Genomic DNA, 57,671 nt, shown 5'->3' on the forward strand with positions numbered 1-57,671 from the left:
GCGTGAACAGCGCCTCCTTGCAGCCCAGCGCCGCGCCCTGCCGGGCGATCGCCAGCACCTCGTCCCGGTCCAGGTAGGCCGCGGGCAGCCGGTGCGGCACCGTCGCGAACGTGCAGTAGTGGCATCGGTCACGGCACAGCCTGGTCAGCGGGATGAACACCTTCTTCGAGTACGTGATCACGCCCGGCCGCCCGGCGTCGCGCAACCCCGCGTCGCGTACCCCCGAAGCCAGCGCCAGCAGCTCGTCGAACGCCTCCCCCGAGGCGCTGAGCAGGGCCGTCGCCTCGGCTGCGTCCAATGCCCTCCCCGCCGCCGCGCGCTTGAGCGCACGGTTGATCTCCGCGGAACCGACCACCGGCTGGGCAACGACCTCGCTGGACATGGAGGCCAGCCTACGACCCTGGCCTCGCCGTCCTCCCGCGGTGCGGGAGGATGTCGCCATGCGGATCGTGGTGCTGGCAGGTGGCATCGGCGGCGCGCGTTTCCTCGCCGGGGTACGGGCCCACGCCCGCGCCACCGGCGACGAGGTGACCGCCGTCGTCAACGTGGGCGACGACGTGTGGATGCACGGGCTGCGCATCACCCCCGACCTCGACTCCGTCATGTACACCCTCGGCGGCGGCATCGACCCCGACCGCGGCTGGGGCCGAGCCGGCGAGACCTGGACCGTCAAGGAGGAGCTCGCCAAGTACGGTGCCGAGCCCACCTGGTTCGGTCTCGGCGACCGCGACATCGCCACCCACCTGGTGCGCACCCGCATGCTCAACGCCGGCTACCCGCTGTCCGCCGTCGTCGCCGCGCTCTGCGACCGCTGGCAGCCCGGCATCACCCTGCTGCCCGCCACCGACGACCGCCTCGAAACCCACGTCGTGGTCGCGGCCGAGGACGGCAGCGGCGACCAGGCGATCCACTTCCAGGAATGGTGGGTACGCCACCGCGCCGCGCTGCCCGCCAAACAGTTCCGCTTCGTCGGCGCCGACACCGCCAAACCCGCGGCAGGCGTGCTCGACGCGCTCCAGGCCGCCGACATCGTGCTGCTCGCCCCCAGCAACCCCGTCGTGTCCATCGCGCCCGTGCTGGCCGTCAGCGCCCTGCGCGACGCCCTCGTCAACGGCCCCGCCCCCGTCGTCGGCGTCTCCCCCATCATCGGCGGCAGCCCCGTCCGCGGCATGGCCGACAAGTGCCTGTCCGCCGTGGACGTCGAATGCTCCGCCCAGGGCGTCGGCCGCCTCCTCGGCGCCCGCACCGCCGGCGGCGTGCTCGACGGCTGGCTCGTCGACGAGACCGCCGACGCCGCCACCGACGTCCCCGGCGTACGCGTACGCGCCGTACCCCTGTGGATGACCGACGACGACGCCACCGCCGCCATGGTTCGCGCAGCCCTGGAGTTGGGCGGCGTCGCGTGAACGAGCACACTGGTCACGGCAGCGAGCGTTACGAGGTGGCGGCATGATCGACGGTTTCAGCGTGCACCCGGTCCGCGGCATCCCGGACGTGCAGCCCGGTGACGACCTCGCCAAGCTCATCGTCGGCGCGGCCCCGTGGCTCGCCGACGGGGACATCCTCGTCGTCACCAGCAAGATCGTGTCGAAGTCGGAGGGTGCGCTCGCCTCGGTGCCCGTCGGGGGGCCTGAGCGGGAGGCTGCCCGGGAGCAGGTGCTGCGGTCCCAGACGGCGCGGCCGGTGGCCACGCGGGGGCATACGCGGATCGTGCAGACCCATCACGGGTTCGTGATGGCGTCCGCCGGAATCGACAACTCCAACGTCGACCGGTCCCAGCTCGTGCTGCTGCCCGTGGATCCGGACGCGTCGGCGCGGGGGCTGCGTGAGGCGCTGCGGGAGCAGTACGGGCTCGACGTTGCCGTGATCGTCAGCGACACCATGGGGCGGCCGTGGCGTAACGGGCTGACCGATGTCGCCCTGGGGTGTGCGGGGATCGAGCCGTTGCGGGACCACCGTGGGGAGACGGATCCGTACGGCAACGAGCTGCAGATCACGCAGATGGCTGTCGTGGACGAGATCGCGGCTGCTGCGGAGCTGGTGAAGGGGAAGGTGGATCGGGTGCCGGTCGCGGTCGTACGCGGGCTGCTCACGTCCACGCGGGACAGCAGCGGGGTCGTGCCGACGTTGGTACGGGATGCGGAGCACGATCTGTTCTCGCTCGGCACTGCGGAGGCGCGGGAGCAGGGACGGGTGGAGGCGCTCGGGCAGGCCTGATCCACAGGCGCTCGCCGAGTTATCCACAGGTGGCCCGGTAAGGGCTGTGCTCAGCGTGGTCAATCCGTTACCCTGCCCGCAGACGTGACTCCGGCGGGTGTGGATCGATCGGTGCCGGAGACGTCCCCATTGCGCGCTTCTTTGGGGAGGGAAGCATGCCTGAACGACGCGTACCGGAACGACTCACCGTGGACCTGGCCGGGCTGCGAGAGGTCCGTACGGATCTGCGCCGCGATACCGACGAAGCCTTGCGCCCAGGCCTGACTACCGCACGGCGTCAGCTGGATTATGGAGTTCGATTCTGTCTGGCCCTGGACTGCGCCGAAGGACGAGCCGCGCGGGCTTCAGTCGGTCACGTACTGGCTCAACACCGGAAGAACGCGGAGTACCAACTTCGGGTAGCCGAAGGCCTCGCCCTTGCGCTTGAACGGATTGTCGAGAACTACTCTAACGCAGACATGCGGGCCGCGGCACGCATCACCGAGGTTGAGTCTGAACTCAGTAGAGCGATCGCCCAACTAGAGAAGGCCGACCATGACAAGCAGGGTCCGCCGGCGCCACAGCGCGGGATGCTCCGATGAACACCGGACCTTCAGGAATGCTGCGTCACGAAGGCGGCTACACCGCAACGTCCCAGGACGCGTTGACGAGATGGCCCACTCAGGGACGTACGAACTGGGTGGCGGTGGACCCTCCACGAGTCTGGGACATGCTTCGCCACGAAGACGATGAACTCGGCTGGGAGCAGGTTAAAGGTCTCAGAGCGATGGCCAGCCTACTGATGGCACAAGCGGACAAGCTAACCCGGCAACGCGACACGCTCGCCCGAATGTGGCCAGCCGATCAGAGCCAAGCAGCCGCAATGGCGCTCAGACGACTCGACATTTTGATCGCAAGCATGCGCCAAGACAGTGAAGACGCGATCCAGAACGCTTTGGCGATTGACGGCATCATGGCGGCCACTGCCAAAGCGAAGCGCGAGGTTCACAAGATCGTACAGGCATGGGAATTGACGACGAACGACGGCGGACCCGAGTGGTGGGACCGCGAGGCGACGCGACTCAGCTACCTAACTGAACAAACTATGGATGCCACTGAGCGCGCGATCCGCGAACACAGGTCACAAATAGTTAGTCCCGCACCGCAATCAATCCAGACGTCCGCAGGCCTAGAAGCGCCCCCGCCCCCGCCCCCGCCAACAACGAGCACCACGACTCGCGATAGCACCGTGGGCCCGCCACGCCCTCGCGCGTTAATCGTTCCGCCACCAGTGCCTGGTCGCCCGCCATTTATCGAGCCCTTGCCGTCGGATACCGGCCCGGACCTCCAAGGCTATATTCCACCAGCGCCCGCGTTGCCTGGCCAGCCGGTTTCCATGTTGCCCATATCACCCGGAAGTCCGTACGCGCCTTATGGCGGCGCATACGTTCTGCCCGGACCTGGGGTTGGTCAGAATGGCTATGTCGTGGCGCTTCCTCCCGCCGGCTCTGGAGCGGCGGCAACGGTGTACACGCCCCCTCGCACAAGTTCAGCAGGCATGCCAGGAATGATGCCAATTCCCATGGGCGGACCAGGTCAGACGACCCAAAGCGGAGATGGAGCTTACCGGCGTACTGCTAACACACGCTGGGAGATTGCATACGGAGTTTCGCCAGTGATTCAGCCGGGCCATTCGACCGAAACGCGTGAGCCTTCCGCACAGGAGACCGAGGAAACGTTCCGTCAGTGGTTCACTCAGTCTGCCATGCCGTGGCGACTCGACAGCGAGCCAATGGCGCAAGCACCTATCGTCACCATCCGCCGAGGAGTTCCTCACTCGTGAATCTCCAGATACGCCTTGCGCACCTCGCGGTAGCAGCATTGATGTCGGCGCTAATAAATCCACTCCCTTCAGTTGCCGCCACCGATGAAGTAGCCGACGGCCAGTGGTTTCATGGATTCCTTCGAACGGCCGAAGCCCACAAGACCTCCGACGGGGCTGGAGTCAAAGTCGCAGTTATAGATACAGGCGTCGATGCCACGCATCCTGACCTAAGCGGCTCAGTTCTCCCCGGTGCGGACTTCAGTCCTGAGGGACCGAGCAAGGGAACCGTGGACAAGGACGGGCACGGCACGGGCATGGCAAGCCTCATCGCCGGCCATGGACGAGTAATGGGCATTGCCCCAGGGGCAAAGGTGGTCCCAATCCGACAGTCAATTCACGGGCGGGGTGCCACAGCCGACATCGCGAGGTCGATCGAATGGGCTGTCGCGCAGGGCGACATCCAGATAATCTCCATTTCGCTGGCCGACGGCTTCGATGATCCATCAGTCAGAACGGCCGTTAAGGCAGCGCTTGACGCCGACATCGTCGTCGTCGCGGGCGTCGGCAACGACCCTCAACAGCCGGTCGGCTACCCCGCTGCCATTCCGGGAGTCGTGGCAGTCTCTGGGGTCGACAGGAACGGCCAGAACTCCAAGGCATCGGCTACAGGTTCAGCTGTTGTTATCTCTGCGCCCAGCGACGGCATCACAAGCGCCAGTTTGAGCCACCTCTGGCAGATAGGTACCGGAACGTCCGCTGCGACGGCGATCGTCGCTGGCGCAGCGACGCTAGTACGGGCAACCCACCCGGAACTTTCTGCCGCTGAGGTTTTTCACCGACTGACGGCTACAGCGACCGACAAGGGCCCACCAGGCCGAGATTCTGCCTATGGCCACGGATTATTGAACCTCGTCGCTGCGCTAACGGCCGACGTTGCGCCCATCGGCCCCGACTCGCCGTCCTCAACCGAAAACGCGCCCTCAACACCAGCTAACCGGACAGCCTTGGCTCTAATCGTGGGTGCCGTAGCGATGCTCGGAATGTTAGTCCTTCTCATCCTCAGATCAAGAAGGCGTAGGTGAGCGGCCGGCGAGCATCGCGTGACCAAGGGGGGTGAGCGTATGCAGGACGGTGTTCCGGTCGCGGAGGCTGTGCACCAAACCGGCCTCGCGCAGCACCGCCACGTGCTGGCTCGCCGCCGCAGGCGACACGTCGAGCCGCCGCGCGAGCTCTGTCGTCGTACTCCCGTCCGCCAGCAGTTCCACCACCGCAGCCCGCGTCCGCCCGAGCAACGCCGCCAACGCCTCCGGACTCCGTACAACGGCAGCCCGCGCCTCGTGATGAACCGAGTACACCAGCACCGGCGGCAGTTCCGGGTCGAACAGGCAGACCGGCTTGCTGGGCGTCTTGAAGTACGACGGCACCAGCTGCAGCCCGCGCCCTTCGAGGTAAACATCCCGATTCGACGGATACTCGGAGATCTCCAGCACGCTGCCGTCGAACCGCACCGTCGGGTGCAGCGTGTTCAGCAGCCCTTCCGTACCGGATTCGAGCATGGTGCGGGCGCGCAGCCCGCGGTCGGCGTCGACGGCGGTCCGCACCCGGTCCCACATCGGCGCGATGGCCGTCTCGTGATACCGGCTGATGGCCGTGCCAAGTTCGCCGAGCGCCCGGGTCGCTCCCCCGCCGACGTCGTCGATGATGCCGGACAGGGACCCCTGCGCGTCACCCAGCGCGTTGATCTCTTTGCGCAGCCGCTCCTTGGGGGTGGACAGCACGGCTTCGAGGCCGGGCCCGAAGCCGGCGGCGGCCTCGGGCGGGGTGAGGAAGTCGGGGAAGTAGCCGACCGGCGGGTTCAGGGCGAGCAGCAGGCCGACCTGGTCGCGCAGGGCCCCGCCCGGTTTGAGGTCGGTGATCATGCGGTTCTTCCAGCCGCCCAGCAGCGGGTCGGTGCCGCGGTATCGCAGCAGGTGGATGCTGAGCGCGAGTTCCCACATCGGGTCCGGCGTCGACGAGATCCGCGTTCGGACCAGGTCGGCACTGGTGAAGTGGATACGCAGCATGGGCTCTCCGGGCTAGGGGTCGGCGCTGACTCTACCGGCCGAGGTGACCTGGGTCTTTAAGTCACAACCGAAAGACGTAGACCCTTCGCCGTTCGGTGGATGATCCTTGGCGCAGCCTGGGGAACCGAGGCGGCACCTCTTTACGGGGAGCGAACTCGGCCGTACGGGGGCGTACGGGGCGATGCGGTAGCGGCTGATCGGTTTGCCGGGGGGCAGGTCGATCGGCCGCTCCGTACGTGGGGCGAGGCTACGGAACCCCAGTTCAAAGCCATAGCGCGATGCGGTGATCCTCATCGGCCACATAGAGCGGAGCGCCCTCGCGTTCGCTGACGCCTTCGACGTGGTGCAGCGGCGCCAGGTCGGCGACCAGGGTCGGGGCGATCAGCGCCGGGCCGGTGCCGTCGGGCAGCCGGAAGCGCAGGTGACGGCAGGTGGCGTCGCGGGCGTCGGGGTGCTGCTCCAGCAGGATGGAGCCCTTGTCGAGGGCGTCGATGGAGCCGACGACGATGTCGTAGGCCCCGTCGTCGCGGGCCGAGAGGGCCCGTACGCCGAGCGGCCCCTGGCCGATGCCGGTGAGCGCGTACACCCCGGTCACGCCGAGGGTTTCCGCGCCGCTGAACAGGCCGGGCACGCCGGACAGCTCGACCAGGATCGGCTCGCCGGCGGCGGTGACGGGCCAGCGGAGCCCGGCCAGCAGCGTGCCCCGGGCGGTGAACGCGGCTCCCTCGATGTTTACCGGGTGGTCGCCGGGGGCGAGCTGGCTGGTCCAGCGTTTGCCTTTGGCGGTGCCGCGGCGTACGGCCTCGGTGACGAAACCGGCGTGCACGACGTCCCGGACGGGTTCGGGGGCGGCCGGGTGCCCGGTGGCGGCCAGGGCGGCGAGGGCGTCGTTGACGGCCCGGTGCAGGGCGAACCGGTGCCTGATGATCTGCAGCTGCGGCCGGGCAGATTCGCGGAAGCGGGCGACGAAGGCCCGTTTGGGCTGGAGCGGGCCGGCCTTGGAGCCGAAGTGCGAGCCGAGCACGTACACCCAGCCGTCGAGCCGGGCGAGCGCCTCCGCGTCCTCGGTGCGGCCCTCGTGCTCGCCCGCCGTCGCTTTGACGTGTTCGGCCCGCCAGCCGCCGTCGTACTGCTCGACGAGCAGCGCCAGGCATTCCTCGGCCGGCCCTTCGTCGAGCACGGTCCAGTAGGCCCGGCGGGCGCCGAGTTCGGCGAGAAGACCTTCGTCGTGTACGGGTAGCAGGTCGCTCGCCTCGTTGCCCGCCGCGGACAGCTCCACCAGTCGCATGGAGATCAGCGTAGGCAGTCGAGGCGAGCGGCGACCCGGTCAGATGCGGCTGTCGCCGCGCTCCTTGAGTTCGTCGACGAGCTTCTTGACGTCCTGCGCCCGGTCGCGCGGGCAGACCAGCACGGCGTCCGGGGTGTCGACCACGATCACGTCGCGCATGCCGAGGGCGGCGACGAGCCGGCCGGACTGCGGCACGACGACGGTGCCGGCGGAGTCGTGCAGGAGCACCTCGGGCTTGCCGCCGTCGAGGGTGGCGCTGTCGCCGACGATCACGTTGCCGGCGTCGTCGGCGGGCAGCACGTCGCCGAGGGTGTGGAAGTCGCCGACGTCGTTCCAGCCGAAGTCGCCGGGCACGGTCGCGACGAGCCCGGCCGCGGCCGCGCCCTCCATGACCGCGTAGTCGACGGAGATCTTGGGCAGGGTCGGCCAGATCTCGCCGAGCACCCGGTCGCGGTCGGCGGTGTCCCAGGCGGCGGCGATGCGGATCAGCCCGTCGTGCAGCTCGGGCTGCTGGCGGCGCAGCTCCTTGAGGAACACGTCGACCCGCCAGACGAACATGCTGGCGTTCCACAGGTAGCGGCCGGAGCGCACGTACTCGGTCGCCACGTCGAGGGAGGGCTTCTCCTTGAACTCGTCGACGGTGCGGATCGGGCCGTCGACGGTCTTGCCGCACTGCAGGTAGCCGTACCCGGTCTCGGGGTGGGTGGGCGTGATGCCGACGGTCATCAGCAGGCCGCGGCGGGCGCCGGCCTCGGCGTCGCGCAGCACCTCGACGAACCGGGCGCCGTCGCGGACCAGGTGGTCGGCGGCGAACGAGCCCATGACGGCCTCGGGGTCGCGCTGGGCGATGACCGCGGCGGCCAGGCCGATGGCGGCGCAGGAGTCGCGCGGGCTGGGCTCGATGAGGATGTTGGAGTCCGGCAGATCGGGCAGCTGCCGCGCGATGCCGGGCGCGTGGGCGACCCCGGTCACCACGTACGTGTCGCCGAGCGCCGCCACCGGGGCGAGCCGGGCCACGGTCGCCTGGATGAGCGTCTCGGCGGTGCCCGTCAGGGGGTGCAGGAACTTCGGGTTCGTGGCGCGCGACAGCGGCCAGAGACGGGTTCCACTTCCACCTGCGGGAATGACGGCGTGCAGCATCCGCCCATTCTGCCTGACGAGTGTGAACGCGAGCCGCACCCCGCCCGCGACACCAGCCGCATTCGCCTGCTAGTGCGCGGGGTGCGGGCAGCTCAGCGCTGGTGCCTCATCGACCGCTGCCAGGCGGTGACGTGCGCGTCGGCGCTGGAGCTCCAGCTGAACTCCTTCGCCCGGGCCAGGCCGGCCGCGGCCAGCGCGGACCGGCGCGCCTCGTCGTCGAGCAGGCTGGCGAGGTCCTTGGCGATGTGGTCGGCGTCCTGGCCGGTGTAGGCGACGGCGTCGCCGCCGACCTCGGGCAGCGACAGCCGCGGCGTGGTCAGCACCGGCGCGCCGCAGGCCATGGCTTCCAGGATCGGCAGGCCGAAGCCCTCCCCGTGGCTCGGGTACGCGCACAGCACCGCGCCGCCGAGGAAGCCCGGCAGGTCGGCGTACCGCAGATAGCCGGGGCGCACCAGCCGCAGGTGTGCGGGCACCTCCGCGGCCACCCGGTCGATCTCGTCGTCGTGGCCCTGGCCGCCGGCCAGCACCAGGGCGGGCGGGTCGACCCGGTCGCGCACGGCCGCGATCCAGCCCCGGACCAGGTTCGGGACGTTCTTGCGGGGCTCCTTCGCGCCCAGGAACGCGATGTAGCTCTGGTCGCCAAGGCCGAGCCGGGACCGCACCCTGGCCTTCTCCTCCTCGCCGGGCACGTGGAAGGCCGTGTGGTCGACACCGTGGTAGGCCACGTCGATGCGGGTCGGGTCGGCGTCGAGCAGCCGGATCAGCTCGTCGCGGGTGGCCTTGCTGGGCACGATGACGCGCTCGGCCCGGCGCAGCGAGGTCTTGATCGCGGACCGGAAGAACGTGCCGCGGGACTTCTCGTAGTGCTCCGGCTCGGTGAAGAAGGTCGCGTCGTGCACCGTCACCGTCACCGGGCAGCTGGCCCGCAGCGGGCAGGTGTAGAACGGCGAGTGCAGCACCTGCGCGCCGACCTGCTGGGCGAGCAGCGGCAGGCCGGTCTGCTCCCAGGCGAGCCGGGCCGGGCGGTGGGCCACCGCGGCGGGCGCGGCGACGACCTGCGCGTGCGGCAGGGTGCGGGCGTACCGCTCCTGGTCGGTGCGCTGGGAGACCACGACCAGGTCGATGTCGGAATGGTCGGCGAGGGCGCCGAGCAGGCCGTCGAGGTACCTACCCACGCCGCCGCGGTCAGCGGGGACGCTGGTGGCGTCGACAAGCACCCGGGGAGAGCGAGCGATCGTCACGGTGAACACTCCTTGTGGGGGTGTGCAGCGCAGCCCAGCCGACCGCCGCTCTGCGGTTGTGAGACTGTGCGCTGTTTCACAGCAGTCACGCTTCAGACTACGCCCGACATGCCCCATGGCAAGGTCCACGACGCGGCAGTGTCGGTAGCCTGACCACGTGTCCACTATCGGTCAGCTTTTCGCCGCGACGGTCGCCACCGATCCGGCAAAACCGCTTCTCACCTGGTACGACGACGCCACGGGCGAGCGTACCGAGCTCTCCGGCGCGACCCTGGCCAACTGGGTGGCCAAGACGGCGAACCTGCTCGTCGACGGGTGCGGACTCGGCCCCGGCAGTGTCGCCTCGATCTCGCTGCCGCCGCACTGGCAGACCGCTTCGATCATGCTGGCCTGCTGGACGGCAGGGCTGGCCGTGTCACACAGCGCGGACGTGCAGGCCGACGTGGCCTTCGTCGAACCCGAGGCCGCTTCGGCCGCCCCCGACACGTACGCGGTGAGCCTTCACCCGTTCGCGCTACCGCTGCGCGGGCTGCCGTCGGGTGTGTCGGACTGGGTCAGCTCGGCGCGCGCCCACGGCGACTTCTACGGCGGCCCCGCCGCCGACCCAGGCGCGCCGTCGCTGGTCGGCCTGCCCGGTGGCGGCGGTTCGATCACGCACGCCGAGCTGGCGGAGCGCTCGCTGGCCCGCGCGAAGGAGCTGGAGATCGCCAAGGGCGACCGGGTGCTGATCGACATCGGGGCACACCCGCGCCCCCTGGACTGGCTCACCGCCCCGATCGCCGCCGGCGCGTCCCTGGTCCTCTCCCACCGCACCGCCGCAGGCATCCTCGACACCCGCGCGACAACGGAACACGCCCGCCTCATCCCCTGACGTCCGACCGATCAGCGGCCCGCGCCCCCTCCCTGATCGACGCGCGCCCCTCCCTGTCGATGACAAACGGGGTGTTGCGGGTGGTGTCAGCGGGACTTGGCGAGGGTTTCGAAGGCGAGGAGGGAGTCGGGGTTGGCGAGGGCGCCCTTGGCGGCGGCGGACTCGACGGGGGTGCCGGTGAGGATGCGCTTGACCGGGACTTCGAGCTTCTTGCCGGACAGGGTGCGGGGCACCGCGGCCACCTGGTGGATCACGTCGGGGATGTGGCGGGGCGACAGGGCGGTACGCAGCTCGCGGGCGATCTTCGACTTGAGCGCGTCGTCCAGCTCCAGGCCGGGCTGGAGCACCACGAACAGGAGCAGCTCCCCCGCGCCGCCCTCGTCGTCCTCCAGGTGCACCACGACCGAGTCGGCGACCTCGCTCATGCCCTCGACGACCGAGTAGAACTCGGCGGTGCCGAGGCGTACGCCGCCGCGGTTCAGGGTCGCGTCGGAGCGGCCGGTGATCACGCAGGTGCCGCGTTCGGTGACGGTGATCCAGTCCCCGTGCCGCCAGACGCCGGGGAACACGTCGAAGTACGCCTCGCGGTAGCGGGAGCCGTCGGCGTCGCCCCAGAAGCCGACCGGCATGCTCGGCATCGGCGCGCTGATGACCAGCTCGCCGAGCGCGTTGTCGAGCGGCCGGCCGGTCGGGTCGTACGCCTCGACCTTCGCGCCGAGGCAGCGGGCCGCGATCTCGCCGGGGTAGACCGGGTTGAGCGGGGTGCCGCCGACGAAGCCGGTGCACACGTCGGTGCCGCCGGACAGCGAGATGAGCAGCAGGTCGGGCTTGACGTTCTCGTACACCCAGACGTAGCCCTCGGGCGGCAGCGGCGCGCCCGTCGAGCCCAGGCCACGCAGCTTGGACAGGTCCGCGATCTCCCGCGGCACGATGCCCTCCTTGCGGCAGGCCAGCAGGTACGGCGCGGAGGTGCCGAAGTAGGTCATGCCCGCCTCTTCGGCCAGCCGCCACAGCGCGCCCAGGTCGGGGGCGGCCGGGTTGCCGTCGAACAGCACGATCGCCGCGCCGACGGCCGGGCCGGAGACCAGGTAGTTCCACATCATCCAGCCGGTGGTGGAGAACCAGAAGAAGCGGTCGCCCGGCCCGAGGTCGTGGTGCAGGGCGAGCATCTTCAGGTGCTCCAGCAGGATGCCGCCGTGGCCGTGCACGATCGGCTTGGGCAGGCCGGTGGTGCCGGAGGAGTAGAGGACGTACAGCGGCTGGGCGAACGGGACGGCGGTGAACTCCAGCGGCTCGTCGGTGTCGGCGGCCAGCTCGCCGAGACCCACCACCCCCTGGGTGTACGGCAGCAGCACGGTGTGCGCCAGCGACGGCAGCGCCGCCTGGATGGCCGCGACCTCGCCCTGCCGGTCGATCAGCTTCTCGCCGTACCGGTAGCCGTCGACGGCGACCAGGACCTTCGGGGAGATCTGCTGCCAGCGGTCGGTGACGCTGCGGGTGCCGAACTCGGGCGCGCAGGACGAGAAGATCGCGCCGAGGCTCGCCGTGGCCAGCATCAGCACCACGGTCTCCGGGATGTTCGGCAGGTACGCCGCCACCCGGTCGCCCTCGCCGACGCCGAGCCGGCGCAGCCCGGCCCGCGCCCGGCGGACCTGCTCGCGCAGCTGTGCGGCGGTGAGGATGACCGGCTCGCGGGTCTGCGAGTAGCCCAGCACCACCGGCTCGTCGTCGCCGATACCCGGCATGCGCAGCACGTGCTCGGCGTAGTTCATCGTCGCGCCGGGGAACCACCGCGCGCCCGGCATGGTGGCGTCGGGCAACACATCCGTCGGCTGATCGTGGGCGATGACGTCGAAGTAGTCCCAGATCGAGGACCAGAAGCCGGCCAGGTCGGTGGTGCTCCAGCGCCACAGCTCGTCGTAGGAGCCGAAGGTCAGCCCGCGCTCACGCTCCAGCCAGCCCAGGTAGTCGCCGATGCGGGAGTGCTGCCTGATGTCGGCCGGTGGGGTCCACAGCGCTTCGGTCATCATGATCCTCTCCCGCGATACCTCGTCGTACCCGCTGCTGGCATCCTGCCGCATGGCACGACGGATAATTCTCCGACCTGGCACGCGGTGCCCGCGCTGGGTCGGGGCACATCGCGGCCCGGCCTGCCATGGGCCGGGCCGACACCCCGTCAGGCGCCGTCGGCGCGGTGGCGGTCGATGGCCTGGCGGCGGGCGAGGCGGTGCTCGCGGCGGATCTCCGCCTCGTGCCAGCGGCGCATGTCGTCGGGGCTCTCCGGAACGACCTGCGGCACGTGCCGGGGGTCGCCGTCGGCGTCGACCCCGACGAACACCAGGTACGCCGTGGCGACGTTGACCGGCTCGCGGTCGGCCTCGTTCCAGCGCTCGGCGAACACCGTCACGCCGATCTCCAGCGAGGTCTTGCCGGTCCAGTTGACCTGCGCCTTGGCGTGCACCAGGTCACCGACCTTGACCGGCACCATCAGCGTGATCTCGTCGATGGCGACGGTCACCGCGTTGAACCCGCAGTGCCGGGCCGCGGCGGCCCCCGCCGCGTCGTCGACGAACTTCATGATCACGCCACCGTGCACGGTGCCGTAGAGGTTGACGTCCTGGTTCGTCATGATACGGCTCAGCGTGACCCGCGAGAACGCGGTCGGTCGGCCGGGCGGTGGAGTGTCGATCACGCCGTTCACCGTACGCTCCTCCTCCGAACGGTTGACGAACGGCAGGATTTCCGTAAGGTAGCGCCACATGCGTCATGTATGGAGCCTTCTCGCCGGAATTGTGATCACGCCCCTGGCCTGGTTCGCCGTCGCCTACGGACAGGCCGTCATGTTCGACGCCGCGCAGATCGGCGGCACCCGTCCGCTGTGGCTGGGGCTGGCGCTGTTCGCCGCCGTCGGCCTGCTGCTCGGCCTGATCGGAAGCCTGCGGGTGTCGCCCGCGGGACCGCTGTTCGTGGCGTTGAGCTACCTCGGGATGACCGGGTTGCTCATCGCGCGGCCCGAGACCGCCAAGCAGGCGCTGCCCGACCTGGTGCAGCTCGGCGGCACCCTGGTCGTCCCGCTCAGCCCGGTGTCCACGGGTGTGCTGGGGCTGATCGGCGCGATGCTGCTGATCGCCGTGGCGAGCCTGCAGCGCTGGCGTAGCTGGCCGCGCCCGGACACGGCGAGTGAGCAGACCTGGCCGGACATGCTCGCCCCGAACGCCGCCGACCGCAACGAGAACACACTGGCTGACCGGGACACCTTCAACGGATTCGCGGACTTGCGGACCCCGGCAGATGCGAGCGTCATCGATGCGCCATCCTGGAGCGCGCCAACCAAGGTCTGACCCCGGAGGCATGGATGCGCCACATTGGATCGTTTCTGCTCGCGCTCGTCTTCGCTCCTGCGATCTTTCTGCTGACGGGCACCGGACTCAGCGCCTTCCAGACCATGTGGGTCAACGGCGGTGCGCCGTCCGCGGCCCTCGACGCGGCCGTCGCCGCGGGTGCGCTGCTGCTGGCGAGCGTCCTCTACGCGATCCTCACCATGGTGCGGCTGTCGCCGGTCGGCCCGTTCCTGGCCGGTCTGGGCATGCTGGGCATGAGCGTGTGGGCGGCGGGCTGGTCGCAGTCCTATGCCGAGACGTTCGCGATGCTCGACGTGCACATGGGCGGCGCGGTCGGGCAGTCCGGCCTCGGCCTGGTCCTGTCGGTGCCGCTGCTGGCCACGGTGGTCAGCCCGCGCCGCTGGCGCAAGCACGAGCGGCTGGCCGACGAGACCGTGGCGCTGGCGGCGTACCCGCTGCAGCAGGGACGCCCGGCGGCGCCCGCGGACCAGACCCGGGCGTTCACCAGCGTGCCCGGCGAGCAGGGGTACACCGGCCTGCCGGACGTGCCGCCGCCGTCGCTGCACTACCCGCGCGCCACCCCGCAGGGCGTTCCGACGGTGAACGTGCCGCCGAACACGCCGCCCCAGGCCCCGCCCGCGCCGCCGAACGCGGCTCCGGCCAAGGCGCCCAAGGCCCCGAAGGCGAAGGCCGCACCGCCCGCCGAGGCCCCGCCGCTGCCGCGCCGCACCCCGGCCGCCGAGTCCGCGGTCGCCGCGGCGGCCACCCAGCCGACTCCCCCGGCCCAGGCTGTCACGCAGCCGACGCCGCCGGTGGCTCCCCCGGCCGCGGTGCCGCCGCAGCGTTCGGCTCCGCCGCAGCCCGCCACTCCGCCGGCCCCGCAGAGCCCGGCTCCGCCACCGCTGCCGGAGGAGTCGACGGTCATGCTGACCCCGCCCGCCGACCAGCAGACCATCAAGCTGGAGAAGGACTGATCGAGGTACGCGAAGGGCGGCTCTCCCGCCGGAGGGCCGCCCTTCGCGTACGCCGTCCGCGGCTCAGCCGGGCAGGGTCGCCAGGGCGCGGTAGATGCGCTTGTCGGAGACCGGGTACGGGGTGCCCAGGGACTGGGCGAAGTAGCTGACCCGCAGCTCCTCGATCATCCAGCGGACCTCGGCCAGGGTGTCCCAGCCGGGCGCGCCGGGCCGGATCGACGCCCGCGCGTCGGTGTACTCCTGCTGCACGTCCTCGATCAGCAGCAGCCGCTCCCGGTCGCGCTGCGGGGACTCGGGCAGCTTGGCCAGCCGCTGCTCGATCGCGCGCAGGTAGCGGACCAGGTCGGGCAGCCGGCGCAGCCCGGTCGAGGCCACGAATCCGGGGTACACCAGCCCGGTGAGCTGGGCCCGGATGTCGGCCACCGACCGGACCAGGAGCACGTTGGTGATCGACTTGAGCTGCCGGTCGATGTCGTAGGACAGCGACAGGATCGGCTCCAGCTGCTGCAGGATGGCGTACATCGTGTCGGGCATGTCGGCCCGCGCCTTGGCGACCAGGGCGGCGAACGCGTCGGCGTCCCAGGCCGGGCCGCCCGCCTCGATGATCACCTTGTCGACGGCGGTGGTGACGACGTCCTCCAGCAGCTTCGCGACGCTGCCGTGCGGGTTGCGGCTCAGCGCCAGCTTCGCCTGGTTCGACAGCCGCCCCTGGAGCGACTTGAGCGGCGGCGGTGCGCCCAGCAGCACCAGCCGCCGGGTGCCGCGCCACATCGCGGTCCACTGCTCGCCGGGACTGTCGAACACCCCGACACCGACGCTGTCGCCCTCGTCGACCAGCGCCGGGTAGCCCTTGACGGCGTAGCCGCCCCGCTGGCGTTCCACGACCTTGGCGAGCGGGCCGATGGTCCAGGCCCGCAGCCCGTGCTGCTCCATGTCGTCGGCCGCCGCGGCGACCGCGGCCTGTGCCTTGTCCCGCAGCCTGCGCTTGAGTTCGGCCAGGTCCTTGCCCTCGGCGAGGGTCTTGCCCTGCTCGTCCTCGACCCGGAAGGTCATCCGCAGGTGGTCGGGTATCTTTTCCGGCTCCCACGCCTCGCGGGCGACCACGATGCCGGTCATCGCGCGCAGCTGACGTTCCAGCAGGGCGAGCAGCGGCTGCCCGTCGGGCTTCTGGCCGGCGAGCGCCTCCTTGACGTAGTCGGGCACGGGCACGAAGTTGCGCCGGATCGCCTTGGGCAGCGAGCGCACCAGCGCGACGGCCAGCTCCTCGCGTACGCCGGGGATCTGCCAGTCGAACCCGGCCGGGGTGATCTGGTTGAGCAGCGGCAGCGGGATGTGCACGGTCACGCCGTCGGCGTTCGCGCCGGGCTCGAACTGGTAGGTCAGCGGCAGCTCGAACTCGCCCTGCCGCCACACGTCGGGGTAGTCGTCCTCGTCGACGCCGCCCGCGGCCTCGTTGACCAGCATCGACTTCTCGAAGCTGAGCAGGTCGGGCGTCTTGTGCCGGGCCTTCTTCCACCAGCTGTCGAAGTGGCGGCCGGAGACCACGTCGGCGGGCAGCCGCTCGTCGTAGAAGTCGAACAGGGTGCCGTCGTCGACCAGGATGTCGCGCCGGCGTACCCGGTGCTCCAGCTCTTCGACCTCGGCGAGCAGGTCGCGGTTGGCGTGGAAGAACTCGTGGTGGGTCTCCCAGTCCCCGTCGACCAGGGCGTGCCGGATGAACAGCTCCCGGGACAGCGCCGGGTCGATGCGGCCGAAGTTGACCTTGCGCTTGGCGACGATGGGGATGCCGTAGAGCGTCACCTTCTCGTACGCCAGCACCGCGGCCTGCTTCTTCTCCCAGTGCGGCTCGCTGTACTGCCGCTTGACCAGGTGCTCGGCCAGGCTCTCGGCCCACTCGGGCTCGATCTTCGCGGCGATGCGCCCCCACAGCCGCGACGTCTCGACCAGCTCGGCGGCCATGACCCACTTGGGCGCCTTCTTGAACAGCGACGAGCCGGGGAACAGCGAGAACCTGGCGTTGCGGGCGCCGATGAAGTCGCGCTTCTCCGGGTCGTGCATGCCGATGTGCGACAGCAGGCCGGACAGCAGCGACTGGTGCAGGCGCTGCGCGTCGGCGGGCACGGTGTTGAGCGTGAAGCCCATGCCCTTGACCACCTGGCGCAGCTGCGACTCCAGGTCCTGCCACTCGCGGATGCGCAGGTAGTGCAGGAAGTCGGTCTTGCACGTGCGCCGGAACTGGTTCGAGGACAGCTCCTGCTGCTGCTCCTTGATCCAGTTCCAGAGGTTGAGGAACGCGACGAAGTCGCTGTCCTTGTCGGCGAACCGGGCGTGCTTCTCCCCCGCCGCCTGCTGCTTGTCGGCGGGGCGCTCGCGCGGGTCCTGGATGGACAGCGCCGCCGTGATGATCAGCACCTCGCGCAGGCAGCCGTTGCGGTCGGCTTCGAGGACCATGCGGCCCAGGCGCGGATCGACCGGCAGCTGCGCCAGTTTGCGGCCGAGCGGGGTCAGCTTGCCGGGCTCGCCGCGCACCGGGGCCTCCAGCGCGCCCAGCTCGTGCAGCAGGTCCAGGCCGTCGGCGATGTTGCGGCGGTCCGGCGGGTCGATGAACGGGAACGCCGCGATGTCGCCCAGCCCCAGCGAGATCATCTGCAGGATGACCGAGGCCAGGTTGGTACGCAGGATCTCCGGCTCGGTGAACTCCGGCCGCCCGATGAAGTCCGCCTCGTCGTACAGGCGGATCGCGATGCCGTCCGAGGTGCGCCCGCAGCGGCCCTTGCGCTGGTTGGCCGACGCCTGCGACACCGCCTCGATCGGCAGCCGCTGCACCTTCAGCCGGTTGCTGTACCGGGAGATACGGGCCGTGCCCGGGTCCACGACGTACTTGATGCCCGGCACGGTCAGCGACGTCTCGGCGACGTTCGTGGCGAGCACGATGCGCCGCCCGGTGTGCGGCTGAAAGACCTTGTGCTGCTCGGCGGTGGACAATCGGGCGTACAGCGGCAGGATCTCGGTGTGCCGCAGGTTGCGCTTGCGCAGCATGTCCGCGGTGTCGCGGATCTCCCGCTCGCCGCTGAGGAACACCAGCACGTCGCCCGGGGCCTCGCCGGCCAGCTCGTCGACGGCGTCGGAGATGGCCTGGATCTGGTCGCGCTCGTCGTCGTTGTCCTCCTCGTCGCCCTCGACGACCAACGGGCGGTAGCGGACCTCGACCGGGTAGGTGCGGCCGGACACCTCGACGATCGGGGCGGGCTTCGGCTCGCCGCCGACGACGGCGGTGGAGAAGTGGGCCGCGAAGCGCTCCGGGTCGATGGTCGCCGAGGTGATGATCACCTTGAGGTCGGGGCGCTTCGGGAGCAGCTGCTTGAGGTAGCCGAGGATGAAGTCGATGTTGAGACTGCGCTCGTGCGCCTCGTCGATGATCAGCGTGTCGTACATCGCGAGCGAGCGGTCGTGCTGGATCTCGGCCAGCAGGATGCCGTCGGTCATCAACTTGATCATCGTCTGGTCGCCGACGTGGTCGGTGAACCGGACCTTCCAGCCGACGACGCCGCCGAGCGGGGTCTGCAGCTCCTCGGCGATGCGCTCGGCGACCGTACGGGCGGCCAGCCGGCGCGGCTGCGTATGGCCGATCAGCCCGCGTACGCCGCGGCCCAGTTCGAGGCAGATCTTCGGGATCTGGGTGGTCTTGCCGGAGCCCGTCTCGCCCGCGACGATGACGACCTGGTGGTCGCGGATCGCATCGGCGATGTCGTCGCGCTTCTGGCTGACCGGCAGCTCGTCGGGGTAGCTGACCGTGGGCACCCCGGCGACCCGCAGGGCGAGCTTCTCCTCGGCGGTGCCGACAGCCGAGGTGATCTGCGCCATAGCGGCGTCCAGCGCGTCCCCCGGCTTCATCCGGCGTACGCCGTCGAGGCGCCGGCCGAGCCTGCGGCGGTCCTGCGCCGTCAGCTCGTCGACGCGTTTGCGCAGCTCGGCGAGCTGGCTGGGGTTACGGGGCGGCCTGTTGCGGAGCGGCGCGGGCTCGGACTGCGATGTCATGACGGGCCCCAGGATATGCCGCCGACCTCCCCTGCCGACCAGCGGTTTTCACCCGGGCCTCGATCAGAGCCCGGCGAACAGCGCCAGCACCTCCTCGGCGCAGCCCCAGGACAGCGTCACCCCGCACCCGGAGTGCCCGTAGTTGTGGATCACGACGCGGTCCCCGGAGCGGTCCACCTCCACCCGCACCCCGGGGGCGCGGTTGGGACGCAGACCCACCCGCCGCGCCCGGACCGGAGCGTCGGCGAGCCTGGGTTCGACCCGCGCGCAGCGGTCGCGGATCCCCTTCTCGACGAGAAGGCTGGGCTGGAGGGTGTCCTTCTCGTCGTCGTGGTCGACGGCGATACCACCCATCACCACATGATCACCGTGGGGCAGGAAGTAGGTGAGGTTGCCACGCTCGGCCGAGTCCTGGAAGAACCAGTCCACCCCGGGGTTGTCCACCACGACCAATTGGCCGCGCGTGGCCTGCAGATCGGGATCCTTGGTCAGTCCGCGTGCCCCCAGTCCGGTGCAGTTGATCAGCACGCCGGGCAGCGCCACCTCGGTGAAGCTGCGCAGCGGACGGGGCAGCTCGGTCACCTCGACCTTCGCCGTCGCCAACCTTTCGGCCAGGTATTTCAGGTAGGCGGGCATGTCGATCAGCGGAATGGTGTGCCACCAGCCGACGGCGAACTCAGGTGGCAGCTCCGAACTGTCACAAAGCCGATAGTCACTAAGTGCAGTGGCCCACCCGGGCGGATTCACCCGCTCCACCGAGGCCTCCATGCCTCGCACGAACCGCACCCCGCAGGCGTGACGGTCCGCGATGCGCGCGAACTCCCGCAGGGTCGCCTCGCTCCAGCCCGTCACCCGTTCGTCGTCGACCATGTACGGACCCCAGCTCGCACCGGCGAGCGCGGAGGTGGTCCGCGACCACGGCCGGTCGGTGATCACGTGGACCCGGATGCCGGCCTCGGCGAGCCGAATGGCCGTGGTGAGACCGGATACGCCCGCCCCGATGACGACTGCCTCTTGCTGTGAAGAAGCCACCATTTGATTAGATTAACTTACATAGACGAATGCGAGTTCGGGTGCGCTCATTCGATGACGCTCCGTGATTGAAGTCGAACGTTCGGTCTATTGTGGCCTTCAGGCGTCTTGTCACGCCACCCCCTCATGAAGTGAAATCGATCGATCATTGTCAGCACGGGCGGGAGTGCCGATGGCGACCACCAGGCCGGCGACCGAGGTCGTCATCGGCGAGGTGCACACGGCGCTACTGCAACACTCCAGCGCGGTGTCCGCCGGCGTCGGCGCCGAGCTCCTCGCACTGACCGCGGGTGAGCGGGTGCGCCGAGCGGAGCGGCCCATCGCCTACGCCGTCTCCCCGGCCCAACTGACCGGCGTGGACTGCGACCTGCCCGCAGCGGTCACGGCGGGGCCGCAGAACCGGCTCGCCCCGGTGCGCGCCGTCGGCACCGTGACCTCACGAGCGGTGCTCACCGGCGGCCACGTGCTGCAGGGGTCGGCATACGCCCGGGTCGTCGTGGACGCCGAGCGCCGCCGCAAGCCATGGTCGCACTACCTGGCCCGGCCCGGCGTGCTGGAAATCGTCGGCAAGTCCGGCGGGCTCGACATCGCCGGCGGACACCTGCGCCAGGCCGCACCGAGCGCGGGCATGCTCGATCTCGGCACCATCGGCGATCGCACCATCGACACGATTCAGACGTCGCGGCGCATCGACCGGGCGGCGCCGTTCAGGTCCACCCGCACCGGGCTGCGCTGGTCGGTGTCCGAGGGCGGCGTCTTCGAGTTCACCCTCGTCGACGACCGGACCCGCACCGCCCGGTTGCCCCGCGTCGCCGACGCCGAGGCGACGGCTGCGCTGTGCGAGGACATCGCACTGCACGACTGGCTGCTCACGACACTGTTGTCGCTGGTCGGCCGAATTCCCGCCGGCAGGGCGGGACGCCGGCAGGTGGTCGAGCGGCTCGCCCCCGCACTGGACCACCTGCTGCACCTGTGGATGCCCGCCGCCCGCGTCGACTCCGCGCTCGCCCCGGTCTGGCGCGGCCTCGATCAGCGCCCGGGACTGACCCGACAGTGGCAGACCAACGTCGAACGCGTGCGGGACCAGCTGGCGCTGGCCGTGATCGAGGCGTCCGCCCACCGCCCGTGACAGGGGGAACCATGGCCAGCCAGAAGGACCGCTCCAACCGTACGCCCACGAAGATCTTGGTCAGTCTCGTCGCCTTCGGCATCACCTTCCTGGCGACGTACCTGTTCGAGGCCCTGGGCACGCATCCGGACGTGCTGGTCGGCTTCGGCGCGTCGCTCTTCGTCGCCGGCGTCACCTTCGTGGTCCAGTTCCTCTACGACGTGGAACGCCGGCTCGACAAGCTGGAGGACCAGCTGGCACAGCATTCGGCGGACAACGAGTCGCGGATCGACGAGGGCTTCCAGCGCATCAGCGAGGCGACACACCTGTTCAGCCTGGTCGAGGCGTCGGCGATGCAGACCGACGCGATCACCCAGCTGGTCGGCAACTCGGTGCGGATAAAGCCCAGCCCGCAACTGGTCTTCGATCTCGCCCAGGCGGAGATACAGCGGTTGTCGGAGATGCTGAAGACCCTCGGCGACTCGGGTGACCTCACCTACGACGGCGAGGACCGGGACTGGCTGCTCGGGCTCACCAAACACGTCAACCACAGCCTCGACGCGATCAGCACCACCCTGGACGTCGGCGGCCAGGACTACTTCGACGGCAGCCTGTGGCAGAGCGATCTGGGCCAGCGTTACCTGGAGGCGCAGCGCGACGCCATCCGGCGCAACGTCCGGGTACGCCGCATCTTCATCCTGGACCGGTCCGAGCTGGTCGACGACGAGCACTTCCGGCGGGTCATCGGCATGCACCACGACATCGAGATCGAGGTACGGGCGCTGGACCCGACGCGGTTCCCGCGCCAGTTCATCCCGCCGTTCGGCGACTTCATCGTCTTCGACGGTGTGGTCAGCTACCAGACGTCGCCGTCCGCGCCGGTCACGGACACGAACCGGGCCACGATCGCGAGCACGCAACTCGTCACCAATCCCATGAAGGTGCAGCGCAACGTCGACCGGTTCAACGATCTGTGGAAGGTCGCCGCGCCGCTCACCTGAGCGGCGCGGCGGCGCCCTCGACGAAGACGTAGTTCAGGCGGGTGAGGATGTCGGCGGACAGCGGGCGATGCTCGGCGGCGGCCCGCGCGAGCACCTGGCCGTTGACCACCGGGTCGACGGAGACCTGGTCGAGGATGGTCCGCACCGCGTGCTCCACCGGCAGGAAACGTGTGTCGAGCACGGAGAACGTGCGGTACGCGAAGAACGGGCGTGCCCGCGGCTCCAGGCGCGACACCGGCGGCAGCTCCGACCAGGCAGCCGGAAGCGGGTCAGGCCGATCCTGCGGTGTCGCCACCGCCTGACCCTCGTGCCGCAGCAGACCCAGCCGCAGGAGCTGCCACACCGCGGCCAGCATGGGGCAGGACCAGCGGCGCTCGCCGCGCTGCACATCCCACAACTCGACATCCATGAAGATCGAGTGGTTGTTGACCGCGTTCTGCCTCGGCGGCTGCCATTCCGGCACCGTCTCCATCGCCTCGAGCGAAGCACCGACGTGGGGGGACCGCTGGCCGTTGCTCAACCAGCCGGTCTCGGTGACCGGCGGGCGGGCTCCGGTGGTCTGCCGCGGCGGCTCCGACACCAGGCGGTCCTCGACCAGCCGCGCCGGCTCGACCGCGCCCGCGCGGGCGCACGCCGACTCGCGTGCCAGGTAGTCGATCGTCAGTCCGGACTCGTGTGCGGCACGCTGCAGCATCGGCACGATCTCGGCCGGCGAGCCGAACGGGGAGAAGTAGTCGTCGACCAGGAAGCACGTGCTGATCCGCGCCTTGGGTCCCCAGGTCGCACGGCACGCGTCACCGGCGGCCTGCGCCCACGGCCGCACCCGGGCGAACAGCTCCCGGAGGCGCCCGTAGCCGGCTTTGAAGTCGTCCATGTAGAGGTGGCCGAGCTCGATGGAAAGGTGCGACAGCGCCACCTCCTCGATCTTCAGCGTCGCGCTGAACTCGTCGTAGACGACCTCCAGCTCGGTCACGGGGACCTCCACGCCGCGTCCTCGGTCAGCAGCTTGGCGATCAGTTCGAAGGCCTCGACCGTGGCCGCGTTGGCGATCTGCTTCGTCACCGTGTCGGCGTCGGAGATCAACTGCTCGCGCCACTGCAGCACCGGGTCCAGCGGAACCGAGCCGAGCGTGAAGGCCTGCCCGACCCGTTCCGCGCCCGCCAGGTGCTGCAGGTCCCGGTTGATCTCCTGCAACCATCCCACCTGCGTCGCCCGCAGGCCCGACAGCTCCTCCGAGCGGGGGTCGACCACCGCGGTGCGCACGAACCGGATGGCGGCGCGCAGCCGGTCCGCGTCATGGCCGCGCCGAGCGCCCATGTCGACGATGCCGCGCTCCCCGTACACCAGGCCCGCCGCTGCCAGGACGTGCTGTCGCGTCCAGCGGTGGAACACCAGCCAGCGGGCGGTCACCCCGCGCAGTTGCGGCGCGGTCAGCGCCGCCAGCACGATCTCGGTGGCGTACGACCGGCCCGCGCTCAGGTCCACCAGACTGATGTCGAACTCCTCCTCCACCCGCAGGAGCAGCTGTGCGCACCGGTCGATGATCTCGCCGGTGGCCGCGAACTCGGCTCCGCCGCTGTCACCCGGAATGAGGCACAGCTGGCCCGCCCCGTCGGGCCGGCCCCGCAGGCTGAGCCGGTCGGACTCGCTCCACACGTCCACCCGCATCGGGCCGCCCACCTTGCCCCGCAGGTACGAGTGGAGGCCGCCGGCCGGTGCTCCGCGAGCCACGTCGTTGACGGCGAAGATCGCACCGGCGGTCGGCGAACCGAAGTCGAAGTCGAGGTAGCAGACGTCGCTGCCCTGCAGCGCCCGGCGATAGATCAGATTGCTGCTGGTCACGGAGCGCCCGGTGCCGCCCTTGTCGGAAGTCGCGAATACCAGCACCTATGGCGCTCCCGTCACGTCACGACGCGCCTCCGCAAGACCGTCCAGCTCGCGCAACACGTCGCAGATCAAGGCGAAACTGGTTCCCGGCCGGTAATCGATGATCTCCCGGGCGTGGCGCAGCCTGGCTCGAATGGCCTGCAGCGCGTTGCGCATGCTCGAGCCCGAATCGGTCGAGGCGACCAGTTGCTGACGGTCGAAGAGGTGTTCGGCCTCGGCGAGCAGCTCGTTGGCGAGACCGACCATCTCGTCGCTGCGCAACGGGTGGGTGTCAGCGAGGTCGGCCGCGAACACCAGGCTTTCCACCACGCGCACCGTGTGGTGCCAGCTGAGCCGGCCGTCTCCGTCATCGAGCAGGACCTCGCTGAAACCCCGCTCCGGGTGGTCCCACAGCCCCCGGCCCTGGCCGGTCACGATGCGCCGTTTCAGGAGGTGGTCCCAGACGCCGTCGGCGAGGACCAGCATCTCCCCGCGCAACTGCACGTTGTTGAGGTAACGCGCGATACGGATGATGCGTTTCAGCAGCAGGGGCGCGAAGTCCGCGGCCACCCAGTTCAGCTTCACGTCCGCCAGGCTGCTTTCGAGCGCGATGGCCACTCCGGGGTAGTGCAGGTCGACCGCTGTGTCGTTCGCGATCGGGCGCCGGGTGATACGCGCCCGCGCGGCCAGTTCTTCCAGAGCTCGGCCGAGCCGGCTCAGTCCCAGCTCGCTCCCGCCGTGTTCCACCAGGCCGCGGGTCGCGATCGAGATCACGAGAAGGCTGAAGTAGTCGGACTCCTCGCCGTCGGTGGTGCGCCACGGAAGATCTTCGAGTGGCCACCGGGCGTCGCCGTAACTCGCGATGGCCGACCAGTAATTCTGGGTCAGGTCCCAGCGCAGCTGAAGCGCGGCCGCCAGGCGCAGCTGCTCGTCGTCGAGCAGCCGCAGCAGGCGGGTGCGCGCGGAGAAGAGGTCGGCGATGCCGTCCAGGGCTTGCACGGTGAAATAGAGATATGGCGCGTTCTGGGCGTATCCGTCGCGCTGAGGCTCGGCGTCTCCGATGAACGGGATCTGCGGGGCACCGGTGATGATGCCCCAGGACCAGCCGCATTCGAACAGCATCTGCGGCTGATCGAGTTCCGTGAACTCCTCGTTGCCGACCCTGAGCTCGCGCAGTCCGGCGATGATCTGCCGGAGCGCCTGCCGCAACTCCCCGACGATGCGATTCGCGGAGAGATTCGATTGGTTGATCGTACGGATCAGGTGCTTGCCGTCCGGGGACGACGCGTCGAAGGTGAACACCGTGAAGCTGCGCAGCAGGCCCACCATCGCGGCGGTGAGCCGGCGGCTGGCCAGCTGCACCAGGCTGTCGAGCTCCTCGAGCTGCTGCTTGTTGTTCAGCGAGCTGCGATAGATGCTGGCAAACCCGAGCGTGGCCAGCGTCAGCGTGATCGAGGAGGCGAAGGACTCGACCACGTCGAGGGACAGATGCTCCTTGGCCAGGTCTTCGTCCGGTGTCGCCGAGGCGAGGTAGGAACCGCCGGGGAAGATGGGCCGACCGTTCACCGAATACCGAAGGTGGAACTTGGTGAGCGCGTCGACCAGGACCTGCGGAATCTGCAGCTTGGTGCCGAACACGGAAAGCGCCGCCGCGACATCGTCCTCGGTCTGGTCGGGCCGGTCCAGCCGAAACCGGGGGATCTCCGTCGCGGGAAGCATGATGCAGAGCAGTTGTTCGGCGTCCTGGACCGAATCCCAGTCCCCCTGGCCGCCCCAGGCCCATTCGCCGTTGACATATGAAGCGCGTGCGGCTGATCGCCAGATGTCGAGGAGCTGCTGACGTGGCTGGATCTTCATACGGGTCCGACCACCGTCCTGTCAGTTCAGCGCGCCACTCCCGTCGCGAGGATCATGCCGCCGTATCCGCAACGTAAGGGAGAGTCGGTCTCCACCATGGTCAAGGTCAGCTTATGCGCCACCACCGATAGGCAGTCTTCCACCTTTGCGAGATCAACGGCAACAGCCGGGAAGTAGGTGTCACCGACCCAATAGCCTTCCGAGTCGGCCATGAACGCCGCGGCGAAAGGCGCGCCGACCCGCAGTGCCCGGCCGAAGCTGATGGTGGCCTGCCAGAACTCACCAGGATCGCGGGTGAGCGATTCGGCCACGAAGAACATGGTGCCGATGTCCCATGCGCGTTCCGGCAGCCGGAAGATGTTCATGCGGTCGACTCGCGCCGCCTTGCGCATCCGATGGCGCGGTTTCTGCAGCCTCGCGTAAGCCGGAACACCGCCGTACGCGTCCCAGAAGGCATCCCAATGGTTGTCGTAGAACTCCACCTGGCGCTTGAGCCAGGCGACATTGGACCGAGAGAAGTCGCGCAGGTCGATGGCGTCACAGAACGGGAGCATCGCCATGGTCGGGTAAAGGTTCGCCCCGCTGCCGACGTCGAGCCCGCGCAGCCCGGCCAGCGGCGGAGTCTCGAAGAACTTCCCGAAGAAGGCGCCGACCATTCGAATGATCTCTGTGTCGTCGTCACGGAGATTCAGATAATTGTGCGTCCGGTAGGAATCCGGATTGAAATCGTCCCAGTCGAAGTCGGCGTTGTAATGCCCCTCGTCGAGTTCGTCGAACTCGTCGATGAAACCGTCGACGTCGAGAAGACCGGACTCGTCCAGCTCGCTCCGGTAACGGCCCGCAGCCAGTTGATCGACGCCGTCCAGAACCGCAGCATGATCGGGTTCGAGGGCGGTGCCGGCCACGGGGCTCACGTCACTCCACGCACTCTTCTCTGTGGCCGACGGTCAGAGGGATGAGAACGGCCACCATTCCAGCCCAGCGTTCTTGGGTCTCCAGACGTCAACGCTCGACGGTAGAGCAAAGGCGCGCTACACCGGACTGAGCAGACAGGATCGGGTCGGCCGTGTCAAGGGTTGCAGAACTACTCTGCATCGATCGACTACGGCTGCTGCAAAAAGTCTAACGACCGGAACCGATGGTGGTGGCGACAACCCCGGATCGGCGACCCGGAAAGCCTGACGGGCTCCCTCGGGGCACCCGGCGAGCGCCGCCCGGAACATGGCCTCTTGGCCGCGTTCCGCGACTGTCCGCACGATGGCCATCGATCGATTCCTTCCTGCAGAGTCAGGCCATGACCCCCTCGGCCCGTCAGGCGTCGCCGTTCGTGCCCGCACACGTCCACTCCCGCGAGCACGGCACGCGAAGAAGGCTCAGCACGCGGATCCCCCAGTGGTTGCCCACGACCCTGGGTGTCTTCGTGTCGGCCGGCCTGAGCACGTTCTTCTACCTGAAGACCGACGTGTCGACGGGCATCGCCACCCTCGCCGGCCTCACCGGGATAACCGTGGCACTGCAACTCGAACTTCTCCTCAAGAGCAAGAAGGCGGAGGTCGAGGAGGTCCGGCGGAACAGGATCGTCGCCGGAATAGAGCAGGTCTCCTGGCTGCCGGAAGTTCTCGACGGGATGCTGCGGCACCTCCGCCAGATCGAGACGGCCTACGGGAACACCGAGGTCGTCGTGCTGGCCCGCAAGGCGTTCGACGACTGCGGCTACCTGCTGACCGACCTCCAGCGCGGGCTCTACGTGCCCCGGGACGGCGAGTCCGCGAACAAGCTCATGCGCGAGCTCACCGCGGCGGCCCAGACGTCGCTACGGGCGACGACGTCCGACAGCGAACTCGACTTCTGGGCCTCGGGCGCGGGGCGTCGCTACCTTCGGCTGCACCAGCGAAACAGCAGCGGCGGTCTCAATACGCAACGCATCTTCATCTACCAGCGGTGGACCGCGCGGCACGAGAGCATCGCCGCCGAGCAGCAGGCGCTGGGCATCGAGGTCCACACCATTCCGCTGCGCAGGCTCCGGGCCGCGCAGGCGATCGGCGTCATCATCTGGGACGACACCGCGGCACTGGACCTGACCTTCAACGCCGCGGGCGAGGACATCTTCGCCCGGTTCAGCTTCGCCCGGCAGGACGTCGACAGGCTCACGACGCTCTACGGCGCGATCCTGGAGGAGGCGCAGCTGTGGGCGCCCGGCAGCATCCCGCTCGAGGGTGAGCCCGGCGTGGCCGACGATCCCGCTGCGGGTTCGCCGGCCACGCCGGGGACGTGACCTACTTCAGGACCGGGTTCAGCGCGTTGATGAGCGCGTTGTCGTCGGAGTCCTGGCTGAGCTCCCACGCCATCGCGCCGCGCAGGCCGAGCAGCTTGATCAGCGCGGTACGCTCGGCGAGCGACTTCGGATCGGTGTACACGATCGTGGTCGGTGCGGTGACGGTGCCGGTCGCGAGCACGTGGTCCGCCGCCGGGTTCCACAGGTAGGGCTCCCCGGCGAAGGGGTTCCACTTGCGGGTCCAGCCGCTGGTCGCGGTGCCCGACGGCGACAGGATTCCCGACACGTCGACCAGGTCGTGGTACGACGGCTGCGGCTTGGAGTCCCAGACCAGCGAGTCGGGGTTCATGCCGGTGTTGTCGAACGCCTTGTAGAGCCCGTCGGCGTTGCGGATGTACTGCACGCCGTAGAAGGGCACGCCGACGACGATCTTGTTGGCGGGCACCCCCTGGGCGAGGTAGTAGCCCACCGTGCCGACGGTGTTCCAGGTCCAGTCGTCGGCGTTCGGGTCGCGCGGGTCGCGGGTGAACAGGGTGCTCGGGCCCGCCACGGAGCCGCCGGGCACGTTGAAGTCGTAGGTCATGATGTTGACCCAGTCCATGTACTTCGAGAACTCGCGCAGCTCGTAGTACTTGGTCGAGCTCGTCGCCGCGGGCAGCGCCGCCGTCAGCAGGTAGTGCTTGCCGTCGGCCTTGCCCTGCAGGTCGAGCTGGCGGCGGAACTCCTTGGCCAGCAGCGTCGCGTTGTGCCGGTCCTCCGGGCCGTAGTCGACGTTGCTGTCGGCCTTGGCCGTCGGGTACTCCCAGTCCAGGTCGATGCCGTCGAAGATGCCCTTCGCGACGCCGATGCCGCCCGCGTCCTCGGGCCAGCCGCCGGTCGGCAGGTTGCCCTTGATGAACGTGTCGATGCAGGCCGTCACGAACGCCTGGCGGCGCTCGGGGGTCTTCGCGACGCTGGAGAACCAGGTCGACTTCGTCCAGCCGCCGAGCGAGATCTCGATCTTCAGGTGCGGGTTCGCGGCCTTGAGCTTGCGCAGCTGGTTGAAGTTGCCGTAGACGTTCTGGCCGGGGTACGTGTCGGCGACCCCGTCCACGGTGTTCTCCGGGCCCCAGTAGACCTGCTGGTAGTCGGCCCACGGGTCGAGCACGTCGCAGCCGACGGCCCCGGTGGCCTGGTTGAACGTCGGCACGCCGAAGGCGTACTGGATGACGTTCAGCTTGTCGGCGGGGATGTCCTTGACGAAGTAACCCCGCCCGTAGACGGACCAGTTGGTGAAGTAGGCGGAGATCACCTTCTTCGGCGCGTCCGGCTTGGGGGCGCCACCGGCGGAGGCCGGCGCGGCCAGGAAGCCGGCGCCCAGGGCCAGGGCGACCGCCCCGGCGATGCCCGGGCGGAGCAGAGTTCTGAGCATATGCACTCCCATCGTTCGTCCATGCGAACTTTCACGCGGGAGCGCGTTTCAGTCAAGAGACCTAACAGTTAGATTTCCTAAGCGTCGCAGGAGATCCAGCCTCTGGCGACCGTCCTGCGTGGACCGACCTGCGTCGATCAGCCGCGGGAGCGGGTGCCGGCCGCGTCGGCGGACACCGCCGCGCGGCGCGGGCGCACCGGCTCGTCCCGAGGGTCGGGCTCGTCCAGCGGCCCGGGTGTGTGGCCTGCCCCGCTGTCGGCTCCGGCGAGCGAGTCCTCGCCGACGTAGTACGCCGGCCGAGCCTGGACGCCCCGGTAGATCCGGCCCACGTACTCCCCCAGCAGGCCCAGGCAGATGAGCTGGCAGGCGCCCAGGAACAGCACCACCAGCGAAAGCGAGGTCCAGCCGGGCACGACGGTGCCCTGGAAGTACGCCACGAGCACCTTGGCCGCGGCGACGACACAGGCCAGCGCGCCGAACGCGCCCAGCCAGATGCCCAGCCGCAGCGGGGCCGCGGTGAAGCTGATGATGCTGTCGACGGTCAGGTTGATCATCTTGCCGAGCGGGTACTTGCTGGTCCCCGCCGCCCGCTTCTCCCGGGTGTAGAGCACCTGCCCGCTGGGGAAACCCAGCCACGGCACCAGCAGGCGGTACACCGGGGCCTGCTCGGGCAGCTCGCGCAGCGCGTCCACCATGGCCCGGCTGAGCAGCCGGAAGTCACCCGCGCCCAGCGGCATCCGGTTGCCGACGATGTGCCGCATCAGCCGGTAGTAGAGGTTGGCCGTGCCGCGCTTGAACAGGGTGTCGCTGGCCCGGTCGCCGCGTACGCCGTAGACGATGTCCAGCTCCTGCGTCTGCGCGAGGTGCAGCATCTCGGTGATGGTCTCGGGCGGGTCCTGCAGGTCGGCGTCGATGGTGACCACGTAGTCGCCGCGCGAGCGGTGCAGGCCGGCGGTGAGCGCGGCCTGGTGCCCGCCGTTGCGGCGCAGCCGGACCAGTCGCAGCTCGGGCCACTTCGCCCGGAGCAGGGTCACGATGGCGGCGGTGGCGTCGCGGCTGCCGTCATCGACGGCGACGACTTCGTAGGCCTGGCCCAGCCCGTCGAGCACCGGTCGCAACCGGCTCACGAGCAGGGGCAGGACCGCCTCCTCGTTGTACATCGGGATGACGATTGACAGTCGCGGCACGGCCATGCGGACACGATAGCCATCGAAGTGCCTCACCCCTGAGTGTTCTCAGATGGAGAAATCGGGATTGTTCCTGATCATCGAGAAGGTCGCGCCCTGCGGGTCCTTGAGGATGGCGAACCGCCCGGCGGCCGAGTCCTCCGGCGGCATGACCTTGGTCGCGCCCAGTTCCAGGGCTTTGGCGTACGCCGCGTCGCAGTCGTCGACCGCGAAGTACACCGACCAGTGCGGCGGCATCGGGCCCCACGCGGCGTCGATCGGCAGCGCCCCGGCCACCGGCCGGCCCTCGGCCTCCAGCAGGGTGTACGTCATGCCCTCGGCCATCGACACGTCGCGCATGCCCACCCCGAAGACCTCCCGGTAGAACACCTTGGCGGCGTCGATGTCGGAGGTCATCAGCTCGTTCCAGGTAACGCTGCCCGGCTCGTTGGCCAGCTCGAACCCGGCGAACGCCAGCGGCTGCCACACGGAGAAGAAGGCGCCCTCGGGGTCGGTGAAGACCGCCATCCGCCCCTGGCCCATCACGTCCATCGGCGGCACGACGACGGTCCCGCCGTGCTCGGCGACCTTCGCCATGATGTCGTCGGCGTCGTTCGCGGCGAAGTACGTGGTCCACGAGCTGCCCCGGCCCACGTCGGTGGCGGGGCCGAGCCCCGCGACCTGCCTGCCGTCCTTGCGGAACATCCGGTAGCCGCCGGCGTCGGGGCCGAGATCCTCGTCGGTCCAGCCGAACAGCCGCCCGTAGAAGGCCACCGAACCGTCGAGGTCGGTGCTGCCGAGATCTACCCAGCTCGGGGTGCCCTGCTCATACTCTGCCGCCATGCGGACATCCTTACTCCGCGCGCGGGGGCGGAGCCGGGCATCGCCGAAATTCCGCCCAAAGAGCGCGGCGACGGTGGCGGACTTCGGCAACCGCCAGCCCGCCCTAGGCCGCTCCTGAAAGACTGGCCACGGCGTGCCGCGTACCCATCGGGGCGGCATCTCTGCTGGTCACAAGCCTGTGCCCGCAACTGCCGGCGCGGCCGGAACGAGAGGAACCTCGATGCCCACCACCAAGTCGCCCGCCAAGTCCGCCGCGGCCCGCGGCAGCCAGCCCATGCTGCACCGGAAGGGCGAGCAGATCCAGGAGTACGGCACCGTACGCCAGCTCCCGGTGGGCCTGTCCCACGACGCCCGGATGTACTCGTGCGAGCGGCTCAACCAGTGCCTCGCCGACTCGCAGATCCTCTACAGCCTCTACAAGAAGCACCACTGGCTGATGCGCGGACCGACGTTCTACCAGCTGCACCTGCTGCTCGACAAGCACGCCGGCGAGCAGCTGGAACTGATCGACGCCATCGCCGAGCGGGTGCAGACCCTGGGCGGCGTGGCGATCGGCGACCCGCGCCACGTCGCGGAGATCACCGTCATCCCGCGCCCGCCGGACGGCGTCGAGGAGGTGCCCGCGATGATCTCCCGCCTGCTGGAGGCGCACGAGGCCATCCTGGTCGCCGCGCACGACGCCGCGAAACGCGCCGACGAGATGGGCGACGACGGCACCAACGACCTGCTCGTCTCCGACGTCATCCGCACCGGCGAGCTGCAGGCCTGGTTCCTCGCCGAGCACCTGGTCGACACCCCGCTCGTCGAGTCCTGACAGAGCCGGGTCAGGCGATGTAGGTGGTCGCGGGGCCCAGGTCGGGTTGCTCGCGCACCTCGACGACGGGGTGCGCGGGCTCGGCGTCCAGTTCCAGCACGATGATCTCGTTGTCGCCCTCGCGCAGCAGCGGCCACGGGACGTACAGGGTGACCTGGGGGCCCCGCTCCCAGTAGCGGCCCAGGTTGAAGCCGTTGACCCAGACGTAGCCCTTGTGCCAGCCGGGCAGCGCGAGGAAGCCGTCGCGCACGTCGTCGACGCGCAGCACACCGCGGCGGAACACCGGCCCGGCCGCGCCGGTCTCGCGCCCCCACGGCAGCACCGAGACGTCGTCGAGCGGTACCGGATCGATCTCGTACCCGTGCACGAGCTGCTGACCGTGGAAGACCCCGCCGACGATGCCCTTGCGCTCGCCCACCAGCGGGCCGTAGTTGACCCGGCCCATCGCCTCCACGACGAGCGTCACGTCGGCTCCGGCGCCGGCGATCTCCAGCGGCAGCGCGGCGGGGCCGTTGCGGTCGAGCACGCCGGCGGGCGAGCCGTCGACCAGCACCTGCGCCCGGTCGCGCAGGCCCTTGACGCGCAGCTGATGACCGCTCCGCGGCCCGGGAACACGGGCCCGGTAGACGGCCAGCCCGTACGCCTGGCCCAGCTCCTCCAGCGTCTTCGGGGCGGCGCTGTGCACGGTGCCGGTGGACAGCACGTCCAGGCAGTCCAGCAGCGACAGGCGCCCGGTCAGCTCGACCCGGCCGGCGGGCAGCGTCTTCGGCTGCTCCGACGGCGGGTCGGGCAGCTCCGCCCCGCGCCCGAGCACCTCCCGGAACGCCCAGTACTTCGGCGTCAGCGCCCCGTGCTCGCTCAGCGGGGCGTCGTAGTCGTAGGACGTCACGTCGGGCAGGTACACGTCGTCGAGGTGCTCGCCGACCGCGTTGGCCCCGGCCAGGAAGCCGAAGTTGGTGCCGCCGTGGGCCATGTAGAGGTTGACCGACGCGCCCTCGTCGATCATCTCCGCGAGCGTGGCCGCCGCCTCCGCCGCGGGCCGCACGTGGTGGTCCTTGCCGTGGTGGTCGAACCAGCCGTTCCAGTACTCCATGCAGAAGGACGGCCAGCGGCGCAGCGCGGCCATGTCGGCGAAGCGCTCCGCCGGGCGGCTGCCGAAGTTGGCGGTGGCGTAGACGCCGTCGAGGGTGCCGCCGGTGACCATCAGGTCGGTCGGGCCGTCGGAGGTGAACAGCGGCACCTCGATGCCCCGGGCGCGCAGCCCGTCGGCGAGGTGGCGCAGGTAGCGCCGGTCCGAGCCGTACGAGCCGTACTCGTTCTCGACCTGCGCCATCAGCACGTTGCCGCCCCGGGTCACCTGGTGCTCGACCAGGTGCGGGACGAGCCGGTCGAAGAACCGGTCGACCGGCTCCAGGAACCGGGGGTCGTGGCAGCGCAGCGGGATCTCCTCGGCGGCCCGCAGCCAGGCGGGCAGGCCGCCGTTGTCCCACTCCGCGCAGATGTACGGCCCCGGCCGCACGATCGCGTACAGGCCCGCCGCCGCGGCCTCGGCCAGGAAGCGCCCCAGGTCGATCCGGCCGCCGAAGTCGAACTCGCCCGGCCGGGGCTCGTGCAGGTTCCACGGCACGTAGGTCTCGATCGTGTTCAGACCCATCGCGCGCAGCTTGCGCAGCCGGTCGCCCCACTGCTCGGGCAGCACCCGGAAGTAGTGGATCGCCCCGGAGAGCACCTGGAACGGCTTGCCGTCGAGTTCGAGGGCGTCCGGCGTGACACGGAAGACTGGCATGGTCGCGGAGTCTAGACCAATAGAAAGCGTTTTCACCAGTCTCGGTCATGGGCTCTCAGTCGACCTGGTGACCCTGGTCAGTAAGCGATTTCTGCGCGACCTCGTCGAGCAGGCGGATGGCCTCGTCCGCGGCGGCCGCGTCGACCAGGATCTGGTAGCGGTCGGCCTGCATCGCCGACACCGAGGAGAAGTCGCGGCGGCCGCCGGTGAGCGCGTGCCCGGCCAGGCCGAACAGGCCGCCCGCGACCGCGCCGAACCCCGCGCCGTACAGCACGAGCAGCAGTAGCGAGATCAGCGGCGTGATCCAGTTGAAGAAGCCGAAGACCCAGGCGAACAGCATGCCCAGCAGGGCCCCGCTCACCGCGCCGTTCGCCCCTGCGCGCCACATCGTCATGCGCCCCGTGACCTGCTCGACCAGGCTGAGCCCGCGACCGGCGATCGCGGTGCGCTCGACCGGGAACCCGCTGTCCGACAGGTGGTCGACGACCCGCTCCGCCTCGGCATAGGTGTCGTAGGTCGCGACGACGACCTGCCCGGCGGCGCGGCTGTCCGCGGCCCATTCGGTCTGTGTCATGGGAGCCTTCCTCATCACGGCTGACGTTGCCAGGCGGGTACCCGTCGCATGGTCTCGTCAATCGTGATCGTCCGCACCGGACGTTCGCCCTCAGCGGACGGCGGGCCGGGTGCCGGGAGCGAAGCGGAACTGCATCGCCTCCATCAGCGAGCGGCGGCGGGTGTTGTGGAAGGCGGCGACCCGCCAGCCGTCGGGCTCGCGTACCAGCGTGTAGGTCTGGATCTTCGACGGCGCGGGGCGGCGGTCGCCTTTGTAGGTGTCGCCGCGGCCGACCACCACGGCGGTGTCCGGGCCGAGGAACGTGGTGGAGATCGTCTCCCCGGCCAGGCGGGTGCCCTTGGTGAACGCCCGGAACAGGGCACGGTGGCTCTCGATGATGTCGGCGCGCCCCCGGTACACGGTGCCGACGAAGGTCACGTAGCTGGCGTCGGCGGTGAAGGCGCGGCCGTACGCGTCGGCGTCGGCGCTGTCCCAGGCATGCGCGAGCGAAGCCAGCAACCGCTCGATCGCGGCGAGGTCGGCGGTGCGGTCGGGGTGGTTCACGTGTTCCTCCATGGTCGGCCGGGCCTAGCATGGCTCCGGACACACAGACACTGCATGTATGCAATATCTGCACTCATGCAGAGACTAGCGCAGAGGGAGCCGCCACGCCATGTCCGCCGCCACGCCCCCCGCCGGCATGCCACCCGGAGCGCACGAGACGTTCCGGCGCTACCTCGACGCGATGACCGCGCACGCCCAGGCGGCGGCCGACGCGGCGGGCATGCACCCGACCGACTGGGCCGCGCTGAGCACCCTCAACCTCGCGGGCCGGCTGACCTCGGGCGAGCTGGCCGAGCGCACCGGCCTCACCACGGGCGCGACCACCCGGCTCATCGACCGGCTGGAACGCGCCGGGCACGTACGCCGCGTCGCCGACCCCGCCGACCGCCGCCGGGTGCTGGTCGAACCCGTGCCCAAGCTGGACGTGGACCCCATCGTGAGCCCCGCCCGGCAACGGCTCGGCGAGGTGTTCCAGGGATACCGGCCGGAGGAGCTGGCGGTGCTGTTCGACTACTTCGGGCGCGCCGCGGACGCGCTGCTGGCCGCCACCCACGAGGTCCGCGCCGACACCGCCCGCCGCGCGGCACGGTGATCCGAGGCCGAACTCATCCGCCTGCCGGTCCGTGGTCGGCGAACTCGTACGTCGTGGTCAGGTTCTCGGGCAGGTCGGGGACCAGGGCGCCGGAGCCGTCGACGACCTGGACGTAACGCCTGCCCTGGAACAGCGACCAGCTCCCGTCGGCGACCTGCTCGATCTTGAAGAGCTGCGCCTGCGCCGCCGGGTCGCACGCCTGGCCGCGCACGCTGCCGGGCGCGGCATCGTGCACGGCGGTCATACAGAGCCGGGCGCCATTCCGGGGCGCGGCCAGCTCGATCCGGAACCGGCTCGCCTCGGGACGCAGGATCCACCGGGCACGGTCGTCGACGCCCTGCCTGGTGGTGGCCCGCACCTGGTCGTCGTCCTGGCCGATCGCCAGCACGGCCCCGCCCATGCTCGGAACGACGATCGCGACCTGCCGCCGGCCGGCCAGGACGTCCTGAATGCTCGCCGAAGCCGCCACCGACGGGACAGCCGACGACGGGGGGACGCCCACCGGCGGCGTCTCGCGCGCCTGCAACAGGGCAGCGCCACCGGCCAAGGCCAGCACGACCAGTCCGGCACCGGTGACGGCGGCACGGCGACGGCGACGGCGGTCCCCGCGTTCGCGCAGCGCCTGCGCGGCGGGGAGTTTCGTGACCCGACGGACGCCGTCGACGATCGACGTGAGGTCGTCGTGCAGCTCAGCCATGGGACGTCTCCTCCTGATGCGCCTCGGTCAGCATCCCGGCCATCGCTCGGCGGCCGCGGGCGAGGTACGTCTTGACGGTCCCCACGGGTTTGCCCATCTCCGCCGCCACATCGGCGACGCTCAGATCGTTCAGGTGGTGCAGCACCACGGCACGCCGCTCGGCGGCGCTCAGCCGCTGCAGCGCCTGCAGCAGAGCGACGTGGTCCTCGGTGAGTCCGGGCACGCTCGTGTCGACGGCGGCCCGGCGGTGCGCGCGGATCCGGTTGAACGCCTTGCGCCAGCTGCTCACGGCGATCCGGGAGGCGACCCGGCGCACCCACGCCTCCGGGCTGTCCGCCTCGCGTACCGCCGGCCAGCGCTGCCAGGCGCGGGTGAACGCCTCCGCGACGGCGTCCTCCGCCTCGCTGCGGTTGCCGGTCAGCGCGTACACGTGGCCCACGACGCGTCCCGCACAGGCGGCGTAAAAGGCGTCGAACTCCTCGGCGTCACTGCTCTGACCCGTGCCCCCGAACCCATGTTCCGTGGTCACCGGCGACATGCAACCCGGACCGGGTCACCGACCCGCCCACCCGGGGTCGGCTTTGTGACCACTGTCACGCCCCCGCCATCAACCGGTGTCCGGGGCCGGACGTCATCGTGCCGTCCCGGGAGACACCCGGTGGCGGAGAGGACGATGTGCGACGACGGCAACGACACGCACTGACGGCCGGGGCGCTGGCGACCGCACTGCTCGCGGCGGCCCTGACGGCCCAGCCCGCGAACGCGGTGGCCATGGATGCGCCGGTCCCCCAGGCGAACGCGGCGCAGCGCCCCGCCGGCAGCGCCGCACCGGCGATCTTCACGCTGGTCACCGGGGACCGGGTCACCCGCCACCCGGACGGCCGGCTCGACATCGAGCGCGGGCCGGGGCGGGCCGGCATGCGGTTCGTGAGCAGCCGGGAGGGCGGCCGGCAGTACGTCATCCCGGCCGACGCGATGCCGCTGCTGCGCGACGGGCGGCTCGACCGGCGGCTGTTCGACCTGACCACGCTCGGCGAGTACGGCTACGACGACCGGGCGGCCGAGCTGCCGCTGCTGGTCTCGTACCCGCAGCACACGGCGGCCCAGGCCAAGTCGGCCGTCGCCGGGGCCGACGCCCGGGTGCGGGCCGACCTGCCCGCCGCCCAGGCGCTGGCCGTGCGGGCAGGCCTCGACGAGCGGGCGAACCTCTGGTCGTCACTGACCCGCGGCACCGCGTCGCGGCGCACGCTCGCGACCGGGATCACCGGCATCCGGCTGGACGGCAAGCGCCGGATCTCGCTCGACCGCAGCGTGCTCCAGATCGGCGCGCCCGCGGCCTGGCAGGCCGGATTCGACGGTACGGGTGTCACGGTCGGTGTGCTGGACACCGGGATCGACACCGCCCACCCCGACTTCGCCGGGCAGCTCGCCGCGGTCCGGGACTTCACCGGCGGGAACGACCCCTCGGACAGCGTCGGCCACGGCACCCACGTCGCGTCGACCATCGCGGGCACCGGCGCCGCCTCGGGCGGGCGGTATCGCGGGGTGGCGCCGGGCGCGAAGCTGGTCATCGGCAAGGTGTGCGCCACCGACAAGTGCCAGGACTCGGACGTCGTCGCCGGCATGGAGTGGGCGGCGGCCCAGGCCAAGGTGGTCAACGTGAGCCTCGGTGACACCGACCGGCCCGGACTCGACATGCTGGAGACCGCGGTCCAGAACCTGAGCCGCCAGCACGGCACCCTGTTCGTCGTCGCGGCCGGCAACGAGGGCAAGCCGAAGTCGGTCTCCTCGCCGGCCAGTGTGGACGAGGCGCTCGCCGTCGGCGCGGTCGACGCCGACGACCAGCGTGCGTACTTCTCCAGCCGGGGCCCGCGCCTCGGCGACAACCACATCAAGCCCGACATCAGCGCGCCCGGCGTCGACATCGTCGCGGCCGCCCCCGGCGGCGGCTACCAGCCCATGGCGGGCACCTCGATGGCCACCCCGCACGTGGCGGGCTCGGCCGCGATCCTCGCCGGGCAGCACCCGGACTGGACCGGCCCGCAGCTCAAGGCCGCGCTGATGGACTCGGCCAAGCCCGCCGGCGACGACAGCCTCTACGAGCAGGGCGCGGGACGGCTCGACATCGGCCGGGCGGTCGCGCAGCCGGTGGCCGCCGAGGCCGGCTCCATCGACTTCCCCGTCCAGCGCTGGCCGCACGCCGACGACACGCCGTTCACCCAGGTCATCGCGTACCGCAACGCGGGCAGCACGCCGGTGGAGCTGACGCTGTCGGTCGCCCCGGCTCCGGCGGGCATGCTCACCGTCAGCCCGGCCACGCTGGTCGTACCGGCCGGCGGCCGCGCCGAGGCGACGGTCATCGTGGACACCCGCGTCGACGCCCCCGACGGCGTCTACCAGGGCGCGATCACCGCGACCGGTGCCGGGGACCTGCGGGTACGCGTCCCGTTCGCGCTCAACCGCGAGATCGAGAGCTACGACGTCCGGCTCCCGCACACCGGGCGCGACGGCAAGCCGGCCACGGACTACGAGACCGTGGCGGCGAACCTGGCCACCGGCGAGTTCACCACCCTGGCCGGAGCACCGGGCGGCGGCACGATGCGGCTGCCCAAGGGCCGGTACGCGCTGTACAGCACGATCCACGAAGGCAGCGTGTCCACGCTGCTGGCGCAGCCGGTCCTGGACGTGCACGCGCCGGTCACCGAGGCGCTCGACGCGCGTACGGCCAAGCCGGTCGCGCTGACCGTGCCGCAGCGCGACGCCGCGCCGACCGGCATCCACCTCAGCGCGAACTGGGACGACGGGCTGCGCTACCCCGGCGTCCAGCTCGACGGGACGTCGTTCCAGGACGTCTTCTTCGGCCGGATCGGCCCTGCCGGCTCCGCGCCGGAGTTCGCCGTCACGCTCGGCATCGGGCTCGCCCGCCCCGGCACGGACGGGACCTTCCGGAACAGCCCCTACACGTACGACCTGGCCTATGTGCGCAAGGGCGACATGTTCACCGGCCTGGCCCGGAAGCTGTCCCCGGCGAACCTGGCCACCGTCAAGGCGGTCTACCGCAGCCAGTCCGCGACGGCGACCGCGATGCGCCACCACCGCGCGGCGGCCATCGGCGGGCCGGGCCCGATCGGTTCCAGCACGGCGATCGACCTGCCGTTCCGGGCCACCGAGTACTACAACACCGACGGCGGGCTCATCTGGACGACGACCTTCGTCGAGGGCGGGAACTCCACCATCCAGGAGTCGACCTACCAGCCGGGCCGGACGTACCAGCAGACCTGGAACGCGGCTCCGTTCGGGCCGACGGTGCTCGACGCCCCGTCCTGGTCGCCGACGGGGTACGCGGGCCGGGACGGCGACGTGATCACGGTCCAGCCGGCCATGTTCGCCGACGCGTCCGGCCGGCCCGTCGGGCGGGACGATCTTCAGGTCCGGATGCGGCTGCTCCGCAACGGCAAGGAGATCGGCACGGCCGAGGGCATGTACGCCGAGTTCGCGGTGCCCGCCGCCAAGGCCGCGTACCGGCTGGAGGCGACCGTCACCCGCGGCGCGCCGGACACCCTGTCCACGAGTGTCTCGGTGGCGTGGACCTTCGCCTCGGCCCACACCTCCGCGCCGGAGCGCTTCCCGCTCACCACAGTCCGCCCGACACCGGCACTCGACGACACCAACACCGCACGGGCGGGCCGCACTATGGCCATCCCCGTCGTGCTGGACCGGCACGCTTCGTCCGCGCCCTGCGGGCGGCTGGGCGTCGAGGCCTCATACGACGACGGCCGGACGTGGACACGGCTGCCGGTGCTCTGGGGCACCGCGTTCATCAGCCACCCGAAGCGCGCGGGCTTCGTCTCGCTTCGGCTGACGGCCGCCGACACGGCGGGCAACACGGTGACGGAGACCATCCTCCGCGCCTACCGCATCGCCTGACGCACGGCAGAGGAGGGCCGGCGGCTGTCCGTCGCCCCGCACAACCTCAAGGAGCTGCGGCCAGGCTCCAGCGGTACGACAGAGATCCGGATCCTGTTCGTCTTCGACCCGGCACGAAACGCCGTCCTGCTGGTGGCCGGCGACAAAGCAGGAAACCGGAACGCCTGGTATCGCGAGAACATCCCCGTCGCCGAGGCCCGTTACGGCACCTACCTGAAAGAGAGGGGTCAGGCATGACCAGCACCTCTGGCTATGACCGGGACGGCTTCCTCACCGAGTTCTTCCCCGATCAGGCCGATCGGGCGGAGGTCGAGGCCGGCGCGGAGCACCTCATCAACGTGAGCCGCGCGACCCGCCTGGTCGAGATGCGCAAGCGGCTCGGGCTCTCCCAGGCCGAGGTGGCCCAACGGATGCACGTCAGACAGGAGCGTGTCTCCGCCATCGAGCGCGCCAAGGTCACCACCAGCGAACTACGCACTCTCGCCGCCTACATCGAGGCCCTCGGCGGCCGCATGGAGATCATCGCCGACTTCGGTGGCGAACGCCTCGTCGTCGGCTGAGCCGCCGACACTCCTCGCACAACTCTTGAAGAGTCGCGCCCTCCGAAGCCTTCGGAGGGCGCGACTCTTCAAGAGTTACCGCAGGCGGGGCGGTCAGATGACGCCCTTGAGGAGTTGGCGGGCCATGACGATGCGCTGGACCTGGTTGGTGCCCTCGTAGATCTGGGTGATCTTGGCGTCGCGCATCATGCGCTCCAGCGGGAAGTCCTTGGTGTAGCCGTAGCCGCCGAGCAACTGGACCGCGTCGGTGGTGATCGCCATGGCCACGTCCGAGGCGAAGCACTTGGCGGCCGCGCCGAAGTAGGTCAGGTCGGCGTCGCCGCGCTCGGAGCGGGCGGCGGCGGCGTAGGTCAGCTCGCGGGCGGCGGTGAGCTTCATGCCCATGTCGGCGAGCATGAACTGCACGCCCTGGAAGTCCGCGATCGGCTTGCCGAACTGGCGGCGCTCCTTGACGTAGTCCAGGGCCGCGTCCAGCGCGCCCTGCGCGATGCCCAGCGCCTGCGCGGCGATGGTGACCCGGGTGTGGTCCAGGGTGCGCATGGCGGTGGCGAAGCCGGTGCCGGGCTCACCGATCATCCGGTCGGCGGGGATGCGCACGTTGTCGAGGTACACCTCGCGGGTCGGCGAGCCCTTGATGCCGAGCTTCTTCTCCGGCGCGCCGAAGCTGACGCCGGGGTCGGACTTCTCGACGACGAACGCGGAGATGCCCTTGGCGCCGATGCCGGGTTCGGTGACGGCGAAGACGGTGTAGTACTCGCTGACGCCGGCGTTGGTGATCCAGCGCTTCACGCCGTTGAGAATATAGTGATCTTCGTCACGAACTGCCCGGGTTGTCATGGCGGCCGCGTCGCTGCCCGCTTCGGGCTCGGAGAGGCAGTACGAGAACATGCCCTCACCGGAGGCGACCTTGGGCAGGTAGCGCTGCTTGAGCTCGGCCGAACCGGCCAGCAGCAGCGGCATGGTGCCGAGCTTGTTCACGGCCGGGATCAGCGAGGACGAGGCGCAGGCGCGGGCGACCTCCTCGATGACAATCGCGGTGGCGAGCGCGTCCGCGCCCGCGCCGCCGTACTCCTCGGGGATGTGCGGGGCGTGGAAGTCCGAGGCACGCAGCGCATCGAAGCTGGCCTGCGGGAACTCGCTCGTCTCGTCCGCCTGGGCGGCGTTCGGGGCGACCTTGGCGTCGCACACCTCACGCACCGCCTCGCGGATCGCCACATGCTCCTCGGAGAGCTGATACAGCGCGAACACCCGAGACCTCCTCAGAACCGGCTTACAGATGGGGCGTACCGGTCGGTAGCTTAACGCTCGATCAGCCAAGGTCGTCCAGTGGCTGCCGGTAAACTTTCTTTGGGGTGGTCGAGGGCGTAGGCTCTTCAACTGCTCAAACCTGATACCCCGACCCCCCTTGCGGATCAAGGAGACGAAGCGTGACGCTCCCGTACGCGAGCCAGCCTGCCCCGGTGACCCCGCCGTCAGGCGCCGCCCGGCCCCGACTGACCTTCATCGGCACCGGTTACCTGGGAGCCACCTACGCCATCTGCTACGCCGAACTCGGTTACGAGGTCATCGGCTTCGACGTGGACGTCGACAAGATCGAGAAGCTGGGCAAGGGCGAGGTGCCCTTCCACGAGCCCGGGCTCGACGAGATGCTGCGCCGCAACCTGGCCGCGGGCCGGCTGCGCTTCACCACGTCGTACCAGGAGACCGCCGACTTCGGTGACGTGCACTTCATCTGCGTCGGCACGCCGCAGCGGGCCAGCGGCCTGGGCGCCGACCTGACCTACGTCGAGGCGTCGGTCAGCAACCTGGCCCAGCACCTGAGCCGCAAGGCCCTGATCGTCGGCAAGTCCACCGTGCCGGTGGGCACCGCCGAGTGGGTCGAGCAGCTGGTCGCCAAGCACGCCCGCCCGGAGCTGGCTGTCGAGGTCGCCTGGAGCCCCGAGTTCCTGCAGGAGGGCTTCGCCGTCGACGACGTCATGCGGCCCAACCGCATCGTGGTGGCGACGAAGACCGAGTGGTCGAACTCACTGCTGCACGCCGCCCACAAGGGCGTCTTCGACCTGGCCGCCACCGAGGACCGCGAGGTGCCGGTGGTCTCCACCGACTTCGCCACCGCCGAGCTGGTCAAGGTCGCCGCGAACTCGTTCCTGGCCACCAAGATCTCCTTCATCAACGCGATGGCCGAGGTGTGCGAGGTCGCCGGTGGCGACATCACCCAGCTGGCCCGCGCGCTCGGCTACGACCCGCGCATCGGCAACCGCTTCCTGCAGTCGGGTGTCGGCTTCGGCGGCGGCTGCCTGCCCAAGGACATCCGCGCGTTCCAGGCCCGCGCCCAGGAGCTGGGCGCCGGTGAGGCGCTGCGCTTCCTGCACGAGGTCGACCTGATCAACCTGCGCCGCCGCCAGCGGGTGCTGAACCTGGCCGCCGGCCTGCTCGGCCGCAAGTTCGGCCCGGCCGGCCCGGACCTGTCCGGCGCGCGCATCGCCGTGCTCGGTGCGACGTTCAAGCCCAACTCCGACGACGTACGCGACGCGCCGGCGCTCGCCGTGGCGGGCATGCTGTCGCGCGCCGGGGCATCGGTGCACGTGTACGACCCGCAGGGCATGGAGAACGCGAAGCGGGCGCTGCCCGAGGTCGAGTACGCCAAGTCGATGGTGGACGCCGTCACCGACGCCGACCTGGTCTGCGTGCTCACCGAGTGGGCCGAGTTCCGCAACGCCGACCCGGTGGCGCTGGGCGAGGTCGCCGCGAACAAGCTGATCGTCGACGGCCGCAACTGCCTCGACGCGACCGCCTGGAAGTCCGCGGGCTGGACGCTGCGCGCCCTGGGCCGCCCGACGGTCTGACGCACTGCTGAGAAGGGCCCGTCCGCACTGCGCGGACGGGCCCTTTCGCTTGCGCGGGGTGCGGCGTGTCCCCGCGATCCACTTGCTGACTGAAATGGGGCTTTTCAAAGGTCACTCCTATTAGGCATGCTGCTGCTGAGTGGATCCATACGCCGCGTCGTCTCCGCTAGTGGCTCGTCCCGGCGGCCCGCCTGGACGGCGGACCGCCGAGGACTCCCCACCAGCGGCCGGTGATGTGCCGGGAGTCGGAGGTAGCCATGGCTGCGGCCACCAGCACGTGCTCGATGTGTGGCCGGGAACGGGATCCGTCGGTGCGCTGCCCGCACTGCGGCAACACCCCGGAGCAGCTCGCTGCCGAGGTGGCCCGGCTCAACAAGGCCATCGCCGACATGAACGCCGAGGACCTGCGCCTGTCCGGCGAGCGCAAGAAGCTGAGCGGCAAGCTGCAGGCGGCGCTGTACCAGCGCGACATCCTCGCCCACGCCGAAGCGCAGCGGCAGAAGAAGGCCGCCCCCAAGCAGCGCCGCTGGATCCCCCGCCCACCCGGTGCGAAGGACCCCGCCGTGCCGCCCCCGGACTCACCGGACCCGTCCGCGTCCGGCCCCACGGCCGGGGACGACGCCACAGTGCCCCGCCAGGCCCCTGCTGTCCCCCGTGGCGGCGGCACGGGTCGGCCTGCCGACCAGGCGCGCCGCGACGGCGGGTCCCGGGTCGCGCCGCTGCCCGAATCGCCGTCCGAGCCGCCGCCGGAGGCGTCCGCGCGCTCGGTGCAGAACATCATGCTCGCGCTGGGCTCGCTGCTGCTCGGCATCGCCGCGGTGGTGTTCGGCGCCGTCGCGCTCAGCAACGTCGCGCCCGGCATCCGGCTCACCGTGCTGGCGGTGGCCACGGTCGCGCTGCTCGGCATCGCGCCGAGCCTGGTCCGGGGCGGCCTGTCCTCGACCGCGGAGGCGCTGGCCGCGGTCGGCCTGGCGCTGCTGCCCGTCGACGGCTACCTGCTGGCGCAGCTGAGCCTGATCGACACGTCGCTGGCCGTCGTGGCCGGGCTGGTCTTCGCCGTCACCGCCGGGATCTCGTACTTCTACCACCGGGCCACCGGGCTGACCATCCCGCGGTACGCCGTGGTGATCGCCATCCAGCCGGTGCTGCCGCTGCTGGTGTACGACCTGATCCACGGGCCGGCCGGCTGGGCCGTGGTGCTCACCGTGGTCGCCGCGCAGAACGCCGTGATCGCCCGCGCCGTCGAGCTGGCCAACGCCCCCGCCCGGCCCGCGTCGGCGAAGACCGCCGGACTTCCCGAGAGCGTCGCGACGTTCATGCGGCGGCCCGAGACGGCCGCCACGGCGACCCGGCGCTCCGCGTTCTGGCTGCGTGAACTGGCCTGGGTGCTGCACGGCCTGGCCATCGCCGCCGCCACCGTGTACGCCGTGGCCGCCCTGCTCACCGCCGACACGGTGCCGTCGGTGCTGCGCGCCTCCGGCACGCTGCTGCTGGCGGTCGGTGTGGCGCTGGTCGGCGCGCTGATGCTGCGCCGGGCGCCGCTGAACGAGCTCGCCGCCGGGGCCATGGTGCTGGCCGTCATCGGCTCGGCGGCGCGGGTCGCCGTGGTCGCCCTGCCCGACCGGGCACTGCTGGTCATCGCCGCCGCCGTCGCGATCACCGGCCTGGGCGTGCGAGCCATCCCGGAGCCGACCCGGCGCGGCCCGCAGCTCGCCTCCACCGTCGCCCTGATCGTGATCGGCCTGTTCACCGCGGGCAGCGCGCTGCGCGCCGCGTTCGCTCCGGTCACCGCGGCGTGGCCGTTCGGCAGCGCCGACGTGACCGGGTTCGCCGCCGAGATCGCGCAGCGGGCCGGGCATCCCGGCTGGCCGCTGGTCGCCACGATCGCACTGCTGACGATCGCGGCGGCGCTGGCGCTGCCGGCCGCCTGGCGGCACGAGACCGTCGTCGCGGGCGCGGCGCTCACCGCGCTGGCCGCACCCGCCTCGCTGCGGCTGGACTGGGTCGCCACCCAGTGGCTGCTGGCCGCCGCGGCGATCGCGCTGCTGGCCGCCGGGATCGGCGTCGCGGGCATCGGCTCGGCCGAGGGCGGGCCCTGGGCCGCGGCCACCCCGCGCGCGGCCCGCGCCCACCTGATCGCCTCGTTCCTGGTCGGCGCGACCGCGGTCGGGGTCGCGCTGGCGCACACCTGGTCGACCGCGGGGCTGATGGTCGCGTTCACCCTGGCGGGCGTGCTGCTCGCGGCGGCGCAGCGGGCACTGCCCGCCCCCGCCGCCACCGGGCTGCTCGGCGACGCGGCGGCCGGTGCGGCGGCGTTCGCCGCGCCGCTCGCGGTCGGCACCGGTGTGCTCACCGTGTTCCCCGCGGCCGGGGAGCAGGTCGCGCTCGCCGCCGCGTTCCTCGCCTGTGCGGCGACCCTGGGCGTCGTCGCGGCGCGCCTGGTCGCGCACCGCCGCCTGGGCACCCCGCTCGCGCTCGGCGCCGGGCTGGGCGCGCTGGTCGTGGCCGGGGCGGCGTTCGGCACCGCTGGCGCGGGCGTGCTCGACGCCGGGTTGGGCGCGCTGCTGCTGGTCGCGGCGATCCTGCTGGCGCTGGCCCCGTACATCGACTCCGGCCGGCGGGCCGACCGAGCCCTGGACGGCGCGGACTTCGCCGCCGCGGCGGTCACCACCGCGCTGATCGCCGCCCTGGCCCGGGTGGCGCACCTGATCGCCCCGGCGTACTGGCTGGTGCTGTCGGCGCTGCTGGTGTTCGCGGTCGGGGTCGCCGTCCGCCTGCTCCCGGAGGAGCTGCGCCGCGGCCCCGTCGCCGGCAGTGCCATGGCCGGCGGAGTCCTCGTGCTCATCGCGGGCTACCCGGCGCTGGCCGGCGGGATCAAGGCACTCGCCCGGCCCGGCGACCTGTGGGCGGCCAACCTGGCCCCGGTCGGCGGCGGGGTGGAGTTCGGCTGGCAGGCCCCCGCCGCGCTGGTGGTGCTCGCGATCGCCGCGGCTGTGGTGCTGCCGCCGCCGCGCAGCCACCAGGCCGCCGCGATCGCCGCGATCCTGGCCACCGTCGGCACCCCCGCCGCGCTGGGCTGGCCCTGGTGGTCCCCGATCGTGCTGGGCCTGACCATCGCCACCGGGTACGCCCTGGCGGCGGCCGTGGCGCAGGACTCGCGCGCCGGATACACCCGCCTGGCCGTGGCCACCGCGGTGGCGCTGCACGCGCTCGGCGCCAGCCTGGTGCGCCCGTGGACCACCGCCGCGGCGCTCGGCATGATCGCCCTCGTCGGGGCGGCGCTCGTGCTGATGGCCGCGCTGATGACCGACCAGGCCCGGCAGGCCGACGCGCAGCCGCCCGGACACCTGGACGTGCTCGGCGGCGCGGGCGTGCTCGCCGTGCTGCTGGCCGGTCCGGCGGCGCTGGCCGCGTTCGCCGCGAGCGCCGGCAAGGAACCCGAGGTGCTGCTCACCGCCGCGCTGGGCGGGGTCAGCATCGGGCTCGCGGCGCTGGCCGCGGCCCGCCGGCCCGCCGCGCCGTACCTCGGCTGGGGCACCGTCGGCGTGGCGATCTCCGGCACGCTGATCGCCCTGCTCGCGCTCGCCAACGGGCACCCCGCCGGGGTGTACGCCGCCGCGGCGGCCCTGCTCGTGGTGCTCGCCGAACTGCTCCGCACCACCACCCGCGACCAGCTCGGCCTCACCCCCGAGCGGGTGGCCGTGCCGCTGCCGCGCCGGATCCCGAGGGAGGGGCCGCAGCGCTGGCGTGTCGGGTTCGACACCCGCCAGGAGCTGATCGAGCGCAGCCGGCGCCTCCCGTCGTACCCGGGCGCGATGGCCGCCGCCGCTGCCGCCGCACCGGCCTTCATCGCCCTCACCTCGCTCGCGCCCGCGCTGCACGCCGCGCTGGTCCGCCCGTACGACAGCCTGAACGCGATCTGGCAGGGGCCGCCCGCGGCCGCCACGGTCACCACGGACGTCGCCGCGGTGCTGACCGCGGTGCTGCTCACCGTCGCCGCGGGCATCGCCGCCGTCGGCTTCGGCGGCGGGCCCACCCGGGCCGTGTCCGTGGTGGTCCCCGGCGCGGCGGTGACGCTGCTGATCGCCCCCACCGGCCTCGGCCTGGCCTGGCCGGCGAGCGTGCTGGCCGGGCTGGGCGTGTTCACGGTCTGCATGCTCAGCGTCGCGCTCACCGAACCGCCGTCCGGTGAGGACGCCGACCGGCCCGTCCGGGCGGCGCGGGTCGCGGTACTACTGCTGGGCCTCATCGCGGGCGGTGCGGGGCTGGCCGGTGCGCTGGCCACCCCGGGGCTGACCATCTTCACCTTCGGCGGCGCGGTCGCCGTCGGAGCCGTCGCGGCGCTGGGCGGCAAGAGCCAGCGCGCCCGCATCCTGGGCTGGCTCGGCGCGGCGCTGGCCGCGCAGCTGTTCGTGCTGACCGTCAGCCTGCGCGTCGGCGCGAAGCCGGAGTGGGCGGCATTCGGCGTGCTGGGTGTCGGCGCGATCCTCATCGTCGGCGCGGCGCTGCACCCGCGGTTCACCCGCCCCGAGGCGCTGCGCGAGGCCAGCGCGGTCGAGTGGGCCGGCTACACCGCCGGGGTGATCGCCCTGGCCCTGGCCGTACGTGCGCCGTCGCAGGTCGCGGCGCTGCTCGTCGGCTGGGGGGCGGTGCTCGGCATCGCGGCGACCCGGGCGGGCCGGCCGCCGACCCAGCGCCGGATCCTGTGGTGGGCCGCCGCGGCGAGCGAGATCGCCGCGTGGTGGCTCATCATGCGCAGCGCCGATATCGCGCTGCCGGAGGCGTACACCATGCCGTTCGCGCTGCTCGCGCTCGCGGTCGGCCTGCTGGAACTGCGGCAGCGCCCGCAGCTCGGCAGCTGGGCGGCGTACGGGCCGGCGCTGATCGCGGGCTTCGGCCCGACCGTGGTGGTCGTGCTGGTCACCGACACCAACCCGATCCGCGAGGTCGGGCTGCTCGTCGCGGCGATCCTGACCCTGGTGATCGGCTCCCGCTACGGCCAGCAGGCCCCGGTGGCGATCGGCGCGGCGGTCACCGTCATCGCCGCCTTGCACGCCCTGACCCTGGTCGGCACCACCTGGCTCGGCGTCCTGGTCGGCGGCATCGTCCTCATCGTCCTCGGTGCCAACTCCGAACGCCGCCGCCGCGCCACCGACCGCTACAAACAACTCCGCTGACCGTGGGCCCCCGACGGCCTTGATCATCGGACTTGCCTGGCACCTGTGCGTATCTTGACCGTTGATACGCACAGGTGCCAGGCAAGTCGAGCGACCTTGGTGCGGCGCGGGACCGCGTTCAGGGCTGCGGCGTGAAGGACCCGGCAGGGTCAGAGGGTCGCCTGGAGGGCGGCGTCCTTCTGGGCCACGAGTTCGGTGAGGCTGTGGGCGTAGTCGGTGAGCTTGGCGCGCAGCGTGGCGTCGTGGGCGCCGAGGATGCGGGCGGCGAGCAGGCCCGCGTTGCGGCCACCCGCGATCGAGACCGTCGCGACCGGGATGCCCGCCGGCATCTGCACGATGGACATCAGCGAGTCCATGCCGTCGAGGTACTTCAGCGGCACCGGCACCCCGACCACCGGCAGCGGCGTGACACTGGCGACCATGCCGGGCAGGTGGGCCGCGCCGCCCGCGCCAGCGATGATGACCTTGATGCCCCGGTCCGCGGCCGTCTGCCCGTAATCGATCATGAGTTGCGGCGTGCGGTGCGCCGACACCACCCGGACCTCGTAGCTGACACCGAACTCGGCCAGCGCCTCGGCCGCCGGCTTCATCACGGGCCAGTCCGAGTCGGAGCCCATGATGATCCCGACCTGCGGCGCGGGGGTCTGCTCGCTCATGCCGAAAGTTCCCTTCGATGCGTTCCGGCGGGCGAACAGAGCGGTCTGCTCCGCTCGCTCACGCCTCGGGTGCTTTTCCGTAGGTGAGCCAGTGGCCGGCGCGGGCCGCGCGGGCGCGGCAGTCGGCGAGGTCGTCGCCCAGGGCGGTGACATGTCCGATCTTGCGGCCGGGGCGGGTCTGCTTGCCGTACAGGTGGACCTTCACGCCCGGCTCGGCGGCCATCAGGTGGTGCAGCCGCTCGTCGATCGACAGTCCGCCGTCGGGTCCGCCCAGCACGTTGGCCATGACGACGACCGGCGCGGCGAGCGAGGTGTCGCCCATCGGGTAGTCCAGGACCGCCCGCAGGTGCTGCTCGAACTGGGAGGTCCGCGCACCCTCGATGGTCCAGTGCCCGGAGTTGTGCGGCCGCATGGCCAGCTCGTTCACCACGAGGCCGGACGGCGTCTCGAACAGCTCCACCGCCAGCAGCCCGACCACGCCCAGCTCGTTGGCGAGCCGGATGGCCAGCTCCTGCGCCCCGACCGCCACGTCCTCGGGCAGGTCCGGGGCGGGGGCGAGCACCTCGACGCAGATGCCGTCGCGCTGCACGGTCTCGACGACCGGGTACACCGCGACCTGCCCGTACGGCGAGCGGGCGACCTGCACGGCGAGTTCGCGGCGCAGCTCCACCTTCTCCTCGACGATCAGCTCGGCCCCGCTGGCCAGCAGGTCGATGATCTCCTCGACGTCGTTGACGACGAACACCCCGCGGCCGTCGTACCCGCCGCGGGCCGTCTTCACGACCGCGGGCAGCCCGAACGCGACCAGCTCCTCCGCCGACGCGATCGGTGCCCAGCGCGGCACGGGCGCGCCCAGCTCGGACAGCTTGCGGCGCATCAGGTGCTTGTCCTGGGCGTACTGCAGCGCGTCGGCCCCCGGGAAGACCTTGTGGCCCGCCGCGACGAGGGCGCGGATGTGCTCGCCGGGCACGTGCTCGTGGTCGAAGGTGACCACGTCGCACGACTTGGCGAAGGTGCGCAGGGCGTCCAGGTCGGTGTGGCTGCCCAGCTGGACGTCGGCCGCGACCAGGGCCGCGGACTCGTCGACGTCGTTGGCCAGCACCCGCAGGGACTGGCCGAGGGCGATCGCCGCCTGGTGGGTCATACGGGCGAGCTGGCCGCCGCCGATCATGCCGACGACGGGAAGGCCGGTGCGAGTGTCCATCGGCAAGGAGTCTAATCAGCGCCGACGTGCCGAAGCCTTCGCGCCCTTGCGACCGGTGGGCTGCGCCACGCGGCGGGGCGCGGACAGCGCCAGCACCAGCGGGGTGCGCTCGTCGCCCTGGCCGAAGGGGTTGCGCTCGCACAGCCGCTCCAGCAGCCCGGCGGGCGGCTCACCGGGCTGCGACCAGCCCAGCAGCCGCATGCCGCCGTCGCCGGCGCCGACGACGGCGCAGCCGGCGAGCATGGCGTACACCTCCTCGGGCAGGGTCTTGCGCAGCGCCGCGACGATCTGCTCGGCGACCTGGTCGGCGTCGCGCGGCGGCGGCACGACGGCCAGGTGTGCGGGCGGGCAGGCCTGCTCGCGGGGCGGGCAGACGGAACGCACCAGCGGCCCGGCGAAGCGCTCGGCCCAGGCCCGGCGGCCGAGCCGGGCGCTCAGCACCGCCAGCCCGAGCCGGACCGGGCCGCCGTGGTCGAGCGCCACCTGCATGCTCCACGGGTCGGCGAGCCCGACGGCGGGCCCGGCGAGCCGTACCAGCGCGCGGGCGTACGAGCCGGGCGAGATCTCCCAGATGGCGCGGGACAGGCCCTGGGCCACGGCGACGGGTTTCGCCGCGACGAGCAGGTGCCAGGGGCGGCGCAGCGCCTGCCGCGAGTTCTTGTCCGCGCCGTGTGCGAACTCGGCGACGTACCAGGCGAACTTCTCGGTGTAGCGGTCACCGGCCGCGATGGGCTCGGTGAGCACGGGGTGGGTGGTCCAGTCCTGCCCCGCCGCGGTGATCACCAGCGGGCCGGGCGCGGGGCGGGCCGCGGGCACGTCGGGGGTGCGCTCGTACGGCGCGAGGACCGTGGTCAGCCAGCGCTCCAGCAGGTAGCGTCGCCACAGCCGGGCCACGTCGGCGTCGGGCGCGGTCGGCAGGTGCTGCATGACGGCGAGCGCGTCGTGGTCGGTGTGGCCGTGGCGCGGGTACAGCAGCGCGCTGATCGTCTCCGCGCGCAGCCGCAGCAGGATCTCCCGCAGCGGCGGCTCCAGGGTGGCGGCGGCCGGGGCCGCGGCGGCGGCGCGCAGCGAGACCGGCGGCAGCGTGCGCTCGGCGAACCCGCGCAGCTCGGCGCGCAGCGCCTCGTCGGTGGTCTCCAGGTCCCGGTACGGGAACCGCAGCGCGACGCCGTACCGGGAGGCGACCCGGTCGGCCAGGCGCGGCAGGTGCCCGACCGGCCCGCTCCAGCCGCCCGCGCCGAGCAGCGCGTCGACCTCCCCGCCGGTGGCCCGCGCCACCGCCCAGGCCAGGTAGCTGGACAGGTCGGGCATGGGTTCGCCGACGTCGGCGAGGAAGCCGTCGACGTCGATCTCGTCGGCGAAGAACGGCAGCGCCCGGTGCCGCACGTGGCCGTCGGGCAGCGGCCCGAGCAGCGCGGACGCGTACGCGGACGAGTCCGCCGGCAGCCCCGGGAAGTTGACCGAGTACACCGGCAGTCCGCCGTGCTCGCTCCGCTCGGACAGGGCCGCGCCGAGCACCGCCGCGCCGGGCAGGCCGGGGCCGAGCAGCACCCCGAGGCGTCCCTCGCCGACCGCGCCGAGCAGTGCCATCCGGCCGGTGATCGGGTGACCCCGGTGCCGGACCGGCGGGTGCGCGCGGACCACCCAGCCTTCGGTGTGCCCGGCGGAGATCTCGACGACCTGGTGCGGCAGCACCCGGCGGATGCCGTCGAAGAAGGTGGCCGCGCCCTCGTCACAGCTGCCCACGGCGAGGAAGCGGGCGACCGTCTCCGGGTCGGGCCGGGCGGGCACACCTGCGGCGAGCAGCGCGGACGGCTCGCTGGCGACCAGCACCGCGCCGCGGCAGCGGGCGTAGTACAGCGGCGGGCCGTCGCCGTTGCGGGCCAGCACCAGGCCCTCCGGGTCGGCCATGATCAGGGTGTACGGGTCGGGGCCGCCCACCAGGCCCAGCGGCCCGCGCTCGGCGTACCGGTTGGCCAGGGTGCTCAGCTCGACGATGCCGTCGACGATCAGCGTGGTGGTGTCCAGCCGGTGCACGATCGGCATCGCCGCCCGGATCAGGAGCTTCGCGGAGCCGCAGACGCCGCGGGCCTCCTCGGAGCCGCGCGGGGCGAGCGCGCGGGACAGTGCGGTGAGCGTGTCGGTGGAGCTGCGATCGGAGCCGAAGCTCAGCAGGGCGGCCAGACCGGCCACGCGACCATCTCCTCGGGGAAGGCTGGGCGACAGTGGCGTCGTGGGGCACGCCACGCGGGGGAAGCCTCAGCCTAGCCAGGATTGTCCGTTTGGCCGTTCATATCGTGCTATCGGGCGAGAATTGTCGCCAGTTCGACAGTCGTCGTCACCGGACGGTCGCAGACGAATCCCCGGCAGACGTACGCCGTGGGCTGGTCACCGACCATCGTGCGGCCGGCCAGCAGCGGCACGCCCGGCGCGTCCGGGTGACCCGCCACGATCACCGCTCCGGGTGGCGCGTGTTCGATCGCGGTCAGCACCAGCGGGTCGGTGTCCGGATCCGTGGTCGCGATCGCGATCTCGTACGGCCCCGACAGCAGCGCCTCCGCCCCCGCGGCCGCGTACCCGGCGAAGCGCGGGTGCCGGGCCAGCAGCGGCACCACCGTGGACAGCGCCCGCTCGGCCATCTCGTGCCAGCGCGGCTCCCCGCTCAGCGCGGCATAGCTCAGCAGCGCGTTGACCAGCGATGACAGCCCCGACGGGGTGGCGTTGTCGGTCGGGTCCGCGGGCCGGATCACCAGCTGCTCCGCGTCGTCGGCGGTGTCGTGGAAGCCGCCCTGCCCGTCCCGGAACCGCTCCCCCGCCGTGTCCAGCAGCCGCCCCGCCGCCTCCAGCCAGCGCCCGTCCCCGGTGACCTGGTGCAGGGCGCAGAACGCCTCGGCCACGCAGCCGTAGTCCTCCAGCACCCCCGCCGGCTGCCCGACGACACCGTCCCGGGACACCCGGCGCAGCCGCCCGTCGACGACATGCCGGGTCAGCAGCAGCTCGCCCGCCTCCACCGCGATCGACCGGAAGTCCACGTTCTCCACGTCGGCCACGTCGCCGACCTCGGTGTAGTTGCGCCAGAACTCGCACAGTGCGGTGATCGCCAGGCCGTTCCAGGCCGCGACCACCTTGTCGTCGCGCATCGGCTGCGGCCGCTCCCGGCGCGCGGCCATCATCAGCCCGCGCACCCGCTCCCAGCGCTGCTGCACCTCCGGCGCGACGTCGTCGATGTCGCGCTTGAGCACCAGCACCGACGTGCCGTGCTCGAAGGTGCCCGCGCCGGTCACCCCGAACAGGTCCGCCGCGAACGCCGCGTCGTCCTCGCCCAGCACCTCGACCAGCTGCGCCGGGGTCCACGAGTACGTCGTGCCCTCCACGCCCTCGGTGTCGGCGTCCAGCGCCGACGCGAAGCCGCCCTCGGCCGTCTGCAGGTCGTTCACCAGGAACATGGCCGTCTCGGTGGCGACGCGCTGCGCCATCGGGTCGGCGGTCAGCCGCCAGATCTCGTTGTACACCCGCAGCAGCAGCGCGTTGTCGTACAGCATCTTCTCGAAGTGCGGCACCGTCCACGTCGCGTCCACCGCGTACCGGTGGAACCCGCCCGCGAGCTGGTCGTAGATGCCGCCCCGGGCCATCGCCTCGCCGGTGTGCCGCACCATCTCCAGCGCGTCGGCGTCCTTGGCCCGCTGGTGGTGGCGCAGCAGGAACAGCATGAGCATGTGCGGCGGGAACTTCGGCGCGCCCCCGAAGCCGCCCCGCACGCTGTCGTAGTCGGCGCGCAGCCGCTCCACCGCGTGGTCCAGCAGCTCCTTGGTGATCTCGCCGCCGCCGTCGAGCGGGTTGCGCGCGATCGCCTCGACCACCGCGTCACCCTGCTCCAGCACCTGCGTGCGCTGGTCGCGCCAGGCCTCGGTGACCGCTTCCAGCAGGCGGGTGAACTGCGCCTTCGGGTAGTACGTGCCGCACAGGAACGGCTTGCCGTCGGGTGCGGCGAACACCGTCATCGGCCAGCCGCCCTGCCCGGTCATCGCCTGCGTCGCCGACATGTAGACCGCGTCCACGTCGGGCCGCTCCTCGCGGTCCACCTTGATCGCCACGAAGTGCTCGTTGACCAGGTCGCCGACGACCACGTCCTCGAAACTCTCGTGAGCCATGACATGGCACCAGTGGCAGCTCGCGTACCCGACGGAGATCATCACCGGCACGTCGCGCCGTTTGGCCTCCTCGAACGCCTCGTCACACCACGGCCACCAGTGCACCGGGTTGTCAGCGTGCTGCAGCAGGTAGGGCGAGGTCGCGTCCCCGAGTCGGTTCACACGTCCCACCCTCTCACAGCGCCCCGCCCCCTACCCCGGTGCCCCATTTGTCACCCGGCGGCGGGGAGCAGATCCACGATCACATTCCAGCGGTACGGGCGTCCCGGCCGCTCCGGGCGCAGGGCGTCCCGCTCGGTCACCGTCGCACCCCACTCCGCCAGCAGGGCGAGGCTGCGCCGGAAGCCCGGATGCGCCGCGAGCGTGTCCTTGACGTACGGGCTGACGATCGTCGGCACCCGCAGCCCGAACACCTCGTTCAGCAGCCCGAGCGCGGCGTTGTCGTTGATCCCGGCCACCCACTTGTTGATCGTGTTGAAGCTGGCCGGGGCCACGATCACCGCGTCGGGACGGCCCACCCGCCGCCGCTCGGCACGCCCGCGGGTCCCACCCGCGATCGGCTGACCGGTCAGCGCTTCGAGCGCCGGCAGGTCCAGCCAGTCCGCCGCGGTCGCGGTGGGCAGGAGGTCCACCGCCCAGCCGGCGCGCATCAGCGCCTCGACCAGTTCGGAGACGGCCGTGGCGGGAGGCGCGGCGCAGACGACCACGTGTGCGCTCCTCGGCACCGTCACCCTCCGCCCAGGCCCCGCGAGACGACCGCCCGCCGGTCAAGTATGGGCAGCCCTCCCCATAACCGCGTTGCCCCCGGCCCGCGCGGCGTGATGGGGTCGCGGCATGACGGGGGCGGCTTTCCTGAACGCACAGACGCAACTGACCACCGCGCAGCGGGCGGCGCTCGACCACATGACCGGCGTGGCGACCCGGCAGCGGCCGCGGGCGCTCGAACGCCTCGGCGCCCTGCCCGACCTGAGTGCGCTGGTCGCGGCGGCCGCCGGGCACGGGCGGGTCACCCTGAACTTCCATCCTGATCGGCTGCTCGCCGACGGGCGCACCGTCGCCGAGTCGATGGCCGCCGACGGCCGATACCGCAGCCAGTTCGAGACCGGTGTCACCAACGGCAGCCGCACCGCGTTCCTGGGCGGTGACCGCGACCGCTGGGAGCAGGCGCTGTTCGGCGACGCCTATCTGATGCCGGGCACGTCGCCCGCCGAGCGCCCGCTGTACGGCGGGCTGAACCTGCTCGGCCACCCGGACGGGGCGTGCCCCCGGTTCGGCTCCTGCCACGTGCGGCTGCGGCCGTCGGTGAACGCCCGCTGCACGGTGACCCTGGGCGACAGCCATCTCGGCCCCGCCGACGTCGGCACCCTCGCCGCCTTCGAACCGGTGCTGGCCGGGCTCGTCGAGCAGGTCCGCGCGACCGGGACCATGCTGGGCCGCCCCGGCGCCGATCCGCTCACGGTGCTGCGCGAACTCGGCCGCTCGGCGCCGGCGGCCGAACCCGGTCGAGCCCTGGACGACTACCTCGAAGTGCAGGTGCACGGCCCGGTCGACCTGGCACTGGACGCCGAGGCCCTGGTGCTCGACCCGAGCTTCCGCGGCACACCGGTCGGCGACCTGCTCGCCGCGCTCGCCACCCGGCTCGGCCTCGGCCTGGAGTGGCACGCGGGCTTCGAGCTGACGGCCGCCGAGGTCGGGCCGGACTTCCGCGGCCCGGCGATCCCGCCGCTGGCCGCGGAGGTCTGCCGGCGGTACGCCGGCGCGCAGGGCGCCTTCGACGCCGAGACCGTCGGCCGGGCCGCCGCCGACATGCTCCAAGACCCGACGTCATGGTCGCCCTGGGGCACCCCCGACGACCTCCTCCAGTACGTCAAACAACTCTGGCACACCCTCGTCCACACCGGCCGCCCGTTCACGGGCCGCCGCTGACCGAACGGCCGTCCGGTAGCTGCGGTCTCCCCGAAATTGCAGCTACCGGACGGAGGGCCGGCGACGACCCGGCGGAGCGGTGTCAGCGGCTGGATTTCATGGCGGCCAGGCGGGACTCGATCTCCTGGTCGCGGGCCGACGCGGACAGCTCCTCGAACTGGGCGTCGACGCTGGCGGCCTGGAGTTCGTCGTGGCCCTTGAGGCGGGCCTCCTCGCGGCGGACCATCTCCTCGAAGCGGCTGATCTCGCTGCTCGGGTCGAGCGCGTCGATGCTGCGCGCCGAGCTCTGCACCCGGCCGCGCGCCTCGGTGACCTTGGCTCGGCCGACCAGCTCGTCACGTTTGCGGCGCAGCTCGTCGAGCTTGCCGCGCATCTGGGTGACACCCTGCTTGAGCTGCTCGGTCACCTGCGTCTGCTCGGCGATCATCGGGCCGAAGCTCTTCACGTCGTTCTCGTACGCGATCTGCTTGCCGATCGCGATCCGGGCGAGGTTGTCGAACTTGTCGGCGTCGGCGGCGTTGCTCGAGCGCACCTGGTCGGCCTTGGCGCTGGCCGCCTTGGCCTTGGTCTGCCATTCGGCGGCGTTCTTCTCGGCCTCCGCCGAGTCGGCTTCCAGCAGCCGCAGGTTGCCGATGGTCTGCGCGACGGCGTTCTCCGCCTCGCTGATGTTCGCGGTGTAGTC

General features: G+C 71.3%; 44 protein-coding genes and 2 pseudogenes (2 of these 46 only partly in view). 18 read left to right on the plus strand and 28 right to left on the minus strand.

Features of this window, described 5'->3' with window-relative positions; genetic code table 11:
* A protein-coding gene (locus Cco03nite_RS06095) for a bifunctional FO biosynthesis protein CofGH (protein WP_203689443.1) crosses the window boundary here: on the minus strand, positions 1-382 show its start. 2,192 nt of this gene lie to the left of the window's left edge; the window shows 382 of its 2,574 coding nt (coding positions 1-382); it begins with the start codon at positions 380-382; the stop codon falls past the left edge of the window.
* Positions 383-440: 58 nt separating this feature from the next.
* Here Cco03nite_RS06095 and cofD point away from each other — a divergent pair, with 58 nt between their 5' ends.
* The 4 genes and pseudogenes from cofD to Cco03nite_RS06115 all read left to right on the plus strand — a co-directional run bounded on the left by cofD (position 441) and on the right by Cco03nite_RS06115 (position 5,103).
* Positions 441-1,406: a 2-phospho-L-lactate transferase gene (gene cofD / locus Cco03nite_RS06100; protein WP_203689445.1), complete on the plus strand. Its 966-nt coding sequence runs from the start codon at positions 441-443 to the stop codon at positions 1,404-1,406.
* Positions 1,407-1,449: 43 nt separating this feature from the next.
* Positions 1,450-2,202 (plus strand): annotated as a pseudogene (locus Cco03nite_RS06105) (coenzyme F420-0:L-glutamate ligase); the annotation flags it as partial.
* Between the two features lie 170 nt (positions 2,203-2,372).
* Positions 2,373-2,798, plus strand: a complete 426-nt coding sequence (locus Cco03nite_RS06110) for a hypothetical protein (RefSeq protein WP_203689449.1) — start codon at positions 2,373-2,375, stop codon at positions 2,796-2,798.
* 1,237 nt (positions 2,799-4,035) lie between these two features.
* Complete coding sequence (locus Cco03nite_RS06115) at positions 4,036-5,103, plus strand: S8 family serine peptidase (RefSeq protein ID WP_239167155.1); 1,068 nt, start codon at positions 4,036-4,038, stop codon at positions 5,101-5,103.
* On the opposite strand, the gene Cco03nite_RS06120 is transcribed toward Cco03nite_RS06115, so the two are convergent.
* The 4 genes from Cco03nite_RS06120 to Cco03nite_RS06135 form a co-directional block, all read right to left on the minus strand.
* Positions 5,086-6,084, minus strand: coding sequence for an ArsR/SmtB family transcription factor (locus Cco03nite_RS06120; protein WP_203689451.1), 999 nt, complete (start codon positions 6,082-6,084; stop codon positions 5,086-5,088). The two genes, Cco03nite_RS06115 and Cco03nite_RS06120, sit on opposite strands and share 18 nt — an antisense overlap.
* A gap of 262 nt (positions 6,085-6,346) precedes the next feature.
* On the minus strand, positions 6,347-7,378 hold the full coding sequence (locus Cco03nite_RS06125; protein ID WP_203689630.1) for a hypothetical protein: 1,032 nt from the start codon (positions 7,376-7,378) through the stop codon (positions 6,347-6,349).
* Positions 7,379-7,411: 33 nt separating this feature from the next.
* Positions 7,412-8,512: a mannose-1-phosphate guanylyltransferase gene (locus Cco03nite_RS06130; RefSeq protein ID WP_203689453.1), complete on the minus strand. Its 1,101-nt coding sequence runs from the start codon at positions 8,510-8,512 to the stop codon at positions 7,412-7,414.
* A 92-nt stretch (positions 8,513-8,604) separates the two neighbouring features.
* Entirely contained in the window at positions 8,605-9,753 is a 1,149-nt protein-coding gene (locus Cco03nite_RS06135; RefSeq protein ID WP_203689455.1) for a glycosyltransferase family 4 protein, read from the minus strand.
* A gap of 157 nt (positions 9,754-9,910) precedes the next feature.
* Between Cco03nite_RS06135 and Cco03nite_RS06140 the strand changes: the two genes are divergently transcribed.
* On the plus strand, positions 9,911-10,624 hold the full coding sequence (locus tag Cco03nite_RS06140) for a TIGR03089 family protein (RefSeq protein ID WP_203689457.1): 714 nt from the start codon (positions 9,911-9,913) through the stop codon (positions 10,622-10,624).
* 86 nt (positions 10,625-10,710) lie between these two features.
* Here Cco03nite_RS06140 and Cco03nite_RS06145 read toward each other — a convergent pair whose 3' ends face one another.
* Both Cco03nite_RS06145 and Cco03nite_RS06150 read right to left on the minus strand, forming a co-directional pair.
* Positions 10,711-12,651, minus strand: a complete 1,941-nt coding sequence (locus Cco03nite_RS06145) for an acetoacetate--CoA ligase (RefSeq protein ID WP_203689638.1) — start codon at positions 12,649-12,651, stop codon at positions 10,711-10,713.
* 149 nt (positions 12,652-12,800) lie between these two features.
* Entirely contained in the window at positions 12,801-13,253 is a 453-nt protein-coding gene (locus Cco03nite_RS06150) for an acyl-CoA thioesterase (protein ID WP_239167165.1), read from the minus strand.
* A gap of 130 nt (positions 13,254-13,383) precedes the next feature.
* On the opposite strand from Cco03nite_RS06150, the gene Cco03nite_RS06155 reads away from it, so the two are divergent.
* Together Cco03nite_RS06155 and Cco03nite_RS06160 are read left to right on the plus strand one after the other, a co-directional pair.
* Positions 13,384-13,965: a hypothetical protein gene (locus Cco03nite_RS06155; RefSeq protein WP_203689461.1), complete on the plus strand. Its 582-nt coding sequence runs from the start codon at positions 13,384-13,386 to the stop codon at positions 13,963-13,965.
* 14 nt (positions 13,966-13,979) lie between these two features.
* Positions 13,980-14,939, plus strand: a complete 960-nt coding sequence (locus Cco03nite_RS06160; protein WP_203689464.1) for a hypothetical protein — start codon at positions 13,980-13,982, stop codon at positions 14,937-14,939.
* Between the two features lie 63 nt (positions 14,940-15,002).
* On the opposite strand, the gene hrpA is transcribed toward Cco03nite_RS06160, so the two are convergent.
* Together hrpA and Cco03nite_RS06170 are read right to left on the minus strand one after the other, a co-directional pair.
* Positions 15,003-18,977 carry an ATP-dependent RNA helicase HrpA gene (hrpA, locus tag Cco03nite_RS06165; RefSeq protein ID WP_203689471.1) on the minus strand — a complete coding sequence of 1,325 codons (3,975 nt, stop codon included), beginning with the start codon at positions 18,975-18,977 and terminating at the stop codon, positions 15,003-15,005.
* Between the two features lie 63 nt (positions 18,978-19,040).
* A complete protein-coding gene (locus Cco03nite_RS06170) occupies positions 19,041-20,012 on the minus strand; it encodes an FAD-dependent oxidoreductase (RefSeq protein ID WP_239167156.1) in 972 nt (323 codons plus the stop codon).
* A 169-nt stretch (positions 20,013-20,181) separates the two neighbouring features.
* Between Cco03nite_RS06170 and Cco03nite_RS06175 the strand changes: the two genes are divergently transcribed.
* Complete coding sequence (locus Cco03nite_RS06175) at positions 20,182-21,138, plus strand: SCO2521 family protein (protein WP_203689473.1); 957 nt, start codon at positions 20,182-20,184, stop codon at positions 21,136-21,138.
* Between the two features lie 11 nt (positions 21,139-21,149).
* Entirely contained in the window at positions 21,150-22,118 is a 969-nt protein-coding gene (locus Cco03nite_RS06180) for a phosphatidylserine/phosphatidylglycerophosphate/cardiolipin synthase family protein (protein ID WP_203689480.1), read from the plus strand.
* Here the strand turns inward: Cco03nite_RS06180 and Cco03nite_RS06185 are convergent.
* Genes Cco03nite_RS06185 through Cco03nite_RS06200 form a run of 4 tightly spaced genes read right to left on the minus strand, consistent with a single transcriptional unit; the run spans position 22,111 to position 26,755 of the window.
* Entirely contained in the window at positions 22,111-23,103 is a 993-nt protein-coding gene (locus Cco03nite_RS06185; RefSeq protein ID WP_239167157.1) for an SCO2522 family protein, read from the minus strand. The genes Cco03nite_RS06180 and Cco03nite_RS06185 overlap by 8 nt on opposite strands.
* Positions 23,088-24,005: an SCO2523 family variant P-loop protein gene (locus Cco03nite_RS06190; RefSeq protein ID WP_203689482.1), complete on the minus strand. Its 918-nt coding sequence runs from the start codon at positions 24,003-24,005 to the stop codon at positions 23,088-23,090. Before Cco03nite_RS06190 ends, Cco03nite_RS06185 begins: the two co-directional genes overlap by 16 nt.
* Positions 24,006-25,841: an SCO2524 family protein gene (locus Cco03nite_RS06195; protein ID WP_203689484.1), complete on the minus strand. Its 1,836-nt coding sequence runs from the start codon at positions 25,839-25,841 to the stop codon at positions 24,006-24,008.
* A 26-nt stretch (positions 25,842-25,867) separates the two neighbouring features.
* Positions 25,868-26,755, minus strand: a complete 888-nt coding sequence (locus tag Cco03nite_RS06200) for an SCO2525 family SAM-dependent methyltransferase (RefSeq protein ID WP_203689486.1) — start codon at positions 26,753-26,755, stop codon at positions 25,868-25,870.
* Between the two features lie 380 nt (positions 26,756-27,135).
* Here Cco03nite_RS06200 and Cco03nite_RS06205 point away from each other — a divergent pair, with 380 nt between their 5' ends.
* Positions 27,136-28,116, plus strand: coding sequence for a hypothetical protein (locus Cco03nite_RS06205; protein WP_203689488.1), 981 nt, complete (start codon positions 27,136-27,138; stop codon positions 28,114-28,116).
* Position 28,117: 1 nt separating this feature from the next.
* Here the strand turns inward: Cco03nite_RS06205 and Cco03nite_RS06210 are convergent, their stop codons facing one another.
* From Cco03nite_RS06210 to Cco03nite_RS06220, 3 genes are all read right to left on the minus strand, one after another.
* A complete protein-coding gene (locus Cco03nite_RS06210) occupies positions 28,118-29,527 on the minus strand; it encodes a glycoside hydrolase family 18 protein (RefSeq protein ID WP_203689490.1) in 1,410 nt (469 codons plus the stop codon).
* A gap of 137 nt (positions 29,528-29,664) precedes the next feature.
* Positions 29,665-30,720, minus strand: a complete 1,056-nt coding sequence (locus tag Cco03nite_RS06215; protein ID WP_203689491.1) for a glycosyltransferase family 2 protein — start codon at positions 30,718-30,720, stop codon at positions 29,665-29,667.
* 42 nt (positions 30,721-30,762) lie between these two features.
* Positions 30,763-31,536: a VOC family protein gene (locus tag Cco03nite_RS06220; protein ID WP_203689493.1), complete on the minus strand. Its 774-nt coding sequence runs from the start codon at positions 31,534-31,536 to the stop codon at positions 30,763-30,765.
* A 220-nt stretch (positions 31,537-31,756) separates the two neighbouring features.
* Here Cco03nite_RS06220 and Cco03nite_RS06225 point away from each other — a divergent pair, with 220 nt between their 5' ends.
* Positions 31,757-32,350, plus strand: coding sequence for a Dps family protein (locus Cco03nite_RS06225; protein ID WP_203689495.1), 594 nt, complete (start codon positions 31,757-31,759; stop codon positions 32,348-32,350).
* Positions 32,351-32,360: 10 nt separating this feature from the next.
* Here Cco03nite_RS06225 and Cco03nite_RS06230 read toward each other — a convergent pair whose 3' ends face one another.
* From Cco03nite_RS06230 to Cco03nite_RS06240, 3 genes are all read right to left on the minus strand, one after another.
* Positions 32,361-34,136 (minus strand): glycoside hydrolase family 35 protein, encoded by a 1,776-nt coding sequence (locus Cco03nite_RS06230; protein ID WP_203689497.1) that lies wholly within the window; start codon positions 34,134-34,136, stop codon positions 32,361-32,363.
* A 55-nt stretch (positions 34,137-34,191) separates the two neighbouring features.
* Positions 34,192-34,710, minus strand: coding sequence for a YflT domain-containing protein (locus Cco03nite_RS06235; protein WP_203689499.1), 519 nt, complete (start codon positions 34,708-34,710; stop codon positions 34,192-34,194).
* A gap of 90 nt (positions 34,711-34,800) precedes the next feature.
* Positions 34,801-35,253 (minus strand): SgcJ/EcaC family oxidoreductase, encoded by a 453-nt coding sequence (locus tag Cco03nite_RS06240; RefSeq protein WP_239167158.1) that lies wholly within the window; start codon positions 35,251-35,253, stop codon positions 34,801-34,803.
* A gap of 109 nt (positions 35,254-35,362) precedes the next feature.
* On the opposite strand from Cco03nite_RS06240, the gene Cco03nite_RS06245 reads away from it, so the two are divergent.
* On the plus strand, positions 35,363-35,845 hold the full coding sequence (locus Cco03nite_RS06245; protein WP_239167159.1) for a MarR family winged helix-turn-helix transcriptional regulator: 483 nt from the start codon (positions 35,363-35,365) through the stop codon (positions 35,843-35,845).
* A gap of 13 nt (positions 35,846-35,858) precedes the next feature.
* Here the strand turns inward: Cco03nite_RS06245 and Cco03nite_RS06250 are convergent, their stop codons facing one another.
* Positions 35,859-36,542, minus strand: a complete 684-nt coding sequence (locus tag Cco03nite_RS06250) for a hypothetical protein (protein WP_203689509.1) — start codon at positions 36,540-36,542, stop codon at positions 35,859-35,861.
* Positions 36,535-37,071, minus strand: coding sequence for an RNA polymerase sigma factor (locus Cco03nite_RS06255; protein WP_239167160.1), 537 nt, complete (start codon positions 37,069-37,071; stop codon positions 36,535-36,537). Before Cco03nite_RS06255 ends, Cco03nite_RS06250 begins: the two co-directional genes overlap by 8 nt.
* Before the next feature lie 146 nt (positions 37,072-37,217).
* On the opposite strand from Cco03nite_RS06255, the gene Cco03nite_RS06260 reads away from it, so the two are divergent.
* The 3 genes and pseudogenes from Cco03nite_RS06260 to Cco03nite_RS06270 all read left to right on the plus strand — a co-directional run bounded on the left by Cco03nite_RS06260 (position 37,218) and on the right by Cco03nite_RS06270 (position 41,029).
* Positions 37,218-40,469 carry a S8 family peptidase gene (locus Cco03nite_RS06260; RefSeq protein ID WP_203689513.1) on the plus strand — a complete coding sequence of 1,084 codons (3,252 nt, stop codon included), beginning with the start codon at positions 37,218-37,220 and terminating at the stop codon, positions 40,467-40,469.
* 42 nt (positions 40,470-40,511) lie between these two features.
* Positions 40,512-40,706: pseudogene (locus Cco03nite_RS06265) on the plus strand (type II toxin-antitoxin system RelE/ParE family toxin); the annotation flags it as partial.
* A complete protein-coding gene (locus Cco03nite_RS06270; protein WP_203689515.1) occupies positions 40,703-41,029 on the plus strand; it encodes an XRE family transcriptional regulator in 327 nt (108 codons plus the stop codon). The pseudogene Cco03nite_RS06265 and the gene Cco03nite_RS06270, both read left to right, overlap by 4 nt.
* A gap of 93 nt (positions 41,030-41,122) precedes the next feature.
* On the opposite strand, the gene Cco03nite_RS06275 is transcribed toward Cco03nite_RS06270, so the two are convergent.
* Positions 41,123-42,277 (minus strand): acyl-CoA dehydrogenase family protein, encoded by a 1,155-nt coding sequence (locus Cco03nite_RS06275; protein ID WP_373314214.1) that lies wholly within the window; start codon positions 42,275-42,277, stop codon positions 41,123-41,125.
* A 245-nt stretch (positions 42,278-42,522) separates the two neighbouring features.
* Between Cco03nite_RS06275 and Cco03nite_RS06280 the strand changes: the two genes are divergently transcribed.
* Both Cco03nite_RS06280 and Cco03nite_RS06285 read left to right on the plus strand, forming a co-directional pair.
* A complete protein-coding gene (locus Cco03nite_RS06280) occupies positions 42,523-43,875 on the plus strand; it encodes a UDP-glucose dehydrogenase family protein (RefSeq protein WP_373314216.1) in 1,353 nt (450 codons plus the stop codon).
* Positions 43,876-44,132: 257 nt separating this feature from the next.
* Positions 44,133-49,052, plus strand: a complete 4,920-nt coding sequence (locus Cco03nite_RS06285; RefSeq protein ID WP_203689518.1) for an SCO7613 C-terminal domain-containing membrane protein — start codon at positions 44,133-44,135, stop codon at positions 49,050-49,052.
* 149 nt (positions 49,053-49,201) lie between these two features.
* Here the strand turns inward: Cco03nite_RS06285 and purE are convergent, their stop codons facing one another.
* The 5 genes from purE to Cco03nite_RS06310 all read right to left on the minus strand — a co-directional run bounded on the left by purE (position 49,202) and on the right by Cco03nite_RS06310 (position 55,788).
* Positions 49,202-49,708 carry a 5-(carboxyamino)imidazole ribonucleotide mutase gene (gene purE / locus Cco03nite_RS06290; RefSeq protein ID WP_203689520.1) on the minus strand — a complete coding sequence of 169 codons (507 nt, stop codon included), beginning with the start codon at positions 49,706-49,708 and terminating at the stop codon, positions 49,202-49,204.
* A gap of 58 nt (positions 49,709-49,766) precedes the next feature.
* Positions 49,767-50,912: a 5-(carboxyamino)imidazole ribonucleotide synthase gene (locus Cco03nite_RS06295; RefSeq protein WP_203689522.1), complete on the minus strand. Its 1,146-nt coding sequence runs from the start codon at positions 50,910-50,912 to the stop codon at positions 49,767-49,769.
* Positions 50,913-50,927: 15 nt separating this feature from the next.
* The gene (locus Cco03nite_RS06300) at positions 50,928-53,105 is read right to left on the minus strand and encodes an asparagine synthase-related protein (protein ID WP_203689524.1); all 2,178 of its coding nucleotides are present in this window, start codon (positions 53,103-53,105) and stop codon (positions 50,928-50,930) included.
* 107 nt (positions 53,106-53,212) lie between these two features.
* Positions 53,213-55,225: a thioredoxin domain-containing protein gene (locus Cco03nite_RS06305; protein ID WP_203689526.1), complete on the minus strand. Its 2,013-nt coding sequence runs from the start codon at positions 55,223-55,225 to the stop codon at positions 53,213-53,215.
* Positions 55,226-55,275: 50 nt separating this feature from the next.
* The gene (locus Cco03nite_RS06310) at positions 55,276-55,788 is read right to left on the minus strand and encodes a flavoprotein (protein ID WP_203689544.1); all 513 of its coding nucleotides are present in this window, start codon (positions 55,786-55,788) and stop codon (positions 55,276-55,278) included.
* Between the two features lie 109 nt (positions 55,789-55,897).
* Between Cco03nite_RS06310 and Cco03nite_RS06315 the strand changes: the two genes are divergently transcribed.
* Complete coding sequence (locus Cco03nite_RS06315; protein WP_203689546.1) at positions 55,898-56,989, plus strand: DUF3626 domain-containing protein; 1,092 nt, start codon at positions 55,898-55,900, stop codon at positions 56,987-56,989.
* 82 nt (positions 56,990-57,071) lie between these two features.
* Here the strand turns inward: Cco03nite_RS06315 and Cco03nite_RS06320 are convergent, their stop codons facing one another.
* On the minus strand, positions 57,072-57,671 hold the 3' portion of the coding sequence (locus Cco03nite_RS06320) for a PspA/IM30 family protein (protein ID WP_203689548.1). It continues 111 nt past the right edge of the window; the window shows 600 of its 711 coding nt (coding positions 112-711); the start codon falls outside the window, past its right edge; its stop codon occupies positions 57,072-57,074.

It is taken from the genome of Catellatospora coxensis (assembly GCF_016862635.1).
Classification (GTDB): Bacteria; Actinomycetota; Actinomycetes; order Mycobacteriales; family Micromonosporaceae; genus Catellatospora; species Catellatospora coxensis.

What these genes read in the sequence shown, in the direction of transcription:
- Cco03nite_RS06245 (WP_239167159.1), top strand. Translation starts at nt 35,363, where the DNA reads ATGTCCGCCGCCACGCCCCCCGCCGGCATGCCACCCGGAGCGCACGAG.
- Cco03nite_RS06220 (WP_203689493.1), bottom strand. Translation starts at nt 31,536, where the DNA reads ATGGCGGCAGAGTATGAGCAGGGCACCCCGAGCTGGGTAGATCTCGGC.
- Cco03nite_RS06230 (WP_203689497.1), bottom strand. Translation starts at nt 34,136, where the DNA reads ATGCCAGTCTTCCGTGTCACGCCGGACGCCCTCGAACTCGACGGCAAG.
- Cco03nite_RS06160 (WP_203689464.1), top strand. Translation starts at nt 13,980, where the DNA reads ATGCGCCACATTGGATCGTTTCTGCTCGCGCTCGTCTTCGCTCCTGCG.
- Cco03nite_RS06235 (WP_203689499.1), bottom strand. Translation starts at nt 34,710, where the DNA reads ATGACACAGACCGAATGGGCCGCGGACAGCCGCGCCGCCGGGCAGGTC.
- Cco03nite_RS06130 (WP_203689453.1), bottom strand. Translation starts at nt 8,512, where the DNA reads ATGCTGCACGCCGTCATTCCCGCAGGTGGAAGTGGAACCCGTCTCTGG.
- Cco03nite_RS06270 (WP_203689515.1), top strand. Translation starts at nt 40,703, where the DNA reads ATGACCAGCACCTCTGGCTATGACCGGGACGGCTTCCTCACCGAGTTC.
- Cco03nite_RS06110 (WP_203689449.1), top strand. Translation starts at nt 2,373, where the DNA reads ATGCCTGAACGACGCGTACCGGAACGACTCACCGTGGACCTGGCCGGG.
- hrpA (WP_203689471.1), bottom strand. Translation starts at nt 18,977, where the DNA reads ATGACATCGCAGTCCGAGCCCGCGCCGCTCCGCAACAGGCCGCCCCGT.
- cofD (WP_203689445.1), top strand. Translation starts at nt 441, where the DNA reads ATGCGGATCGTGGTGCTGGCAGGTGGCATCGGCGGCGCGCGTTTCCTC.
- Cco03nite_RS06155 (WP_203689461.1), top strand. Translation starts at nt 13,384, where the DNA reads ATGCGTCATGTATGGAGCCTTCTCGCCGGAATTGTGATCACGCCCCTG.
- Cco03nite_RS06285 (WP_203689518.1), top strand. Translation starts at nt 44,133, where the DNA reads ATGGCTGCGGCCACCAGCACGTGCTCGATGTGTGGCCGGGAACGGGAT.
- Cco03nite_RS06145 (WP_203689638.1), bottom strand. Translation starts at nt 12,651, where the DNA reads ATGACCGAAGCGCTGTGGACCCCACCGGCCGACATCAGGCAGCACTCC.
- Cco03nite_RS06295 (WP_203689522.1), bottom strand. Translation starts at nt 50,912, where the DNA reads ATGGACACTCGCACCGGCCTTCCCGTCGTCGGCATGATCGGCGGCGGC.
- Cco03nite_RS06120 (WP_203689451.1), bottom strand. Translation starts at nt 6,084, where the DNA reads ATGCTGCGTATCCACTTCACCAGTGCCGACCTGGTCCGAACGCGGATC.
- Cco03nite_RS06315 (WP_203689546.1), top strand. Translation starts at nt 55,898, where the DNA reads ATGACGGGGGCGGCTTTCCTGAACGCACAGACGCAACTGACCACCGCG.
- Cco03nite_RS06210 (WP_203689490.1), bottom strand. Translation starts at nt 29,527, where the DNA reads ATGCTCAGAACTCTGCTCCGCCCGGGCATCGCCGGGGCGGTCGCCCTG.
- Cco03nite_RS06180 (WP_203689480.1), top strand. Translation starts at nt 21,150, where the DNA reads ATGGCCAGCCAGAAGGACCGCTCCAACCGTACGCCCACGAAGATCTTG.
- Cco03nite_RS06205 (WP_203689488.1), top strand. Translation starts at nt 27,136, where the DNA reads ATGACCCCCTCGGCCCGTCAGGCGTCGCCGTTCGTGCCCGCACACGTC.
- Cco03nite_RS06150 (WP_239167165.1), bottom strand. Translation starts at nt 13,253, where the DNA reads ATGACGAACCAGGACGTCAACCTCTACGGCACCGTGCACGGTGGCGTG.
- Cco03nite_RS06175 (WP_203689473.1), top strand. Translation starts at nt 20,182, where the DNA reads ATGGCGACCACCAGGCCGGCGACCGAGGTCGTCATCGGCGAGGTGCAC.
- purE (WP_203689520.1), bottom strand. Translation starts at nt 49,708, where the DNA reads ATGAGCGAGCAGACCCCCGCGCCGCAGGTCGGGATCATCATGGGCTCC.
- Cco03nite_RS06195 (WP_203689484.1), bottom strand. Translation starts at nt 25,841, where the DNA reads ATGAAGATCCAGCCACGTCAGCAGCTCCTCGACATCTGGCGATCAGCC.
- Cco03nite_RS06225 (WP_203689495.1), top strand. Translation starts at nt 31,757, where the DNA reads ATGCCCACCACCAAGTCGCCCGCCAAGTCCGCCGCGGCCCGCGGCAGC.
- Cco03nite_RS06215 (WP_203689491.1), bottom strand. Translation starts at nt 30,720, where the DNA reads ATGGCCGTGCCGCGACTGTCAATCGTCATCCCGATGTACAACGAGGAG.
- Cco03nite_RS06170 (WP_239167156.1), bottom strand. Translation starts at nt 20,012, where the DNA reads ATGGTGGCTTCTTCACAGCAAGAGGCAGTCGTCATCGGGGCGGGCGTA.
- Cco03nite_RS06250 (WP_203689509.1), bottom strand. Translation starts at nt 36,542, where the DNA reads ATGGCTGAGCTGCACGACGACCTCACGTCGATCGTCGACGGCGTCCGT.